A 56,142-nucleotide genomic window follows, 5' to 3' on the forward strand; every position below is an offset into this window, starting at 1 on the left:
AAGCCGCGTTCGCTCCATTCCAGATGGGAAAACCGCCCGCAAACAGGAGCCGAGAACATGGAAAACCACATCGTCAAAGCCGATGGAAACGGCGCGATCGACGTCAACGGCCAAGTGTCACCGGTTACCTATACCGTCAGCCTCAAGGAGCACTCCTACGAGGTCGACATCCGCCTGATGGCGCCGCGTGACTGGTTGCTGCAAAGAGGTTTCGAGCGGGATGCCGTTCTGGTCAGCCAGAGCGGCGCGCGTATTCCCGTCTATCACGATGGTGCCAACCATCACGACAGCGGCCGCCTTGATCCCGCCGACACGATCTCGATCGAACTGACGGCGCGCGACGACAGCTGCACCAGTGAGGTGGATCTGATGCGCAAATATCCCGAATTCGACGGCGCCGCTCTTGCGTAAAACGAGCTGGGAGGATGCCTGCGACCTGTTATTTTCGATAGAGCTTTTGCGATGCAGCGAAGGCACGGCCAATGTCGAAGGAGCGCGGCTGCACCGGTGCGCGGGGATCGCGGAAAATCAGCCCGACGAGATTGTCGACGACAAGGATGAAGCCGAGCGCGAGACCGAGGTAGAGCAGTGCGGCGATGATGAGGAGCGACATCTCCATCCCTCTAGACGAGCGCGGTCGAAGAGCGGCCGCTGGCTGCGACGAGCGGGACGGAGAGGATATCGGACTGGCCGTCGTTCATGGCAACTTCCCCGGTTTCGCCATAAACAACCGGTGTATGTTCTGGTTCCCGGTTAACGGGCGAGGGCTCAACTTTTTTGGGAAGCTTCAAAACTTGCAGCGTCATCCGGCCTCTGTTCACCCCGCGTGGAAGCCCACCTTTCAAATTCCATATAGCGCAACTAATTCAATCTTATGACGAAAACCATCAAAGGGCGCCGCGACGACGCCCTTTTTTAATCCAAGTGCTCGGTATTCAGGTTCAGAGCGCCGTTTTGCGGCTCGCGGTCCGTTTCGGCGCCGGTGTCACGACGCCGTTGGTCTTGCTGCCGGCGACGCTGCGCTTCGCCTTGGGCTTGACTTCCTTCCCATCGGAAGAGGCAGCAGAGCCTTCGAGCGCTTCGCGCTCGTGTCGTGCCTGTTCCCAATGGATGGATTCTCGCCCGGTCGGATAGCCCTCTTCTTCCCAGAGGGCATATGCACGCTTTTTGATCCACTCGTCTCGAGTTTCTGCCATCGCTGATCTCCAGTCACATGATGCGGTCGTTCGAACGCGATACTGCCTGGATGGTTCCAGATGAACGGAGCTGTTTCAAGCGAAATCGCCCCCACAACCGGAAATATTTCGCAATGCAGCATAATAGGGTTGAGAAGAGGCGCTCAGCGCGCCCCAAACTCCGCCGCCTTGTGCAGATCTGACACGAACTCCAGCCGCAGCCTGTGCCGTTCTGCCTCGTCGCGAATGCGCAAGAGATAGGAGGGGTGGATGGTGACCAGCACAGGCGAATGGTTTGCCGGCTGCAGAATATGGCCGCGCGCCGGCGTCAGCTTCACCTTCGGCCCGAGCAGCGCATAAACCGCGCTTGCGCCGAGCGCCACGACGAGTTTCGGTTGCAGGATGTTGAGCTCGGCGCCGAGCCACCAGGCGCAACGCCGGATCTCGCCGGCATTGGGTTTTGCATGCAGCCGCCGTTTGCCCCGCGGCGTGAACTTGAAGTGCTTGACGGCATTGGTGACATAGCAGCGCTGGCGGTCGAGACCCGCCTCTTCCAGACAGTGATCGAGCAACTGGCCGGCGGGACCGACAAAGGGCTTTCCGGTCAGATCCTCCCGATCGCCCGGCTGTTCGCCGACGAGGACGATCTCGGCTTTCCCCGGCCCTTCGCCGAAGACGATCTGCGTGGCGTTCCTGTAGAGATCACAGCGGGTGCAGCCTTCGGCCTGATGCCGCAGTTCGCCAATGCTGTCGGCATCGGCGACATCGAGCGCCAGGGCAGGACCGACGGTTGCGGCTATGTTCATGATGGCGATCCTCATCTCCTTGGGATCAATCGATCTGTGCCGGGATGGTTCCTGCCCTCGCGATTGATCTCGCCAGCCTGGAAAATGATCACCGCGAAAAATTTCGCGTCATGGGAGAGAGCCGGCGCGATTGAACGCTGCCGTTTCGCGGCTATATTGGCCAGCGATGTTCTATCTCCTGTCGACCTACTGGCCGCATATCCTCTTTGTTGTTTCGATCGCCATGGGGGCCGCGGCGGCGATCCATGCTGCCATGACCAAGGAGGAGGTGCGTGCGGCGATCGGCTGGGTCGGCGTCATCATCCTGTCGCCGATCATCGGTGCGGTGCTCTATGCGATTGCCGGCATCAACCGTATCCGCCGCAAATCGCTGAGCATCCGCCGCGACGCGCTGCTGCTTGCGGCCGAAATCGACGAGTTGGAGACGTTCGATGCCGAGGCCGAGACGGTGATCAGCCAGTTCGGCCGCCGCTTTGCGGCGCTGCAGGCGCTCGGTGACCGGGTGACGCGCAATCCGCTGACCTCAGGCAATACGATCGACGTGCTGGAGACCGGCGACGAGGCCTATGCGGCGATGAAATCGATCATCGACGAGGCGGCGCGCAGCATCCTGCTTGAAACCTATATTTTCGACCGCGACGTCATCGGCCTTCGCATCGCCGATGCGCTGATTGCGGCGGTAAAGCGCGGCGTCGAGGTCCGGGTGCTGATCGATGCGGTCGGAGCGCGTTATTCGGTGCCGAGCATTCTCGGCCATCTCCGGGAGGGCGGCGTCACCGTCGCCGTCTTCAACGGCAACGTCATCATGGGCTTGCGGCTGCCCTATGCCAATCTGCGCACCCACCGCAAGATCCTGATCGGAGACGGGAAGATCGCGCTGACAGGCGGAATGAACATCCGCGCGGGTTTCAGCGAGGAGGCGACGGGTGAGAGTTTTGCTCACGACACGCATTTCAGCGTCACCGGCCCAGTGGTTGCCGACCTTTTCGATCTTGCCGCCGAAGACTGGCGCTTTTCCACGCAGGAGCTGTTGAACGGCGAGGCCTGGCGCATCGAACCGCCGCAGCGCAGCCCCGGCGATCCGATCCTGATGCGCGTCGTCGCCTCCGGGCCGGATCGCAGCGTCGAGACCAACCACAAGATGCTGATGGGCGCTTTTTCCGTGGCGCGCCAATCGATCCGCATCATGTCGCCCTATTTCCTGCCGGACCGCGAACTGATCAGCGCCCTGGTGACGGCTGCGCGGCGCGGCGTCGAAGTCGATATCGTCGTTCCCTCAGTCAACAACCTGGTGCTGGTCGACCGGGCGATGACGGCGCAATTCGATCAGATCCTCAAGAATTACTGCCGCATCTGGCGCTCGACCGGCAACTTCAGCCATTCGAAGCTGCTGACGATCGACGGCACCTGGGCCTATGTCGGCTCTTCCAATCTCGATCCGCGTTCGCTGAGGCTGAATTTCGAGGTCGATCTCGAAGTGCTGAACGAGGGTTTTGCCGGCGAGATCGACGAGCATATCGAGGAAACCCTGAAATCGGCAACGCTGGTGACGCTGGACGGTTTGCGGGCGCGACCCTTCCCGGTGCGGTTGCTCGAGAAGGTGCTATGGCTGGGCTCACCCTATCTCTGAAGGATTATTTGTGATCGGACATGGCAAGTTCCCGTTGCCCTCCTATACTGCGGAGAGAAGCCCTTTTTGATCAACGGAATGACTGCGCCTTCCGATGCACGCCAGAAAAGTCAATCTTCCCGCCAGCATTCTCGCTTCGATCAGGAGCAGGAAAAAGCGGCTCGACCCGGCCTATACGGAGACAAGACCGCGCAGCGCCGGAACGCTGATCGCCTCCTATAACGTGCACAAGTGCATCGGCACCGACCGTCGCTTCGATCCGGAGCGTACCAGCCGGGTGATTCATGAAATCGGTGCCGACGTCATCGCCCTGCAGGAGGCCGATACGCGCTTCGGCGAGCGCACCGGCATTCTCGATCTCGGCCGGCTGGAACGGGAAACCGGGCTGATCCCGGTGCCGATTGCGGGCATGGCCAAGGCGCATGGCTGGCACGGCAATGTCGTGCTCTTCAAGAAGGGGCTGGTGCATGACGTGCACCAGGTCAAGCTGCCGGGGCTGGAGCCGCGCGGCGCGCTGGTCGCCGAAATCGAGCTCGAAGAGGGCGGGGTGCTGCGCATCATCGCCGCGCATTTCGGCCTGCTGCGCCATAACAGAGCCCAGCAGGCCCGAATGCTGGTCGACCTCATCAACGACAGGCAGGAGATGCCGACCATCCTGCTCGGCGACCTCAACGAATGGCGGCTCGGCGACCGCTCGTCCCTCAACACCTTCCAATCCGCCTTCGGAGAACTGCCGCCTGCCGTCCCCAGCTTCCCCGCCGGCCTGCCGCTCCTCGCCCTCGACCGCATCATCGCCAACCGCAAGGGGATCATCTCGGAGGTGGAAGCGCATGACACGCCGCTGGCGCGTATTGCCTCGGATCATCTGCCGATCAAGGCGCTGATCGATCTGGGGCCGGCAGCCGGCGGCTAAGTGCGAAATTCCCGCAGCAGAATCCGCTACCGGCGCTGCGTTGTAGTTGTTTCCAGCGCAAAGTCGCGGTATTGGTGCAGAGGTCGGCCAAGCAATGCAGTCAGGCGCGCCACATCGCCGGCCTCGGGAAGCATCCCGTCGGTCATAAATCGTTCGCCCATCAGACGCATGTCGTAGGCCATCCAGGCTGGTACGAACTGCTTCAGATTCTGCTCGAAGCCTTCAGTGTTGTCGCCGCCGTAGTTGATCGAGCGGGCAAGCACGTCTGACCAGATGGCGGCAATATCCGTTCCGGTCAACACCTGTGGGCCGACAAGGTTAATCCGGTCGATTGGGAGCGGCTCTGAAGCATTTTCACGACGCAGCAGCTCAAGGGCAGCAATTTCGGCGATATCACGAACGTCGATCATGGCAAGGCCTTTGGGGCCGATCGGCATCGTGTAAGCGCCGTACCCGGTAATGACGTCCTTCACCATCAGATCGTTCTGCATGAAGTAGGCCGGACGGAGGATTGTGGCCTTGAAATCCATCTGCTCGATCATTCGCTCGACGCTGAACTTGCCAGCGAAATGCGGTACGTTCACGTAGACGTCGGCATGGATCACGGAGAGGTAGACGATGCGCTCGATGCCAGCCGATCGGGCGACGTTCAGCGCGATGAGGGCCTGCGTGAATTCGTCCGGCACGACCGCGTTCAAAAGGAACAAGGTGGAAACGCCGGACATGGCGGTGCGTAGCGAATCGACATCGAGAAAGTCACCCTGGACGACGGACACACCGTCCGGAAACGTGGCTTTCGATGGGTCGCGAGCGAGGGCGCGAACATCCGCACCGCGCTTGACAAGGTGTTCGACGACTTGACGGCCAATGTTGCCTGTAGCGCCGGTAACGAGAATAGTCATAGGGTTTCTCCTGTTAAATTGATTGACATGTCCAATGTGTGTGGTTCACTGACGGTGCGATAGACGGATAATTTGGACACACTATCTCACTGATGGGACACCTATGGATCTTCTTGCGCTTGCTGATTTTAATTTGGTCGCCCGCCACGGGGGGGTCGGCAAAGCCGCAAGAGCGACCGGAAGGCCCAAAGCAACACTGTCCCGCCGCGTCGCAGAGTTGGAAAGCAGCCTTGACCTTCGGCTGTTTGAGCGGGGCGCGCGGAACCTCAAACTGACCGAAGAGGGGCGTGCGCTTTTCGAGCGGACAGGGAGATTGCTCGCCGAACTCGACGAGACCACGTCGGCGATCGCATCCGGCGGCCAAACACCCAAAGGAAAGCTGCGCATTAGTGCGCCTGTGCTTTTTTCTCAGAGCGCGATGGGTAAAATCGCAGCTCAATTCGCACTGAAATATCCCGAGGTACGGCTGGAGGTCACATCCGAGGATCGACCTGTCGACATGATCGAGGAAGGTTACGATCTGGTCATTCGGGTCAATCCAGATTCTGATGAAAGCCTGATCGGGCGAGCATTTCTTCGGGATCGGCTTGTCGTCGTAGCAAGCCCCGACCTGCCGCGTCCAACAAAAGATGCTGTCGCTCCTGGCGTCATACGTGGGGCGGGCGAGCAACAAACATGGCGCCTGAAGACACCCAATGGTCTCTCCTCGATTTCAATCGATCCTGTACTCGGTCTCGCATCTCTTATCATGGTCAGGGATGCGGCACGTATCGGTGTCGGTGCGGCACGTCTTCCTATCTCGTTGGTGGCGCAAGATATCACTGACGGGAGGTTGGTGAATTGGGGCGATTTCGACGGTCCCGAGATAGCCTTATGGACGTTGTATCCCTCTCGCCGACTGCTAAGCCCAAAAGTCTCCGCGTTCCTGGATTTTCTAAAACAGGCTTTTCCAAACGGAACACCTGACGAACTGGCCGCCTTTATCGCCAGATGATGAGAGGGCAGCTTTCGGGCCTGAATGTCGTTCAGACCATAATTGCCCACTGCTTAATAATAAGACTAAACGCGTTGCAGAAGCGGTTAATACAGACATCGTCCAATCTGAGTGAGACTTTCAGAGGCGTACTTCGTCCCGAATCCTATCCCCTAAGGGGGCACACTTCACCAGCAGATAATCAGACAATGTCGAGCATGCCAACTGGTGGCTAGCGCCACGGTCTGCCGAATCAAAGGCACGCCTGAAGACGATGTGTCTCTTCTGCGAGACGGACTGTCCCATTGCGACGACTTGTGGCTCAAATTTTGGACTCATATCTTTCACCCCAGAAGGAGATCCACATGAACAATTCGCCTGATTTCGAACCCACCGATCCAAACACTACACCGCTTGCCACCGGCCGGGCCTTACGTCTTCAAGCCTATGGCGGGCCCGAATCCCTGACAGTCGATAGGGTATCCTCGCCCGAGCCGGGCCCGGGCGAGGTCTTGGTGTCGGTCAAGGCCGCCGCAGTAAACGGCATCGACTGGAAAATCCGTGAAGGCTATCTCCGCGAGCGCTTCAAGCTAACCCTGCCCGCGACGCTTGGCATCGAAATGGCCGGCGTCGTGCTTCGGACCGGCCACGGCGTCACAGGCGTGAAGGCTGGGGATCGGGTCATGGCCGCCCTCGGTGGCGTCGGAGCCTACGCCGACCATCTTGTCATCGAGGCCGGCAAACTCGTCCAGACCCCGGAGGGCCTGTCTGACGTCCAGGCTGCAGCTATCCCAGTGGCCTCTATGACGGCTTGGCATGTCATTCAGGCCGCGGATCTCGACCTGTCTGGACAGCGGGTGCTGATTCAGGGTGCGGCTGGCGGGGTGGGCGGCTTTGCCGTTCAGTTCGCCAAATCGGCGGGAGCGTTCGTCTATGCCACTGCCTCGACCACAAGCCTTCTGCATGTGGAAGCCCTGGGTGCAGACGAGGTGATCGATTACCGCCATCAGACCCTGGAGCACCTCACAGGCAAGATCGACTTCGTCGTCGATCTGGTCGGCGGCAAGGTTCTGGACCCATCTTGGGCGCTGTTGTCATCTAACGGCCTGCTCGTGAGCATCGCGGCACCAGACGTCGCATCGCGTGCGCCGGATGGTCGGCGGGGCGTCTTTCTGTCGAATAAGCCCGACACCTCGCGTCTGGCTGCCATCGCTCAGCAGGTCGACGCGGGCACTTTGCAATCGACAATCGCCGAGGTAGTCGGGTTCGATGATCTTGCCTCTGCAATCGAGCGCAATCGTACCGGCCACGCGCCGGGTAAGATCGTCGCAGACCTCACCCGCTGATTACTATTCTCGCGCTCTTCATTCCGACTGAGGCCCTACATCCTTACCGGAAGGCGTTCTCATGAGCGACGCCGTGTTCAAGCCCATCCTCTACCTGCTGCATGGCTGCCCCCTTCTGGGTGATTCTCCCGATCTCCGAATATCTTACGAGGGGTTTTTCGAAAGTTCTCCAATATTGTCCGGAAATTCTGAGCAACTCGACACCAACAACACCCCTTGACGCCTCCCCCACTTTGAGAAATGCTAAGATGTCAGACCAATTCAAGAGCCTGACTGCCTGATAAGAAAATGGGGAACCATGAAGGCAAATCGTAGCGATAGGCCGGTGATCCGGCCGCTTCCCGCCATGGACCGCGCGCGTCAGGTGACCGATGCGCTGGCGGATTATGTTGAGGAAGCGCGGCTGCAGGCGGGAGACCGGCTGCCGACCGAGCGTGAGCTGATGGCGGCCCTTGCCGTCGGGCGTTCGACCATTCGCGAGGCGATCCGTCACTTTCAGGCGCTCGGCGTTATCGAGACGCGCAAGGGCAGCGGCACCTATCTGCTGAAGCCGGTGTCCAGAGCGACGATCCATATGCCGCTGTCGTTCGATGCAGTGCATCTGCGCGATGCGCTGCTGCAGACGCTGGAAGTTCGCCGCGGCATCGAATGCGAAGCGGGCATGGTCGCGGCGCGGCGGCGCACGGCGAAGGACCTCGTCGTCATCGAGGAAAAGCTGAACGCCATGGAGCACGTGCACCTGGAGAAGGGCACCTCCGGGCCGGAGGATCTGGCCTTCCATCTCGCCGTCTACGACGCCACCCACAATCCGCTGTTTCGCCAGTTGCTCGAGCAGATGCGCGAGACCTTCGAGCGCTTCTGGGAACATCCCTTCGACCGGCAGGATTTCGCCCGCCGGTCCTTCCCTTTTCACCGCACCCTTTTCAACGCGATCGCGGCCGGGGATGCCGAGGCGGCGCGCGTGGAAACATTGAAAATTCTCGATATCGTCGAGGAAGACATCAAGGAAATGTCCAAATGAGCAGCGGCGCAGACCCGTTCGATCTTGCTTCCCTCATCACCGCCCACGACGACGGCAATTTTGCCGACGCCGTCGTGCCGCCGATCTTCCAGACCTCGCTTTTCACCTTTTCCGATTACGACGAGATGATCACCGTCTATCGCGGCGAGAAGGTGCGGCCGACCTATACGCGCGGGCTGAACCCGACGGTGCGCGCCTTCGAGGAAATGCTGGCCAAGCTCGAGGGTGCCGAGGATGCGCTGGGTTTTGCCAGCGGCATGGCGGCGATCTCGTCTGCGGTGCTGAGCTTTGTCGAACCGGGCGACCGCATCGTCGCCGTCAAACACGTCTATCCCGATGCCTTCCGCCTGTTCGGCACGATCCTCAAGCGGATGAAGATCGAGGTGACCTATGTCGATGGGCGCGACGAGGAAGCGGTCGCCAGGGCGCTGCCCGGCGCCAAGCTCCTCTACTTGGAAAGCCCAACGAGCTGGGTGATGGAGGCGCATGATATCGGTGCGCTCGCGGCCCTCGCCAGGCAACATGGCATCGTCTCGATGATCGACAACAGCTGGGCAAGCCCGTTCTTCCAGCGGCCGCTAACGCTCGGCGTCGATCTGGTCATCCATTCCGCCTCGAAATACCTCGGCGGCCACAGTGATGTGGTGGCGGGGATCGTTGCCGGCTCGAAGGCGATGATCGCCCGCATCAAGGCCGAAGCCTATCCCTATCTCGGCGGCAAGCTATCGCCGTTCGACGCCTGGCTCCTGATCCGCGGCCTGCGCACGCTGCCGCTACGCATGCGGGCGCATGAGGCATCGGCGCTTGAAATCGCCAGGCGCCTGCAGAAGCTCGAGGTCGTGGAGACGGTCTGCCATCCCGGCCTCGCCAACCGTCTGCCCGCCGGGCTCAATGGCACCTCGGGCCTGTTTTCGTTCATCTTCCGCGAGGGTGTCGATATCCGCGCCTTTGCCGATCACCTCAAGCTCTTCAAATTGGGTGTAAGCTGGGGTGGACATGAAAGCCTGATCGTACCGGGCGAGGTGGTGCTTCAGCAGAAGGCACAGCCGAATTCCGCACATGCCTTCGGCATCCATGCGCGATCCGTACGCCTCCATGTCGGCCTCGAAGGAACCGAGGCCCTGTGGAGAGACATCGAGGAGGCGCTCGCCGCCGCCTCACAATCCTGAAACCTGAGAGAAACCTAACAAGGGGGAACCGAGCATGAAAAAGCTAATAATCTCAACGCTCTTTGCTTCGATGATGGCGGGCACGGCCTTTGCCGACACGACGCTGAAGCTCGTCGAAGTCATCACCAGCCCGGAGCGCACCGAAACGCTGAAATCGATCGTCGGCAAGTTCGAAGCCGCCAATCCCGGCACCAAGGTCGACATCATTTCGCTGCCCTGGAACGAAGCGTTCCAGAAGTTTGCGACCATGGTATCGGCCGGCGATGTGCCCGATGTGATGGAAATGCCCGATACCTGGCTGTCGCTCTATGCCAATAACGGCATGCTCGAAAGCCTCGAGCCCTATCTCGCAAAGTGGGAGCACACCAAGGAACTGACGCCGCGCGCGCTCGAACTTGGCCGCGACGTCAAGAAGACCGCCTATATGCTGCCCTACGGCTTCTATCTCAGGGCGATGTTCTACAACAAGAAGCTGCTTTCCGAAGCCGGTGTCGCAGCACCACCGAAGACGCTGGAGGAATTCACCGCTGCGTCCGAAAAGATCTCCAAACTTTCAGGGAAATACGGCTACTGCATGCGCGGTGGAGCGGGCGGCCTCAACGGCTGGATGATCTTTGCTGCCTCGATGGCCGGTTCGAACAAATACTTCAACGACGACGGCACCTCGACGATGAACAGCCCCGGCTGGGCCAAGGGCATCGAATGGATGGTCGATCTCTACAAGAAGGGTTATGCGCCGAAGGACAGCATCAACTGGGGCTTCAACGAAGTCGTCGCCGGTTTCTATTCCGGCACCTGCGCCTTCCTCGACCAGGATCCGGATGCGCTGATCGCCATCGCCGAACGCATGAAAAAAGACGATTTCGGCGTCATGCCGCTGCCGAAGGGCCCGGACGGCAAGTCCTTCCCGACCATCGGTTATGGCGGCTGGTCGATGTTTTCGACCAGCGGCAACAAGGATCTCTCCTGGAAGCTGATCGCCACCCTCGAAGGGCCGGAAGGCAATATCGAGTGGAACAAGCGCATCGGCGCCCTGCCGGCTTATACTGCGGCCGAGAAGGATCCCTTCTATGCCGGTGACCAGTTCAAGGGCTGGTTCGAGGAACTGGCGGACCCGAACACGGTACCGACGGTGATGCCGACCTACCTCGAAGAATTTGCCTTCTTCAAGGATTCGCTGGCGATCAAGACCTCGCAGCAGGCAATGCTGGGCGACATCTCGGCGAAGGATCTGGCCAACCAGTGGGCGGAATACCTGACCAAGGCGCAGCAGAAGTTCCTGACTAAGAAATAAGGATAGAGGGCTTTGTGGCAGAAGCCCCCTCATCCGCCTGCCGGCACCTTCTCCCCGCTGGGGAGAAGGGACGCGTGGCGGCGCCTCATTCCCCTTCTCCCCCAGCGGGGAGAAGGTGGCCCGTAGGGTCGGATGAGGGGGCTCCGGTCTCTCCATTCGGAAACGTCACCAATTCCCGACCGGTAAAGACAATGGAAACTGCAATCTGATGACCACTTCCGCCGATACGCTCGACATGCGTCGCGACCGCAGGCCATGGCTGCGTCGTCTTGCCGATGCTTCGGAGCCCTATCTCTACAGCGCGCCGTCGCTGATCCTGATCATCGCGGTGATGCTGGTGCCGCTGACGGTCGGCGTTTCCTATGCCTTCCGCGATATTCAGCTGCTCAATCCGTTTTCCGGCGGCTTCATCGGGCTCGATCATTTCCGCGAGCTTTCCACGGATCCGGCCTTCTATGGGGCGCTGCGCAACACCCTTTGGTGGACCGGCGCCTCCGTCGTCCTGCAGTTTACCTTCGGGCTCATCCTGGCGCTGCTGCTCGACAAGCCATTCCCAGGCCGGGCAATCGCCCAGGCTCTGGTCTTCCTGCCCTGGGCGGTGCCGTCCTTTCTCGCCGGCCTCAACTGGGCCTGGCTGTTCAATCCGGTCATCGGGCCGATCCCGCACTGGCTCTTCGCCCTCGGGCTGATGCATGAGCCGGGCAATATCCTTTCCGATCCGAATTATGCGATGTGGGGGCCGATCGTCGCCAATGTCTGGTGGGGCATTCCCTTCTTCGCCATCACCCTGCTTGCCGCCCTGCAGGCAATCCCGCGCGATCTCTACGAGGCGGCGTCGATCGACGGCGCCGGCTGGTTCCAGCGTTTCGGTTCGATCACCCTGCCGTTTCTGGCGCCGACGATCGCCATCACCGTGCTGCTGCGCACCGTCTGGATCTCCAACTTCGCCGATCTCATCGTCGTCATGACCAATGGCGGGCCGGCCGACCGCACGCAGATCGTTGCGAGCTACATCTTCACGACGGCGTTCAAGCGGCTCGATTTCGGTTATGCCTCGGCGATCGCCCTGGTGCTGCTCGGGCTGCTGCTTGCCTATTCGATGCTGATCATCCTGCTGCGGCAGACGCTGCTGAACAAGGATTGAGCCAATGAGACGATCCCTCATTCCCACCATCGCGCACCGTCTGGCAATCCTCTGCTATATCGCTTTCGCGCTCTTCCCGCTGTTCTGGCTGCTCAAGGTCTCGGTGACGCCGAACGACCTGCTCTATAGCGAAGGCGTGCGGATGTGGCCGTCGCGCACGACCTGGGAGCACTATGCCTTCGTGCTGCAGCACAGCGCCTTTCCGACCTTCTTCAAGAACAGCCTGATCGTCTCGACGTCGACGGCGGTGACGGTGACGATCTGCGCCTCACTCTCCGGCTACGCGCTGTCGCGGTTCAATTTCCGGGCCAAATACTGGATCGTCGCGCTGATGCTGCTGACCCAGATGTTTCCGCTGGTCATGCTGGTGGCGCCGATCTTCAAGATCCTGTCGCCGCTGCATCTGACCAACAGCCTGACCGGTCTCGTCATTGTCTACACCGCCTTCAACGTGCCGTTTGCCACCTTCCTGATGCAGTCCTTCTTCGACGGCATCCCGAGGGATCTCGAAGAGGCGGCGATGATCGACGGGGCGACGCAGTTCACGGCGTTTCGCCAGATCATCCTGCCGCTGACGCTGCCGGGGATCGCCGCCACGCTCGGCTTCGTCTTCACCGCCGCCTGGAGCGAGTTGTTGTTTGCGCTGATGCTGATCAACGGCAATGACGCGGCGACTTTCCCGGTCGGCCTTCTCACCTTCGTTTCGAAATTCTCGGTGGATTTCGGGCAGATGATGGCGGCGGGCGTCATGGCGCTCATTCCGGCCGGCCTCTTCTTCCTGCTCATCCAGCGTTATCTCGTCCAGGGCCTGACGGCCGGCGCGGTCAAGGGTTAAACAAATGGCATCGATCGATATCCAGAATATCCGCAAAGCCTATGGCCATGTGCAGGTGCTGCACGGCGTCGACCTCGAAATCAAGGATGGCGAGTTCGTCGTGCTCGTCGGTCCGTCCGGCTGCGGCAAGTCCACGCTGCTGCGCATGATCGCCGGGCTGGAGGAGGTCACATCAGGCGAGATCCGCATTGCAGGCGCCAGAGTGAACGAGCTTCATCCCAAGGACCGCGACATCGCCATGGTGTTCCAGTCCTATGCGCTCTATCCGCATATGAACGTCGCCGGCAATATGAGCTACAGCCTCAAGCTGCGGAAGACGGCGAAGGAGAAGATCGCGAGCGCTGTGGCTTCGGCCGCCGCCAAGCTTGGCCTCGATCCGCTGCTCGAACGGCGGCCGAAGGCGCTTTCCGGCGGCCAGCGCCAGCGCGTCGCCATGGGCCGCGCCATCGTGCGCCAACCGAAGGCCTTCCTGTTCGACGAACCGCTTTCCAACCTCGATGCGCGCCTGCGCGAACAGATGCGCGCCGAAATCAAGAAACTGCATGGCGACCTGAAGGCGACCTCGATCTACGTCACCCACGACCAGATCGAGGCGATGACGCTGGCGGACCGGATCGTCGCCATGCATGGCGGCGTCGTCCAGCAGGTCGGCAGTCCCCTGGAACTTTATGACCGCCCTGCCAATCTTTTTGTCGCCGGCTTCATCGGCTCGCCGGGAATGAATTTCCTCGAGGCGAGCTATGTCGAAGGCGGCGTCAAGCTGCAGGACGGCACGATCGTGCCGCTGGCAAAGCCGCTGCCGCTGGGAGACGGCGCCAAGGTGACGCTCGGCATCCGGCCGGAGCACGTGCTGATGACCAATGACGGGGCAGGACTTGCCACCGATGTCGAACTCGTCGAACCCACCGGTTTCGGCATCATCCTGCACCTTGCCCTGCACGGCCTGCCGTTCAAGATCTTCACGCTCGATCGCGAAGCGCTGAAGGCAGGCCCGAAGGTGAACGTGGCCTTCCCGGCCCAGTATCTGCACGTCTTCGACGGCGAGGGAAAGCGCATCGACTGAACGGCAATTCTCTCGCGTCGCGAGCGGAAAAATCTTTTGCCGCATCCTCCGCGAGGATTATATCTCTCGGGTGATCTTTCTGGATTGGATGCCATGACCGATACCGTTCTCGACCGCTTTCTCCGCTATGTCGTTATCGACACGCAATCCGATCCTGCCTCGTCGACGCAGCCGACCACCGAAAAACAGAAGGATCTCGGCCGGGTTCTGGTCGATGAACTGCTGAAGATCGGCCTTGCCGACGCGCATCTCGATGAACACGGTTATGTCTACGCGACCATTCCTGGAAATAGCGACAAGACGGTGCCGGTTATCTGTTTCTGCTCGCACATGGATACGGCGCCCGATTTCAGCGGCACGAATGTCAAGCCGCAGATCATCCGGAACTATGCCGGTGGGGATATCAGGCTTGCCGGCGATGCAAGCCGGGTCATCCGCGTTTCCGAGCATCCCGAGCTGAACAATCAGATCGGCAACGACATCGTCACGACCGATGGCACGACATTGCTCGGCGCCGACGACAAGGCGGGACTGGCGGAAATCATGACCGCGGCCCAGTTCCTTGTCGACAATCCAGCTCTCCGGCACGGGACGATCAAAATCCTGTTCACGCCCGACGAAGAGGTCGGGCGCGGCGTCAACAAGGTCGACCTCAGGAAACTCGGCGCCGACTTTGCCTATACGATGGACGGCGAGACCGCCGGCCATATCGAGGACGAGACCTTCTCGGCCGATGGTGTGGAGATCGGCATAGCAGGCGTGGCGATCCATCCGGGTTTCGCCAAGGATCGTATGGAGAACGCCATCAAGATCGCCGGCGCCATCATCGACCGGCTGCCGAGGGAGATGGCGCCCGAGACCACCGAGGGAAAGCAGGGTTTCATCCATGCGACAGGGGTGACCGGCTCGATGGAGAAGGCGTCGCTCAGCCTCATCATTCGCGACTTCACCGACAAGGGGCTGGTGGAAAAGGAAGCCATGCTCGAAGCCATCGTCAAGGAGGTCATGGCTGGCTATCCCGGCTCGACCTATCATTTCCAGGTCAAGGAGCAGTATCGCAACATGAAGGTGGTGCTCGACCGCCACCCGCAAATCGTCGACAACGCCATCGAAGCGGTGCGCCGGGCCGACATGACGCCAGTGCGCGGCAGCATCCGCGGCGGCACCGACGGCTCGCGCCTCTCCTTCATGGGTCTGCCATGCCCAAACATCTTCGCCGGCGGCCACGCCTTCCACTCGCCGCTCGAATGGGTCAGCCGCCAGGATATGGAAAAGGCAGTCAAGACGATCGTCGAGCTTGCCAGGGTCTGGGAAGAGCGCGCTTAAGGCGCGCGTTCACTTCAAAATCGAAACTGGTTTAGCCGCCGTTCGCTGCAATGCTGCCGCGCAGCATGACGCTGTCATAGGCGGGGCGGGGAATGGGGATCGCGATCGGCATTCCCGGGTCGGGTTCGATCGAGGTTTCCGGCGAAGTCACCGGTGCGGTGATCTGCATCGGCATGGGATTTGCGATGGGCGCCATACGTGCTGTGGGCGCCATATTTATCGCCGATATCGTGCTCGCCGTCGCCAACGGATCCGGAGCCGGGAGAGGAACGGGAACAGCCGAGGGGATCAGCGCCTCGAATTGCGGCGGCAGCATGCTTTCGCCCGGTACATAATTCATCGCCACCTCATAGGCGGGCAGCGGCGGCGGTGTCTCGAGCATGCCGTCGGAGTCGCGCTTCTCGTAGAAGGCGTTGCCGCCGGCGACCGTCACATAATGCATGTTGTTGTAGGGGAATTTCAGCCCGTCGGTGTGGAAGAACATTGCATCCTTCACCGCCGGATGGCGTGCGCCCTTCAGGATCGCGTCGGCGGCGGTCGCCAGCTCGGTTTCGGCCTGCGGCTTGACTTCGCGCGTCATCACGCCGGGCGCAAACTGCTTTTCCTGGGCGACGACGCCGCAGATCGAAGGAGGATAGGCGCCGGAGGTGAGCCGGTTCATGACGACGGTTCCGACAGCCATATAGCCGTCCTCATCCGAATGCTGCGATTCGAAATACATCGCGCGCTGCAGGCAGTCGCGATCCTTGGTCGTATAATTGAAAGTGACCTTCGCCGCGTGAACCTGCTTGGTCTTCGCCGACGTTGCCGCCGGTTTCGATGTCGTCGTGCAGCCTGCGGCCGCCAGCCCTGCGAACAAAATCCCGATCAGGGATTTTCCAAAGGAAATCTCCGCCCTCAACGCCAGGTGCCTCCTGTGGGATTAGTCCTACTTTTTATCGTGAAAATCTTTTACTCGTCATGTGACTAAAATACAAACAACCATAGATCACAAAAAGCCAAATGGACTCTCGCGACATGAGAGTCCTGCAAGGAGCCGGGTCATTGGCGACAACCTCCATCAGCTGCGGAACAGCTTCCAGCGGGTCGGCTTGAAGGCCACGCGGTTGCGGTCGAGCCTGTCGGCCTCGCTCGGCGGCAGCTCGATCTCGATATGCGGGCGGTCATTGCCGATATCCAATTCGATATGGCGGGTACCGGCCACGCGGCGGCTGGAAACCGGCTGGCCGGCAATGCAGTTTTCAGCCGATTCGCAGAGCCTGACGTCATGCGGGCGGAAGTAGAGCTGCGCAGGGCCCTCCGGCTCACTATCGGCATTGAGGCCGAGCGAACGGCCTTCAAAGCGGATGTCACCATCGGAGATTTCGACCTGCAGGCAGTTCGACTGGCCGATGAAGCCGAAGACGAAGGGAGAATTCGGGTTGTCGTAGACCTCATCCGGCGTGCCGACCTGTTCGATCGCCCCCTGGCTCATGACGACGACGCGGTCGGCAAGCTCCAGGGCCTCGTCCTGGTCGTGGGTAACGAAGACGGTGGTGTGACCGGTGCGGTCATGGATATCGCGCAGCCATTTACGCAGATCCCTGCGCACCTGGGCGTCGAGCGCCCCGAAGGGCTCGTCGAGCAGCAGCACGTTCGGCTCGACGGCCATGGCGCGGGCAAGCGCCACACGCTGGCGCTGACCGCCGGAAAGCTGGGCGGGGTAGCGTTTTTCGAGACCGGAAAGCTGGACGAGGTCGAGCAGTTCCAGCGCTCGCTTGCGGATATCGGCCTTGGCGGGCCGCCGTGCGCTGTTCCTGACCTTCAGGCCGAAGGAGACATTGTCGAGCACCGTCATGTAGCGGAACAGAGCATAGTGCTGGAAGACGAAGCCGATATTGCGCTGCTGAACGGTTTTCTTCGAGGCGTCCTCGTCGCCGAAGAAGATCAGACCCTCCGTTGGGCTTTCGAGGCCGGCGATCAGCCGCAGCAATGTCGTCTTGCCGGAGCCCGAAGGGCCGAGCAGTGCGATGAGCTCGCCGGAGCGGATGTCGAGCGAGACATCGTGCAGCGCCGGAAAACGATCGAATTCCTTGCGGATGTTTTGAACGCGTACTTCCATTCCAAATCCTTCAGTGCCGCCGGCTGGCGGCGATTTCAGCGCTATAGCGCATTTCCAGCAGCGTCTTCAAAACAAGAGTGACGAGCGCCAGCAAGGCCAAAAGTGTGGCGACGGCAAAAGCGCCGGTGAAATTATACTCGTTATAGAGGATCTCCACCTGCAGCGGCATGGTGTTTGTCTGGCCGCGGATGTGGCCTGACACCACCGAGACGGCGCCGAACTCGCCCATGGCGCGGGCGTTGCAGAGCAGCACCCCGTAGAGCAGGCCCCATTTGATATTCGGCAGCGTCACGTGCCAGAAGGTCTGCCAGCCGCTGGCGCCGAGCGAAAGGGCTGCCTCTTCGTCGGCCGTTCCTTGTTCCTGCATCAGCGGGATCAGCTCGCGGGCGACGAAGGGGAAGGTGACGAACATGGTGGCGAGGATCAACCCCGGCACCGCAAACAGGATCTTGATGTCATGAGCGCTGAGCCACTGGCCGAGCCAGGTATTGGCGCCGAACAACAGCACGAAGACCAGGCCCGATATGACGGGTGAGACCGAGAAGGGCATGTCGATCAGCGTCGTCAGAAAGGCCTTGCCCTTGAACTCGAACTTGGCGATCGCCCAGGCGGCGGTGACCCCGAAGACGAGGTTGAGGGGAACGCTGACGCCGGCAACGATCAGTGTCAGGCGGATCGCCGAGAAGGTCTCGGCGTCTGCGAGCGCCTGGAGGAACGGGCCGGCACCCTTGCGGAAGGCCTCGACGAAGACGGCCGCGAGCGGCAGCAGCAGTATCAGCAGCAGGAAGACCATCGAGACGATGATCAGCGTGCGGCGCGCGATCCGGTTTTCGGTGGTCACCGAACGCAGCTTGACCGGTTGAACGGTTGACTCAAGCGCCATAGCCGTACCTCCGCCTGCTCCAGCTCTGGATGAGGTTGATGACGAGCAGCATGGCGAACGAGATGATCAGCATGATCGCCGCAATGCCGGTCGCTGCCGCGTAATTATACTCTTCGAGTTTGATGATGATCAAAAGCGGTGCGATCTCCGATTTGAACGGCAGGTTGCCGGCGATGAAGATGACCGAGCCGTATTCGCCGACGCCGCGGGCAAAGGCGAGCGCAAAGCCGGTGAGCGCGGCAGGCGCCAGCCCCGGCAGCAGCACGCGGAAAATCGTCTGGAAGCGATTGGCGCCGAGCGTTGCGGCTGCTTCCTCGACCTCCTTGTCGATTTCCTCCATGACCGGTTGCACCGTGCGCACCACGAACGGCAGGCCGACGAAGATCAGCGCCACGACGATGCCGGCCGGGGTGAAGGCGATCTTGATGCCGAGCGGCGTCAGAAACTGGCCGATCCAGCCATTCGGCGCATAAAGCGTCGTCAGTGCGATGCCGGCAACGGCGGTCGGCAGCGCGAAGGGAAGGTCGACCATGGCATCGATGATGCGTTTGCCGGGAAAGCGGTAGCGCACCAGCACCCAGGCAAGCAGGACGCCGAAGACGGCATTGACGATCGCGGCGATGAAGGCGCTGCCGAAGCTGATGCGCAGCGCGTTCAGCGTGCGCGGATCGAGCGCGATCGACCAGAATTTCTCCCAGCCGAGCGCGCTCGACCGGACGGCAAGGCCCGAGAGCGGGATGAGGATCAGAAGGGTGAGCCAGGTCAAGGTAAAGCCGAGCGTCATTCCGAAACCCGGAATGACGCTCGGCCGCCTGAACCGCCACCGCGTGGGGCTATGTGCTTTCATGAAGTCTATTATTGGGCCGGCTTGTAGATCTGGTCAAATACCCCGCCGTCGCCGAAGAATTTCGGCTGCGCTTCTTTCCAGCCGCCGAAGTCGTCGATGGTCGCGAGCGTCAGCTTCGGGAAGCGGGCTATGTCGGCCGGATCGGCGGCTTCCGGCTTGATCGGCCGGTAATAGTGCTTGGCGGCGATCTTCTGGCCTTCGTCCGAATAAAGGTAGTTGAGATAGGCTTCGGCGACCTTCCGTGTACCCTTCTTGTCGACATTGCCGTCGACGATGGCAACCGGCGGGTCGGCGCGGATCGAGAAGCTCGGCGTCACGATCTCGAACTGGTCGGGACCGAGTTCTTCGAGCGAAAGATAGGCTTCATTTTCCCAGGCAAGCAGCACGTCGCCGAGGCCGCGCTGGACGAAGGTGGTCGTGGCGCCGCGCGCGCCGGTGTCGAGAACTGGAACGTGCTGCAGCAGTTTCGCAACATAATCCTGCGCCTTGGCTTCGTCGCCGCCATTCGCCTGCTTGGCCCATGCCCAGGCAGCGAGGAAGTTCCAGCGGGCGCCGCCCGATGTCTTCGGGTTCGGGGTGATGACCTGCACGTCGTCCTTGACCAGGTCGCCCCAATCCTTGATGCCCTTCGGGTTGCCCTTGCGCACGAGGAAGACGATCGTCGACGTATAGGGCGTCGAATTATTGGGGAATTTTGTCTTCCAGTCGGCCGGGATCTTGCCGGTCGCCTTGGCGATGGCGTCGATATCACCTTCGAGCGCCAGGGTGACGACGTCGGCGTCGAGACCGTCGATGACGGAGCGGGCCTGGGCGCCGGAACCGCCATGCGAGGCTTGGATCGTCACGGTTTCACCGCTGTCCTTTTGCCACTTGGCAGCAAAGGCAGCATTGAAATCCTTATACAATTCGCGAGTCGGATCATAGGAAACGTTGAGCAGCGTCTGATCCGCGAAAGCGGGAGCAATGCTCCCGATCGCGAAGCTGCCCGCCATGACCGCGGCCGCGAGGAGCCGGGTGAGCCGTTGTGTCTGCATGGGAACCCTCCTGTTTTCTGTCTTAACTCTATCAAGTCAGTCGTATAATGAAACAAAGGTTCTTCCGGTTCCGGCCCTGCCGTTAGAATGTCATTCCATTTGAGGGGTGATTTTGAAATAGACGTGTCGAAGTTGGCCGCGGCCAATTCGTTGCCGCCGCCGTCGGCCGCGGGACCGTGTTTTTTTCGCCACAGTTCCTCCACTAAAGCGCCGTGGTGCTGCTGATTTTTGCCCAGATTTTGCCGCGATGACACTTGCGGATTCCTATATGGCCCCCGTGCGGTCGTATTCTCCGACCGCTACGTGGGGGCATCCCTTGAAATGCGCCTCGCATTCCAAACCTGTTAGGGCCATTCAAAATGAATATCAGAACTATCCTTTTTGCCTCCGTTGCCGCCCTTGCCGCGGCCTCCGGAGCCCGCGCAGCCGACGCCATCGTGGCGGCGGAACCCGAGCCCGTGGAATATGTTCGCGTTTGCGACGCCTACGGTACCGGCTATTTTTATATTCCGGGGACGGAAACATGCCTTTCGATCGGCGGCTACATTCGTACCGAAGTGCGCTTCGGTAAGCAGATCTCCGGCGATTCCGACGTAGACTTCTGGACTCGCGGTCAGGTCACCTTCCAGGCCAAGAACGACACCGAGTACGGTACGCTGACCGGCGTCATCACGCTGCGTTACAATGTCGACAATGCCACCGACCAGGAAGCATTGCTGGATGAAGGCTATATCGATATTGCCGGATTCCGCGTCGGTAAGCTGTACAGCTGGTGGGATGACGACATGAGCGGCGAGACCGATACGCTCGCCAGCAACGAGACGACCCACAACTCGATCCGTTATCAGTACGAGTCCGGCGCTTTCGCCGCCGGCATCTCGGTCGACGAACTGGAAGACGACTACGCCACCAAGCCGGGCGACGGTCCGAACAATTTTGGTGTCGCAGGCCAGGTCTCCTACAAGGCCGGCGCCATCAGTGCTTACCTGCTTGCCGGTTATGACACCGACACCAGCGAAGTCGCGGTCCGTGGCATCGTTTATGCCGACATCGGCCCGGGCACGCTCGGCATTGCCGGCGTATGGGCAAGCGGCGCCAACTACTACTACGAAGAGTCCGAATGGACGATCGCAGCAGAATACGCCTTGAAGATCAATGATAAGTGGTCGGTCACCCCCGGCTTCCAGTACTTCGAAAATATCGCTCTCGACGCTGACGGCAACGGCTTCAGCGGCGGCAGCGCCTACACCACCGGCGTCACGATCGACTACCGTATCGTTGACGACCTCAGGACGAAGCTCAGCGTGCAATATCACGATGAGGACGAAGGCGACGACGAAGTGTTCGGCTTCCTGCGCTTCCAGCGCGATTTCTAAGATAGTCTGATTGCAGACGAGGAGGCGCGACCTTTGGGCCGCGCCTTTTTCATACCCTGGAATCGGCGATGAAATCGGAATAGAATTCGTCGACCGTCCTTGCCTTGCGCATGGCGGCAAGCACGCCGTCCGATTGCAGCCGCCGGGCGATGGCGGAAAGCACGTTCAGATATTCACCGCGATTGTTTTCCCCGAAGAGCAGCACGAAGGCGATGTCGGTCGGGATATCGTCGATCGCCTCGAAATCCAGCGGCTGGGCGAAGCGGAGGAGAAGGCCGCGCGGGCTGGTCATGCCGTCGATCGCCGCATGCGGAATGGCGATACCGTTGCCGATCCCCGTGGAGCCGAGCTTCTCGCGCGTTTCAAGCGCTTTCAGGATGGTCTGGCCGTCGACAGAGAAGGCCTTGGCCGCCTTATCCGCTATACCCTGCAGCGCGCGCCATTTCGTCGGCGCCGACACGCCGATGAAGGTGTGCTCCGGTCGGATGATGTTGGGAAGGTTCATGTCATTCTCTATGCTGTCTGGGCTCGATGCTGTTCTGGTTCGTTCGGGCAGCGGGAGGGAAGGGCGTTCAGTCCGGTTCCCTGAGCCGGTAGCCGACGCCGGTCTCGGTGGTGATATAGTGCGGCTGGTCGGGAATCTGCTCGACTTTTTGCCGCAGCTGCCTGATGTAGACGCGCAGATACTGCACATCCGCCGCCGGTCCCCATACCTGCTTTAGAAGAAACTGGTGTGTCAGCACCTTGCCCGCGTGCTGGGCGAGCACCCGCAGGATGTCGTATTCCTTCGGCGACAGCTTTATGTCCTGGCCGTCGACCTTAACGATACGCTTGACCAGATCGATCGACAGCCCGCCCGTCTGAAAGATCGCCTTTTCGCCCTGCTGCTGCAGGCGGTGGCGCAGCGCCACGCGAATGCGGGCGCCGAGTTCGTTGACGCCGAAGGGTTTGGTGACGTAATCGTCGGCCCCGCTTTCCAGCGCCTTGACGATGCCGGCCTCGTCTGTGCGGCTGGAAAGGATGACGATGGGCATGGAATGCCCTTGGTCGCGCCACTCCTGCAGCAGGTCGTGGCCCGATGTATCGGGCAGGCCGAGGTCGAGCACGATGAGGTCGGGCATGGCGTCGGCGACCGACTGACGGGCGTTGGCCGCGTTGGCCGCCTCCTGTACCTCGTAACCCTGCGCGGTCAGGCCGACGCGGAGCAGCTTGCGGATCGGAGGCTCATCGTCGACGACAAGGATTTTGACGGTTGAGCCGCTCATCAAAGTTCATCCAGTTTCGGAATGTCGGTGGGTTTTGGCAGGCGGATGGTGAAGACCGCGCCTGGGCGGCCCGGCCGGTTGCTGGCGGTAATCGTGCCGCCCATCGCCTCGATGAAGCCGCGGCAGATGGAAAGGCCGAGGCCGGTGCCGGCGCGCACCTGATCGCCCTTGCGCACACGATAGAAGGTGTCGAACACACGGTTGAGATCGGCCGGCGGGATGCCCAGGCCTTCGTCCACGACCTGCAGAACGACGTAATCGGCATCCGCCCAGCCCCCGATGTCGATCACCGATCCCTCGGGCGCGTATTTTGCGGCATTGTCGAGCAGGTTGAACATCACCTGCTCGAACAGGACAGGATCGACACGCACCATCGGCAGGTCGGCGGGGATATGCATCTCGGTTTTGTGGCGCTCGAGGATCTTTGCGGCGCGACGGAGTGCGCTGCCGGCGATATCGCCGGCATAATGCAGCGCATGGTTCGGTTCCATCGCGCCGGATTCGATCTTGGTCATATCGAGCAGATTGGCGATGAAGCGGTTGAGGCGCTCGGATTCGTCGACGACGGTGGCAAGCAGGTCGCTACGATCCTCCTCCGGCATCGAGGCAAAATAGTCGCGCAGCGTGCCGGCGGCGCCGAGGATGGCGGCAAGCGGTGTCTTCAAGTCGTGCGAGATCGAGGTGAGCAGCGCCGAGCGCAGCCGGTCGGCTTCGGCCGCGAGCCTTGCCCGATCGACATCGGCGACAAGCTGGACACGCTCGATGGCAAGGGCCGCCTGGTCGGCCAGTGCATCGAGCAGCCGCTGCTGCTCGGGTGTCAGCAGCGGCCCGTCGCGGCGGTCGCTGTCGAGGCCGATGACGCCGACGGCGGTGCGCCCGGTTCTGAGCGGTACGTAGAGGCGTTTGGCGCCGGGCAGGGTATCGGCGCCGCGACCGGCGGCGTGATTGTGTTCCCAGGCCCAGCGAGCGGCGGCGATATCGGCATCGTCGAGCGTATCGTCGGGTGGGTAGCCGGCCTTGACGGCGATGCCGCCCTCTTCCGGCAGCAGCAGCACGACGCGGACCTTCAGCATCGAAGCGAGCTGGAAGGCGGTCGCCCAGAGGACGTCGTCGAGCGTGCCGGTGCCGGCGAGCTTTTTCGAGAAGAGATAGAGGTCTTCGGTCGTGCGCGCCCGCTGCCTCGCGGCGGCGGCCTGGCGCTGCACGGTCGCGGTCAGGTTGCTAGCGATGATGGCGACGCCGAGGAAGAAGAACAGGGCCAGCACGCTTTCCGGATCGCTGATCGTCAGCGTGTAGCGCGGCGGCAGGAAAAAGAAATTGAAGGACAGTGCGCTGAGGATGCAGCTGTAAAGTGCCGGCCGCAGGCCGTGAAGCACGGCGGAGGTCAGCACCGCCATCAGGAAGACCAGGGCGAGGTTGCGGACGTCAAGCACCTGGTCGAGCACGACGCCGACGCCGAGCGCAATAGCGACATAGACGGTCGCCAGCAGGTAGGCTCTGAAATCCAGTGGCGGTGCGATGGCGGCCGCCCTGACCCCGCGCGCGGTGGTGCCATCCTTCTCGCTGCCTGAGATGACATGGACGCTGATCTCGCCTGTCTTGCGGATCAGTTCGTCGGTGATCGAGCGGTTCCACCAGTCGCGCCAGGTCGGCTTCTTCGGGGCGCCGATGACGATGTGGGTGACGTTGTTGGCGGTGGCGTGGCGGACGAGTTCTTCGGCCACCTCGCGGCCGGGAAGGGTGATCGCCTCGCCGCCGAGCTGTTCAGCAAGGCGCAGGGTGGCGGCGACGGTATCGCGCTCGGCTTCGCTGAGATTGATCGAGCGGTTGGTCTCGATATAGACGGCCGCCCAGGGGGCGCGCAGCCGCGAGGCCATGCGGGCGGCGTAACGCACCAGCGAGGCGGAGCGCGGGTGATGGTCGACCGAGACGAGGACACGTTCGCCCGCCGCCCAGGGGCCTGAGATGGCGTGGGCCTGCATGTGGGTCAGCAGTTGGTCGTCGACGCGCTGCGCCGTCTTGCGCAGCGCCAGTTCCCTGAGCGCCGTCAGGTTGCCGGGGGTAAAGTAGTTGGTCAGCGCCCGCTCGGCGGTGCGCGGCATGTAGACCTTGCCGTCGTGCAGACGCTTAATGAGATCGTCCGGCGTCAGATCGATAATCTCGACGTCATCGGCAATGTCGATGATGGAGTCCGGCACCGTCTCGCGCACGCGGATGCGGGTGATTTGCGAGACGACGTCGTTCAGGCTTTCGACATGCTGGATGTTCAGCGTCGTATAAACGTCGATGCCGCGATCGAGCAATTCCCTGACGTCGAGGTAACGTTTCGGATGGCGGCTGCCCTCGGCATTGCTATGGGCGAGTTCGTCGACCAGCACGAGATCAGGCCGGCGGGCGAGGATTCCGTCGAGATCCATCTCCTGGAGCAGCCGGCCCCTATAGTCGATTTCGACGCTGGGAATGATTTCGAAACCGGCGACGAGCGCCTCGGTCTCCTTGCGGCCGTGGGTCTCGACGACGCCGATGACGACATCGAGGCCATCGGCGATCTTGGCGCGGCCGGAGATCAGCATCTCGTAAGTCTTGCCGACGCCCGGGGCGGCACCGAGAAAGATCTTCAGACGGCCGCGCGTTTCCGCCCGGGCTTTTTCGAGAAGCGCATCGGGCGATGGCCTGCCGGCCTGGTCGCGATTGTCGTCTGGCATGGGTGTGGTCTTTCATGTCGGCGAGGCTTGCTCCACTTTCCCTCATTGCTGTGACGAGCACAGCAATGAGGGAAAGGCTGTGGCCCGCCTACCTTCACTCAGTCATAGAAGCATCAAGCCGCTGGTTCAACGCCAGAACATTGACCGTGGGCTCGCCGAGAAGGCCGAGTTCACGGGCCTGAACGACGCCGTCGACCAGCGCCTTGACCTTGGCCTCGTCCAGGCTTCGCGCCTTGGCGACGCGGGTCACCTGGAAGTAGGCCGCCTCCGGCGAAATATCGGGATCGAGGCCGCTGCCCGACGCGGTGACGAGGTCGGCGGGCACCTCCGAATTCGGGTTCGCCGCCTTGGCGGTCTCGTAATCGTCTTTGACGCGGTCGATCAGTTTCTTGCTGGTCGGGCCGAGGTTCGAGCCGCTGGAGGCAGCGGCATTATAGCCGTCGCCGGCAGCCGAAGGGCGGCCGTGGAAATACTTGTCGCTGCTAAAGGCCTGGCCGATCAGCGCCGAGCCGATCACCTCACCGTTCTTCTCGATCAGGCTGCCGTTCGCCTGGCTGGGAAAGAGGGCTTGGGCAGCACCGGTCATGGCGAGCGGATAAAGAAGCCCGGTGATGGCGGTGGTGGCGACGATCATGACGACGGCCGGGCGAAATTCTTTCAACATTGTTGTTACTCCTTGGAGTGTTTCAGGCGAGGCCGAGGGCTGCGACGGCCATGTCGATCGCCTTGATGCCGATGAACGGGACGATGATGCCGCCGAGGCCGTAGATCAGCAGGTTGCGCGATAAGAGCGCGCCTGCGCCGATCGGACGATAGCGCACACCTTTCAGCGACAGCGGGATCAGCGCGACGATGATCAGTGCGTTGAAGATGATCGCCGAGAGAATGGCGCTTTGCGGCGTCGAAAGCCCCATGACGTTCAGGACGCCGAGCTGCGGATAGAAGGTCAGGAACATCGCCGGGATGATGGCGAAGTACTTGGCGATGTCGTTGGCGATCGAAAACGTCGTCAGCGCGCCGCGCGTCATCAACAACTGCTTGCCGATCTCGACGATCTCGATCAGCTTCGTCGGGTCGCTGTCGAGATCGACCATGTTGCCGGCCTCGCGGGCGGCGACCGTGCCGGTGTTCATGGCGACGCCGACATCGGCCTGGGCGAGCGCCGGCGCATCGTTGGTGCCGTCGCCGCACATGGCAACGAGCTTGCCCTTGGCCTGTTCCTCGCGCATCAGCGCCAGCTTCATCTCCGGCGTCGCCTGGGCAAGGAAGTCGTCGACGCCGGCCTCGGCAGCGATGGCGGCTGCCGTCAGCGGGTTGTCGCCTGTGATCATCACGGTGCGGATGCCCATGCGGCGCAGCTCGGTGAAGCGCTCGCGGATGCCGCCCTTGACGATGTCCTTCAGCTGGATGACGCCGAGCAGCCTGCCGTCGCGGGCAACGGCCAGCGGCGTGCCGCCCGATTTGGCGACCTCGTCGGCGGTCGACTGCAGTTCGCGCACGACCTCGCTGCCATTCTTTGAAGGCGCGTCGCCATTGACATAGGTCAGCACGGCATCGACCGCACCCTTGCGGATCGAGGCGCCTTCAAGATCGACGCCGCTCATGCGGGTCTGGGCGGTGAAGGGCACGAAGGTCGCCTTGAGGCTCGCCATGTCGCGGCCGCGGATCGCATATTTCTCCTTGGCGAGCACGACGATGGAGCGTCCCTCGGGCGTTTCGTCGGCCAGCGAGGCGAGCTGGGCGGCATCGGCGAGATCCTGTTCGGAGACGCCGCGAACCGGGCGGAAACTCGTCGCCTGGCGATTGCCGAGGGTGATCGTGCCTGTTTTGTCGAGCAGCAGCGTGTCGACATCGCCGGCGGCCTCGACGGCGCGGCCGGACATGGCGAGCACGTTGAAGCGGACCAGGCGGTCCATGCCGGCAATGCCGATTGCCGACAGCAGCGCGCCGATCGTCGTCGGGATCAGGGTGACGAAGAGGGCGACGAGCACGATGATCGGGATCGAGCCGCCGGCATAGATGGCAAAGCTCGGGATCGTCGCGGTGGCCAGCACGAAAATCAGCGTCATGCCGGCCAGCAGGATGTTGAGCGCGATCTCGTTCGGCGTCTTCTGGCGTTCAGCGCCTTCGACCAGCGCGATCATCCGGTCGATGAAGGTCGAGCCGGCCGCCGCGGTGATACGGACACGGATCCAGTCGGACAGCACTTGGGTGCCGCCGGTCACCGCCGAGCGGTCGCCGCCGGATTCGCGGATGACGGGGGCGGATTCGCCCGTGATCGCCGCCTCGTTGACAGAGGCCACACCTTCGATGACTTCGCCGTCCGAGGGAATGATGTCGCCAGCCTCGACGAGCACGACGTCGCCGACCTTGAGGCTGGTGCCCGGCACCATGCGGTAGTCGCTGCCATTGTTGGCAGTCAGCAGCTTGGCCTGGGTCTCGGTGCGCGCCTTGCGCAGCGAATCCGCCTGCGCCTTGCCGCGGCCCTCGGCAACCGCCTCGGCGAAATTGGCAAACAGCACGGTGAACCAGAGCCAGAGATTGATCTGGAAGGAGAAGCCGAGATTGCCGTTGCCGGCCGCGAGGTCGCGCAGGAAAAGCACGGTGGTCAGCACCGAGACCGTGGCCACGACGAACATGACCGGATTTCTGGCAAGTGCCCGTGGGTCAAGCTTCTTGAAGGCGGCGCCCATGGCCGGAATGAGAATGCGACTATCGACGATACTCGCGGATTTTGCCTGGCTCATAAGAGGCTCCAGCTTGGAAAGAGGATGGCGAACCGGATGCCGGTCAGCCCTGTCAAATCGTGAGGATCGCTGCGGCATCACCTCAAAAGGTCTGGCCGGCGATCATCACCAAGTGCTCGACGACGGGGCCGAGCGCCAAGGCCGGGAAGAAGGTCAGGCCGCCGACGATCAGGATAGTGCCGACGAGCAGCCCGACGAAGAGTGGACCATCCGTGGGGAAAGTGCCTGCCGAGGCCGGAACCGTCTTCTTGCCGATCAGCGAGCCGGCGATGGCCAGTGCCGGGATGATGACCAGGAAGCGGCCGGCGAGCATGCCGATGCCGAGCGTCACGTTGTACCAGGGTGTATTGCCTGCCAGCCCGCCGAAAGCCGAGCCGTTATTGGCCGCAGCCGAGGTATAGGCGTAGAGGATTTCGGAGAAGCCATGCGGGCCGGCGGTGCCGATCGAGGCGACGGCGGACGGCAGCACCGTGGCGATCGCGGTGAAAACCAGCATGGCAAGCGGCAAGCAGAGGATGGCGAGAACGGCCATCTTCATTTCCTTCGCCTCGATCTTCTTGCCGAGATATTCCGGCGTGCGGCCGACCATCAGGCCGGCGACGAAGACGGCGACGATGATGAACAGCAGGATACCGTAAAAGCCGGCGCCGACACCGCCGACGATGACTTCGCCGAGCTGCATGTTGATCAACGGAACGAGGCCGCCGAGCGCGGTGAAGCTGCCGTGCATCGCATTGACCGCGCCGCAGGAGGCGGCGGTGGTGATGACCGCAAACAGCGAAGACAGGGCGACGCCGAAGCGGACTTCCTTGCCTTCCATGTTGCCGCCGCCAAGACCGAAGGCGTGCATCGATGGGTTACCAGCGGCTTCCGCCCAATAGGTGACGGTGACGCCGGCGAGGAACAGCACGCCCATCGTCGCAAGGATCGCCCAGCCCTGGCGCTGGTTGCCGACCATGCGGCCGAAGACGTTGGTCAGCGCCGCGCCGATTGCGAAGATCGAAACCATCTGGATGAGGTTGGAGATCGCATCGGGGTTTTCGAAGGGATGGGCCGAATTGGCGTTGAAGAAGCCGCCGCCATTGGTGCCGAGCATCTTGATCGCAAGCTGCGAGGCGACGGGGCCGACGGCGATCGTCTGCTGCGCGCCTTCGAGCGTCGTCGCATTGACATAGGGTCCGAGCGTCTGCGGCACGCCGAGATAGACATAGACAAGCGTCAGCACGATGCAGATGGGCAGCAGCACATAGAAGGTGGCCCTCGTCATATCGACCCAGAAATTGCCGATGGCCTTGCCCGACGTGCGCGCGAAGGCGCGGATGAAGGCAAGTGCGATGGCGATGCCCGTCGCCGCGGAGGCGAAGTTCTGGACGGTGAAGCCAGCCATCTGGGTCAGATAGGACATCGTGCTTTCGCCGCCGTAGTTCTGCCAGTTGGTGTTGCTGACGAAACTGACGGCGGTGTTGAACGAAAGCTCCGGCGGGACGGCCGCCATGCCGGCCGGATTATAGGGAAGGCCGGCCTGCAGGCGCTGCAGCGCATAAAGCACGATGACGCCGAGAAGGTTGAAGAGCAGCATGGCAAAGGCATAGGAGGTCCAATGCTGTTCCTCGCGTTCGCCCGTGCCGGCCATGCGGTAAAGTCGCCGTTCGATCGGAACGAGGACGGGTGACAGGAAAGTGCGCTCGCCGCTGAAGACACGCGTCATGTAGCCGCCGAGCGGTTTGACGAGCACCAGGATGATCCCGCAGTAAAGCAGGATCTGAAGCCATCCGTTGAGGGTCATGGAGGTAAACTTTCAATACCCGGCTGCTTCTCGGTCGCATGCGCGACCTCAGAAGCGCCAGTTCTTTTCAGAAGCGTTCCGGGCGAAGCAGAGCGTAGGTGAGGTAGACAGTGAGAAACACGGTTACGGCACCGCTCAAGACATAATCGAGGGTCATCGTCGTTTCTCCTGTCAAAGCCTGTCGCAGGCTCTTGTGTAGGCAAAGCACAGCGCGAAGAATATGATCGCGGTGCCAAGCAGAATGATATCCATCATGATCGTGACTCCTGTTGTTCTTGTTGGAGTCAGACAAGACAAAGGGCGCACACCCTGGGGGGGTCGCCTTTCATGCTTTCTGGCGTGGAGATGATCTTTTCGATCTCTCGGAGATCAATATGGAACCGAAGGGCATAAAGGTTCGAGACGAGCAAGGAGCCGTCAATATAAAAATCTCATAAATGCTTTTCAGCGAGCGAGCTAAGGATCGATCCGGAACCGGTATTGGCCTTGGGCGCTGCGGCCGTCCATCGAGAGGACACGCCAGTCGATGGTATAGAGGCCGGGCGCCATGGCAGGGTCGAGCGGGACCTTGAAGATCGATCCTTCAGGACCGGAGAGAAATGGCTTGCCGGTGGGAAGCGCCAAACCCTCAGCATCGAACAGGATGGCCGTCGAGCGGGCAAGATTGACCGGGCCGGTGAAGGTGAGCGCGAGATTGGCCGGCACCACCCTTTCTTCCTGCTGCGGCGGGAGCGATGCTTGTTCGAGGGCCGCAGACGCCCCACTTGCGGCAAAGAGCAGGGATGCGAACAGACAGAATGACACGATCGATTTCATGATGGTCTTCCTTATCTTGCTGATCCGCATCTGCCCGGAGTCATCATGCTTCCGTGGCGCCGTGCCGGCTCATGGCTAATAACGCTGTCGGTGGCGATTTCGATCCCTCGTCTCGACGACAACACGCACCGGCCGCGGCTGGCGGCCCTTCGGCAGTTCGACAATCGGGTCCACAAGCCGGCGCCAGAATTCCCGCAATGACCTTGATATCGTCAGGCCGCAAGACCGATTTCCGCCGACATTATCGGGATCTTTCTTCATCTCTCTGCCTGTCCTCATGGTCGGGATCTCGTATGGAGAATGTACTCTCCGACGGTCTCGGCTGGAATCATACAGAGGTCTTGGAACACAAATCTTTCGGATTATAGAGGCGGGCATTTCATCGCATGTTGAGCAAAAGCTTAATCTCTAAGATTGAATTGCCGCCCCTTCCCGTTTTATAGTCGCTTCAACGGCACTCGATGAACCGAGGGGCCATAGGGAAGGAAACCGACGATGACCAAAGTCCGTGCGCTTGTCCTCGAGCGCCAGCATGAGCTTGCGCTTCGTGATATCGATCTGCCGCTCGAAACCGGCCCGGGCGAGGTGAAGATCAGGATCCACACCGTCGGTGTCTGCGGTTCCGACGTGCATTATTACACGCACGGCAAGATCGGCCCCTTCGTGGTCAACGCGCCGATGGTGCTCGGCCATGAAGCAGCAGGCACGGTCGTCGAGGTCGGGGCCGGCGTCACGCATCTGAAAGTTGGCGACCGCGTCTGCATGGAGCCCGGCATTCCCGATCCGAATTCCAAGGCAAGCCGGCTCGGCATGTACAATATCGATCCGGCGGTGACCTTCTGGGCGACGCCGCCGGTCCATGGCGTGTTGACGCCGGAGGTCGTGCATCCCGCCAACTACACCTTCAAGCTGCCTGACAATGTCAGCTTCGCCGAGGGCGCCATGGTCGAGCCCTTCGCCGTCGGCATGCAGGCGGCGAGCAAAGCGAAGATTACACCCGGCGATACCGCCGTCGTCCTCGGCGCCGGGCCGATCGGCACGATGGTGGCGATTGCTGCCCTTGCCGGCGGCTGCGCCCGGGCGATCGTCGCCGATCTCGCCCAGCCGAAGCTCGATATCGCCGCGCAATATCAGGGCGTCATTCCGGTCAATATCCGCGAAAAGAACCTGAGCGAAGAGGTCGGCCGGCTGACGGACGGCTGGGGCACCGATGTCGTCTTCGAATGCTCCGGCTCACCGAAGGCCTGGGAGACGATCATGGCGCTGCCGCGCCCGGGCGGCGTCATCGTCGTCGTCGGCCTGCCGGTCAACCCGATCGGCTTCGACGTTTCGACGGCATCGACCAAGGAGATCCGCATCGAGACGGTGTTCCGCTACGCGCATCAGTATGAGCGCTCGATCGCCCTGCTCGGCTCGGGTCGCGTCGACCTGAAACCGCTGATTTCCGAGACCTTCACATTCGAGGATTCGATCAAGGCGTTTGATCGCGCCGTCGAGGCGCGGCCGAACGACGTAAAGCTGCAGATCGTGATGGAATAGGCCGTCTCATCGCCTTTACGAGCGCCTGGCGCTGAGTTTCATTTTGCGAAAGACCAGAGCCGCGCCTGCGACGACAGCCGCGCCTCCGGCTGCGACCAGCAGATGGCGGTGAAGGGGAAGGTGGCCTAATATCTGTTCGATGCCGTGTCCGAACAGGTAACCGAGCGCCGTGAAAAGCTGCCCCCACACCAGCGCGGCCGCGGCATTCAGGAGGACGAATTTTCCGGTCGGTATCCGTGTCGTGCCGATGACGATGGGGCTGATCGTCCGCAGCCCAACCAGAAAACGAAATGCAAGAATGAAACCGGTGGGATATTTTTCCAAAAGCGCGGTTGCGCGCGCCAGCGCCGGCTTTTCCTTCAGCCGGCGGACGAGGCTCCAGCTAGCCGCGTAACGACCGACGAGGAACCATAGTTGATCGCCGGCGAAAGATCCGGCCGTGGCCGCGAGCGACGCCGACCAATAGGGCAGCAGCCCGCGGTGTGAAATCACGCCGCCAAGGAACGCGGCCGTTTCGCCTTCAAAGGCGGCGCCCAGAAAGATCGCCAGCAGGCCGTAATTCTCGATCAGCAGTTCGATAGACACGCGGGGTCCGCCTCCAGCTGTCGATTTCCAAACATCACAGCTAAACCGGCTTCAGATCGCCAAGCAGCGTTGGAATCAACTCCGATACCGTCGGATGGATCGGTACCGACCATTGCAATGCCGGATAGGTCGTTCCCGCATTCATCGCATCGATCAAGCCGTGGATCACCTCGTCGCCCTCGATGCCGAGGATCGCCGCGCCGAGAATCTGCTTGGTCTCGGCATCGGCGATCACCTTCATGAAGCCCTTGGTCTCGCCGCGCTCGTTGGCGCGGCCAACCCGGCTCATCGGCCGGGTCGATACCATGATCTTGCGGCCGGAGGCGCGCGCCTGCTTCTCCGTCATGCCGACGCGGCCGAGTGGCGGGTCGATATAGAGCGCATAGGCCGGGATGCGGCTTGAAACCTTGCGGTCGTCGCCGTCGAGGAGATTGGCAGCGGCGATCTCGAAATCATTGTAGGAGGTGTGGGTGAAAGCGCCGTGGCCGTTGCAGTCGCCGAGCGCCCAGATGCCCTCGATATTGGTGGCGAGCCTGTCATCGACCGCGATGAAGCCGCGTTTGTCGGTGATGACGCCCGCGGCATCGAGGCCGAGATCGTCGGTGTTCGGCTTGCGGCCGGTGGCGATCAGCACATGGCTCGCATCGATCTTCGCCGGGCCGGCGGTGACGCTCACCCCGCTGCCGTTTCTGGCGAAGGCGATATTGCCGGCGTCGGTGTGGATGCCGATGCCTTCCGAGCGCAGGATGTCGGCGATCGCGTCTGATATATCCTCGTCCTCGCGCGATGCGAGCTTCGGGCCATGCTCGATGACGCTGACCCCGGCGCCGAAGCGGCGATACATCTGCGCGAATTCCAACCCGATATAGCTGCCGCCGATCACCACGAGATGCCGGGGCAGCGTGTCGAGATGGATGATCGAGGTGCTGGTGAGGTAATCGATTTCATTGATGCCCGGCAGGTCGGGAACGACGGGCCGCGCGCCGACATTGAGGAACATGCGCGGCGCGGTCAGCGTCTCGCCATTGACGCTGACGGTGTTGGGGCTCTCGAACCGGGCATGGCCGTAGATTACGCTCATGCCGTCCAGGCCGCCCAACCAGTCGATCAGGCCGTTGCGGGCATTCATCGTGACTTTTTCGGCGCGGGCTCTGACCACCTTCATGTCGACGGCGATCTCGCCGGGGATCCTGACACCATAAGCGGCGCCGCTTCTTGCGACATGGGCGGCGCGGGCGCTGGCGACCAGCGTCTTCGTCGGCATGCAGCCGGCATTGACGCAGGTGCCGCCGAGGAATTTTCGCTCGATCAGCGCCACCTTCATGCCCTTTTCGACCATGCGGGCGGCAAGCGACGGGCCGGCCTGGCCGGCGCCGATCACGATAGCGTCGAAGCTTTTCATCCGACGGCCCCCACGATCAGCACCGCGCCGATGACGGCGACGGCATCCTCGATGAGGGCGGCTGGCAGGTCCTTGCCGAAGGAGGCGGCAAGCCGGCTGCGGAGGGCAGCGCCGCCATAGGTGCCGATGACGGCGCCAATTACGCCGGCGATCAGCCCGCCGAACAACAGGCTGCTGGCCGCCCCGATGGTTGCGCCTGCCAGCGCGCCGGCGACGATGCGGGCGCCGAACTGCATCGGCACCTTGCGCGACGGCGTCGACGGCAACTGGTCGGCGATCAGTTCGACGACGGCGAGAACCGTGAAGATCCACGGCGTCCACTTGTAACCCATGAAGGCAAGCGGCGTCTGCGAGACGTCGAACCAGCCAAGTGCCGCACCCCAGGCGACGGCGGCCGGCGCCGTCATGGTGCGAAGGCCGGCAACGACACCGATCAGCAATGCAAGAAGCAGAAACATGCGATCCCCCTCTTTGCCGGCTTTGTGCCGCGAGAGGAAAGGTTGCACATTGTCAGGCGCCTGGCAATTCGCCTTGACGGGCCGGTGAATTAGTTCGCGAAAGCCGCGATGCCGGTGATCGCCCGGCCGATGATCAGCGCATGGATGTCGTGCGTACCCTCATAGGTGTTGACCACTTCGAGATTGACGAGATGGCGGGCGATGCCGAATTCGTCGGAAATGCCGTTGCCGCCGAGCATGTCGCGGGCGGCGCGCGCAATCTCCAGCGCCTTGCCGCAGCTGTTGCGCTTGAGGATCGAGGTTAGTTCCACCGGCGGATGGCCTTCCTCCTTCATGCGGCCAAGCCGCAGGCAGCCCTGCAGGCCGAGCGAGATCTCCGCCGCCATGTCGGCGAGCTTCTTCTGGATCAGTTGGTTGGCGGCGAGCGGCCGGCTGAACTGCTTGCGCTCCAGCGTGTATTGCCGTGCCCTGGCATAACAATCCTCGGCAGCACCGAGCGCGCCCCAGGCGATGCCGAAACGGGCCGAATTCAGGCAGGTGAACGGGCCCTTGAGGCCGGTGACGCCGGGCAGAAGATTTTCCTCGGGCACGAAGACCCCGTCCATCACCACTTCACCGGTGATCGAGGCGCGCAAGCCCACCTTGCCGTGGATGGCGGGAGCCGAAAGCCCTTTCCAGCCCTTTTCGAGGATGAAGCCGCGGATGAGGCCGTCCTCGGTCTTGGCCCAGACGACGAAGATATCGGCGATCGGCGCATTGGATATCCAGGTCTTCGAGCCGGTGAGGCTGTAGCCGCCGTCGACTTTTTTCGCGCGTGTCGCCATCGAGCCGGGGTCGGAGCCGTGATCGGGTTCGGTCAGGCCGAAGCAGCCGATCCATTCGCCGATGGCGAGTTTCGGCAGGTATTTCAGCTTCTGTGCTTCGGAGCCGAATGTTTCGATCGGCACCATGACCAGCGAGGACTGCACGCTCATCATCGAGCGGTAACCGCTATCGACCCGTTCGACTTCGCGGGCGATCAGGCCGTAGGCGACGTAACCGAGACCGGCGCCGCCATACTCAGGCGAGATCGTCGGGCCGAGCAGGCCGAGTTCGCCCATTTCGCGGAAGATCTGAGGATCGGTCTTTTCATTGCGGAAGGCGTCGAGAACGCGGGGCGCAAGTTTTTCCTGCGCATAGGCATGGGCCGTATCCTGCACCATGCGCTCCTCGCTGGTGAGCTGCTCCACCAGGCGGAACGGGTCGGCCCAGTCGAAAACCTCGCGCGTATGCTGCATGTCGGCGTCTCCTCACCCTTGAACTCAGGCTTGCCTCGCTCAAGCTCGCATAGACCCGCCAGCCGACCGCGTCAACAGAAGGCGGCCGTATCGAAAAGACAGCGCCCGCCATCTTTTCAAAAGCGTCGGCATGATCCACTTTGCCGGCGATCGATTCTGGAATGAGGAGACGGAAATGTCGTCAAGCGATCTGTTCGTATCGGCCGAAGGCGCCGAATGGGTCAACCCCGAGCCCGGCGTCGTCAGGCGCATCATGACCTATCTGCCTGAGATGATGATGGTGGAAGTGGCCTTCGAAAGCGGCGCTGTCGGTGCTGCTCATTCGCATCCGCACATCCAGGCAAGTTATGTCGCCGAGGGCAGCTTCGAAGTGACGATCGACGGCCGGACTGAGGTGCTGCGCCAGGGCGGCAGCTTCATCGTGCCCCCCAATCTCGTCCACGGCGTCAAGGCGCTGGAAAAGGGTCGGCTGATCGATGCATTCACCCCGCACCGGGCCGAGTTTCTCAAATAGTCAAGTTTCGGCTTCGGACCGGCGCGGCGCGCCTGCGGCGGTGACGTAGGGCGGCACGAAGCGCACATCCTCGCCGCGCACCGCCTCGCGCAGGAAATCGATGACGGCGCGAACGCGCGGCGCCTGTTTCAGGTCGCGATGGCAGGTGATCCAGTATTGGCGCTTGAGGTCGATTTCCTCGGGCAGCACGCGCACGAGCTCGGGATAACGGCTGGCGAAGAAGTAGGGCAGGATGCAGAGGCCGAGGCCGTTTCGGGTGGCGGTGAGCTGCGCGAAGATGCTGGAACTCTGGAATTGCGGCTTGATGCGCGGATGCACATCGCTCAGATAATCCAGGCCCGGCGCGAAGATCATTTCCTCGATATAGCTGACGAAGGGATGGCCGAGCAGGTCCTCGCGGCAGGTGATCTCAGGCGCCTTTGCCAGATAGTCGCGCGAGCCGTAGATCTGCAGGTGATAGTCGGTCAGCTTCTCGGCAAAATAAGGCCCGCCCTTCGGCTCGTCGAGCACGACGGAAAGATCGGCGTCCTTGCGTGACAGCGACATGATCTGCTGGATCGTTACCAGTTCCAGCGCCAGGTGCGGATGCTGGGCGGCAAACCGCGGCAGCACGGTCGCGAAGAAGAAATTGGCAAAACCTTCAGGCGCGCTGAGGCGCACGAGGCCGCGCTGCGCCATCGAGCCGTCGGCGAGATCGGCGCGCAGCCGCTCGGTCTCCTGCTCCATCCGCTCGGCTGTCTCGATGAAACGCGTGCCCATGGCGGTCAGCACATAGCCGCGCGGATTGCGCTCGAAGAGCTTGACCTTGAGGGTGAATTCCAGCCGGTCGATGCGGCGCGAGACCGTGGCATGGCTAGAGCGCAACTGCCGGGCCGCCGTCGAGAGCTGTCCAGTGCGGGCTACGGCTAGAAAAAACTGCAGATCGTCCCAAGTAAACTGCGGTGGATTGTTCATGGCGATCCCCTCTGTTCAAAAATGAACAGATACTGTTTGGAATTAGTTGTAAATCACCCGTTGCCTCAAGGCGGAATTTCCTTGATCGTAGGCTAAGGGTCGGCCGCTCCGAGGAGTGCGGCTGGCCAAATCTGAACAGATCCGCAATCTGGCCAATCTCTGGGAGGAGAGAATATGCGTAAGAATCTCATTGCATCAGTTGCATTTCTGCTTGCAAGCAGCACTGCGGTGCTCGCGCAGAGCGCGACCGACGGCAAGGTCAAGATCGGCATCCTGAACGACCAGTCGGGTGTCTATGCCGATTTCGGCGGCAAGTCTTCGGTCGAGGCTGCCAAGATGGCGGTCGAGGATTTCGGCGGCAAGGTGCTTGATGTGCCGATCGAGATTGTCGATGCAGACCACCAGAACAAACCGGATATTGCCTCCAACATCGCCCGCCAATGGTACGACACCGAGCAGGTGGATGCGATCATGGAATTGACGACCTCGTCGGTGGCGCTCGCCGTGCAGGCTATCGCCAAGGAGAAGAAGAAGATCGACATCGTCACCGGTGCGGCGACGACCGATCTCACCGGCAAGGCCTGCTCGCCTTACGGGTTCCATTGGGCCTACGACACGCATGCGCTTGCCGTCGGCACCGGCGGCGCCCTCGTCAAGCAGGGCGGCGACAGCTGGTTCTTCCTGACTGCCGACTATGCCTTCGGTTATTCGCTGGAACAGCAGACCAGCGATTACGTCAAGGCGAGCGGCGGCAAGGTCGTCGGCGCCGTCCGCCATCCGCTGTCGACCCAGGATTTCTCGTCCTTCCTGCTGCAGGCGCAATCATCCGGCGCCAAGGTGATCGGTCTCGCCAATGCCGGCCTCGACACCTCGAATGCCATCAAGCAGGCGGCCGAATTCGGCATCACCCAGGGCGGCCAGCATCTGGCGGCGCTGCTCTTCACGCTCGCCGAAGTGCATGGTCTTGGCCTCGAGGCGGCACAGGGGCTGACGCTGACGGAAGGTTTTTACTGGAACCGCGATGACGAAAGCCGCGCCTTCGCCAAGAAGTTCTTCGCCCGCACCGGCAAGATGCCGAACATGATCCACACCGGCACCTATTCGGCAGTGACGCAATATCTGAAGGCGGTGCAGAAGGCCGGCACCGACGAAACGGAAGCCGTCGCCAAGCAGCTGCATGAAATGCCGGTCGACGACGTCTTCGGCCGCGGTGGCACGGTCGGCGCCAATGGCCGGATGATCCACGACATGTACCTGCTGCAGGTCAAGAAGCCGGCTGAAAGCAAGGAGCCGTGGGATTATTTCAACGTGCTTGCCACCATTCCCGGCAAGGAAGCCTACATCGATCCCGCCAAGAGCGGTTGCGATCTGGTGAAGTGAGCGCAATGGCGGTTTCCGCAATTGAAACGCAGGAAAAGCCGCGGGTGGTATTGTCCGCCCGCGGCCTGCGCCGCGATTTCGGTGGCTTCACGGCCGTCAAGAACGTCGATCTCGACGTGCATGATGCGAGCGTGCATGCGCTGATCGGCCCAAACGGCGCCGGCAAGACGACGGTGTTCAACCTGCTGACCAAGTTCCTGCAGCCGACATCGGGCACGATCACGCTGATGGGCACCGATATCACCAAGACGCCGCCTGACAAGGTGGCGCGCATGGGACTGGTACGCTCCTTCCAGATCTCGGCGGTCTTCCCGCACTTGAGCGTTCTCGACAATGTGCGCGTGGCGCTGCAGCGGCCGAACAATCTTTCCACCCAGTTCTGGCGGCCGCTCTCGGCGCTCGACCGGCTGAACGCGCGCGCCGAGCAACTGCTTGCCAGCGTCGGGCTTTCCAAGGAGCGCGATCAGATCGCCGCCGATCTCTCCTATGGCCGCAAGCGGGTGCTGGAGATCGCCACCACGCTGGCGCTCGATCCCAAGGTGCTGCTGCTCGACGAACCGATGGCCGGCATGGGGCTTGAGGATGTCGCCGTCGTCTCATCCATCATCCGCGACGTCGCCCGCGACCGGGCGGTGCTGATGGTCGAGCACAATCTCTCCGTCGTCGCCAATATCTGCCAGCATGTCACCGTGCTGCAGCGCGGCGAAATCCTCGCCGAGGGCGACTACGCCACAGTCAGCCAGGACGAGCGCGTGCGCGTCGCCTATATGGGCACGGAGGAGCATTGATGGTCGCTCTCCTCGAAGTCCAGGGACTGAACGCCTGGTACGGCGAAAGCCACGTCCTGCACGGTGTCGACATGCGAGTGGCCGAAGGCGAGACGATCACCATTCTCGGCCGCAACGGCGTCGGCAAGACGACGACATTGCGCACCATCACCGGCATCGTGCGGTCCCGCAAGGGCAGGATCAGCTTTGCCGGCAGCGACATGATGCAGGTGCCGCTGCACAGGACGGCCCACCGCGGCATCGGCTTCGTGCCGGAGGAGCGCGGCATCTTCTCGACGCTGACGGTCTCGGAAAACCTGCTGCTGCCGCCGGTCGTGGCGAAGGGCGGCATGACGCTTGACGAGATCTACGAACTCTTCCCCAATCTCTACGAACGCCGCAGCAGCCCCGGCACTAAACTTTCCGGCGGCGAACAGCAGATGCTGGCGATCGCCCGGATACTGCGCACCGGCGTCAGGTTGCTTATTCTCGACGAACCGACGGAGGGACTTGCCCCCGTCATCGTCCAGCGTATCGGCGAGGTGCTGCAGACCCTGAAAGGACGCGGCATGACGATCCTGCTGGTCGAGCAGAACTTCCGTTTCGCCAGCCGTATTGCCGATCGCTTCTATCTGATGGATCATGGGCAGATGGTGTCGGAATTCCCGGTCGGCGAACTGCCGCAGCGCATGGATACGCTGCACAAGGTTCTGGGAGTATGACCAGATGACGATGATCTTCGGCATTCCCCTGCAGGCGTTGCTCGGCCAGCTGTTGATCGGCCTGATCAACGGCTCGTTCTATGCGCTGCTCAGCCTCGGCCTTGCCATCATCTTCGGCTTGCTCAGGGTGATCAACTTCGCCCATGGCGCGCAGTACATGCTCGGCGCCTTCGTCGCCTATCTGCTGCTGACCTATGCCGGCATCGGCTACTGGCCGTCGCTGATCCTGGCGCCTGTCATCGTCGGCCTTGCCGGTGCGATCATCGAGCGGCTGTTCCTGCGGCGGCTCTACGATCTCGATCCGCTCTACGGCCTGCTCTTCACTTTCGGGCTGGCGCTCGCGGTCGAGGGCACCTTCCGTTATCTCTATGGCTCGTCCGGCCAGCCCTATGCGACGCCGGCCGCACTGGCAGGCGGTGCCAATCTCGGCTTCATGTTCCTGCCGATCTATCGCGGCTGGGTGGTCGTCGTCTCGCTCGTCGTCTGCCTCGGCACATGGCTGCTGATCGAGAAGACCAAGCTCGGCGCCTATCTCCGCGCCGCCACCGAAAACGCGACACTGGTGCAGGTCTTTGGCGTCAACGTGCCGGTGCTGCTGACGCTCACCTACGCGCTCGGCGCCGGCCTCGCCGCCTTTGCCGGCGTGCTGGCCGCGCCGATCTACCAGGTCTCGCCGCTGATGGGCTCGAACATGATCATCGTCGTCTTCGCCGTGGTGGTCGTCGGCGGCATGGGATCGATCATGGGCGCGATCATCACCGGTTATGTGCTCGGCATCGCCGAGGGCCTGACCAAGGTCTTTTATCCCGAGGCTTCCAACATCGTCATCTTCGTCATCATGGCGATCGTGCTTCTCATCAGGCCTGCGGGCCTCTTCGGCCGGGATGCCTGACATGACCGACATCACCGACACCATTCAAACGGAAAAAAGCCGAACCGCCCTTTCGGTGCAGGCGGGCTTCCTCGCCATTGGGCTTTTGCTCCTGCTGCTCGCGCCGTTCTTCTTCTATCCGATCTTCCTGATGAAGCTGCTGTGCTTCGCGCTGTTTGCCTGCGCCTTCAACCTGCTGCTCGGTTATACCGGCCTGCTGTCCTTCGGCCATGCCACCTTCTTTGGCGGGGCCGCCTATTTCACCGCCTATACGGTGAAGGAATGGGGGCTGCCGCCGGAGCTCGGCATTCTGATCGGGGTGGCGGGTGCGGCGTTTCTCGGGTTGGTGATGGGCTTCTTCGCCATCCGCCGCCAGGGGATTTATTTCGCGATGATCACGCTGGCGCTGTCGCAGATGTTCTTCTTTTTCTGCCTGCAGGCAAAATTCACCGAAGGCGAGGACGGCATCCAATCGGTGCCGCGCGGCCATCTCTTCGGCTTCATCGATCTGAACAGCTCGACCAACATGTATTATTTCGTGCTGGCGGTGTTCATCATCGGCGTGCTGATCATCTGGCGTTTCATCAACTCGCCCTTCGGCATGATCCTGAAATCAATCCGCGAGAACGAGAATCGGGCTGTCTCGCTCGGCTATTCCGTCGCGCGTTACAAGCTCGGCGCCTTCGTCATGTCGGCAGCCCTTGCCGGGCTTGCGGGCGCGGTAAAATCGATCGTCTTCCAGTTTGCGACGCTCACCGACGTCGCCTGGCAGATGTCGGGCGAAGTAATCCTGATGACGCTGCTTGGCGGCATCGGCACGCTGGTCGGCCCGCTCTTCGGCGCCGGGCTGGTGGTGGCGTTGGAAAACTACCTCGCTACCTCGGAATTTCCGGTGACGATCATCACCGGCATCGTCTTCATGGTCTGCGTGCTGATCTTTCGTCGCGGCATTATCGGCGAATTCTACGCCTCGCGGCTGGGGCGCAAACTGGGATTCGTCTATCGCCGCTGAGCGGGCGAACCTCTTCCCGTCCCGCGGGGAGAGGGAAGCGGCAGGCATCTGAGGTTTCGTGTGGGGCACATGGATCATTACGACTATATTATCATCGGGGCAGGCAGCGCCGGCTGTGTGCTCGCCAACCGGCTGTCAGCCGATGGCAGGAGCCGGGTGCTGCTGCTCGAAGCCGGCGGCAGCGACAATTACCACTGGATCCACATTCCTGTCGGTTATCTCTATTGCATCAACAATCCGCGTACCGACTGGTGTTTCACCACGGCGCCTGAAGCCGGGTTGAACGGCCGGGCGCTGAGCTATCCGCGCGGCAAGGTGCTCGGCGGCTCCTCTTCGATCAACGGCATGATCTATATGCGCGGCCAGGCGCGTGATTACGATCTCTGGCGGCAGATGGGCTGCAGCGGTTGGGGTTGGGACGATGTCCTGCCCTTCTTCCGCAAGTCCGAGGATTTTTATCGCGGCGAAGACGAGATGCACGGCGCTGGCGGCGAATGGCGGATCGAGAAGGCGCGGGTGCGCTGGGCCGTGCTCGACGCTTTCCAGCAGGCGGCGAAGGAGGCAGGCATTCCGGAGACCGCAGATTTCAACCGCGGCAGCAACGAAGGTTCCGGCTATTTCGACGTCAACCAGCGTTCCGGCATTCGCTGGAACACCTCGAAGGCCTTCCTGCGCCCGGCGATGCGACGTTCTAACCTGACCGTGCTGACCAAGGCGCAGGTTCGGCGGCTGCTGGTCGAGGAGGGCGTCGTTGCCGGCGTCGAATTCCAGCATCGCGGCGAGCCGCAACGTGCTTATGCGGCAAAGGAGACCATTTTGTCAGCCGGGTCGATCGGCTCGCCGCATATCCTGGAATTGTCCGGCATCGGCAAGGGTGAGGTTCTCCGGCAGGCGGGCGTCGATGTCGTCACTGAGGTGAAGGGTGTCGGCGAGAACCTGCAGGACCATCTGCAACTGCGTCTGGCCTACAAGGTGACGGGCGTCCCGACGCTGAACGAGAAGGCGACGAAGCTGATCGGCAAGGCGGCGATCGGGCTCGAATACCTCATCCGCCGCTCCGGGCCGATGGCGATGGCGCCGAGCCAGCTCGGCATCTTCACCCGCTCGGGGCCGGACCGGGAAACGCCGGATCTTCAGTATCACGTTCAGCCGGTATCGCTGGAGAAGTTCGGCGATCCCGTCCATCCCTTCCCGGCGATCACCGCGAGCGTCTGCAATCTAAGGCCGGAAAGCCGCGGTTCGGTGCATCTGTCGAGCCCGGATTTCGCCGCCCAGCCGACGATCAGCCCGAAATACCTCTCGACGCAACGCGATCGTGACATAGCTGTCCGTTCAATACGGTTGACGCGCAGGATCGTCGCGCAGCCCTCGTTCGCACGATTCAAGCCGGAGGAATTCAAGCCGGGGCCGAGCTACCAGACCGAGGCCGATCTGGAGCGGGCGGCGGGCGAAATCGGTACGACGATCTTTCATCCTGTCGGCACCTGCCGCATGGGCGCCGACCGGGACAGCGTCGTCGATCCCCGGCTGAAACTGCGGGCGCTCGGCAAGCTCAGGATCGCCGACGCCTCGGTGATGCCGTCGATCACCTCGGGCAACACCAATTCGCCGACGATCATGATCGCCGAAAAGGCAGCGGCGATGATCCTCGAAGACAATCGATAGGAGAAGACCATGGCAAGGATCGCATTCATCGGGCTTGGCAATATGGGCGGGCCGATGGCGGCCAATCTCGTCAAATCGGGTCACGAGGTCCTCGGTTTCGATCTTGCGGCCTCGGTGCTGAAGGCGGCCGAAGAGAGCGGCGTCAAACCGGCAAGCCATGCCAGCCAGGCGGTCAAGGACGCCGAGATCGTCATCACAATGCTGCCTCAGGGCAGGCACGTGCTGACGGCCTGGACCGATATCCTGCAGACGGCGGCTCAAGGAACGCTGGTCATCGATTGCTCGACGATCGATGTCGAGAGCAGCCGCAAGGCGCATGAGATGGCCAAGGCCGCAAGCTGCCTTTCGCTCGACGCGCCCGTCTCCGGCGGCACCGGCGGTGCGACCGCCGGCACCCTGACCTTCATGGCGGGCGGCTCGGACGAGGCCTTCGCCAAGGCGAAACCCATTCTCGAGGCGATGGGCAAGAAGATCGTCCATTGCGGCGAGGCCGGTGCCGGCCAGGCGGCGAAAATCTGCAACAACATGATCCTCGGCATCTCGATGGTCGGCGTCTGCGAGGCCTTCGTGCTCGCCGAAAAACTCGGCCTCTCGCATCAGGCGCTGTTCGACGTCGCTTCGACCTCATCCGGCCAGTGCTGGTCGATCAATACCTATTGCCCGGTGCCCGGGCCGGTGCCGACCTCGCCGGCGAACAACGACTACAAGCCGGGTTTTGCCGCGGCCCTGATGCTGAAGGATCTGAGACTGTCGCAGGAGGCGGCGCTGGCGAGCGGCGCGTCAACGCCGATGGGTGCCGAAGCGGCCCAGCTTTTTGCGCTCTTCGAAAAGCAGGGCAACGGTGGACGGGATTTTTCCGCCATCATCGAGATGTTCCGCGAGAAGCCGTAAACGATACTACAGGAGATAGCTGACCGGCTCGTTGCGCACCGGATGCGGAAAGACACCCATGCCGACACCGAAAATCGACTGCAGCTTGTCAGCCTGCATGATCTCAGTAGGCGTGCCTTCGGCGGTGATCCGGCCGCAGTTGAGCGCGACGATCGCGTCGCAATAGCGTGCAGCGAGATTGATGTCGTGTAGCACGATGATCACGGTCAGCCCGCGCTCATGGCTGAGTTCCTGCACCAGTGAAAGGACGCTTGCCTGATGGGCAAGATCGAGCGCCGACGTCGGCTCGTCCAACAGCAGGCAGCGGGCGTCCTGTGCAAGCATCATGGCGATCCAGGCGCGCTGACGCTCGCCGCCGGACATGTTGGCGACGAGACGGTCGGCAAAATTCTCGAGCTCGGTGCGGACAATCGCCTCCTCGACCTTGTTGCGATCGCTGGCGGTAAAGCGGCCGAGCGTGCCGTGCCAGGGAAAACGGCCAAGCGCCACGAGTTCGCGTACGGTCATCCCATCGGTCGCCGGCGTGAATTGCGGCATGTAGGCGACGTGCCGGGCAAATTCCCGGGCGCCCCAATCGCCCGCCCGTTTGCCGTTGAAGGCGATGGCGCCGGATTTCGGCGCGACCTGGCGGGCGATGATCTTCAAAAGCGTGCTCTTGCCGGAACCGTTCGGCCCCACCAGACCGTAGATGCGGCCCTGCTCGAGCGTCAGGTCGATGCCATGCAAGATGGATTTCGGCCCGATGGCATAATCGACTCCCGACAGGTCAAGGAAAGGCGAAGGCATGGTCTGCTCCGGGTTCGGTGTCGCACGGGTTCGAGAGGGCAAGCCCTCCCTTTCCCTGCAAAACTTAACCTGAATTGTCAACTTATGCTTTCTGTCCGACACGGTTCCGCGCGCCGACCGGATGCGGTGACATCCTCCCGTCGGCTTCAAATCAACACTTCGACACCGAGAAACTTAGCCTGCTGTCGCCGAACAGGATATCGATCTCGCCGGGTTCGGTCAGTTCGACCGCGCCGCTCAACGTGCCGGTCGTGATCAGCGCGCCTGCCTTCAGCGATGTCTCTGGGCGCAAGCCATCATTGGCGTAATCGACGAGCCAGGTGAGAACGTCGCCCTTCGGATGCTGCGCCGGGCCATCATAGATCGTGCGGCCGGCATGGGTGACCTTGAGCGGCGTGCCACCGGCTTTGTCGACAAAGCTTTTTTCGAGCTTCGGGCCGAGCACATAACCGCTATTGCCGAGCCGGTCGGCGACGAACAGCAGGAAGGAAACGCCGCCGCTTTCCCTGAGGGCGCTGACCAGCAGTTCGGCGCCGAGATAGGCAGCGGAGATCGCTTCGACCACGTCGGCGCGGCTGTAGGGAGCACCCGGGCGGATCGGCAGGTCCTTGCCGAGACGGACGGCGATCTCGGTCTCGAATTTCAGGCCCGGATACCAGGGGATGCTGGCGCCGGCGGCAGCCTCGGCATAGGGATGCAGGGGAGCAGTAACCGCCTGGCCCTGCGGCGAGACCGTCACTTTCCAGGCATTGCTGGAGATGCCATCTGCGGCGGCAAGGAAATTCTGCGCTTCCATCGCCTGATGCAGATCGGCCGGCAGGGTGAAACTGCCGGTTTCCTCCTGCCTGCCGGCTTGGCGCAGGCTGTGAAACCTGACTGCGAGCCCGCGCGGATCGAATGTCTCTGTCATGCTGTCTCCTCGACTTGGTTTTCGAGGGGCACACTAACCGCAAGGCAGGGGCGAGCAAGACCGTTCTTGGGCCGTATTTGGAAAGACTCTTATTCCATCGCCGCGTACCAGTGATCGCGATACGCCGAGAGCCCTGGGATCTCGGTCGGCGGAACATGCGTCTCGGCACCCGATAACGGCCGGATGCCGGTGAGGAGGGCCGCGCCCTGGCTGGTGCCGGTTGTACCAGGAACGGCCATGACCTCGCGGCCGGTAAGGGCGGCAAGCAACTTGAGATAGGTCTCGTTCAGGGCAAAAGGCCCTTCGACGATGACGGGGCCTTTGGCGCCAATCAGCCCGAGGCAGGCATCGGTCATCAAAGCGAGATAGAGGCAGGCCGTGGCATAACGCTCCTCGCGGCTTGCCTGCTCGGCGCCGATCCAGCGGCTCACCTTTCCCGGAAACGGCCCGGAACCGGGGCCGATATTGGGCAACAGCATCATGCCTTTACCGATGACAGGGCCGATCGCCGCCTGGGCCGCCTTTTCGTCGACAGGACCGATCTCGGCCGAAAGGATTTCGAATTCCCGCCCGCCCATGAAACGCGAGGAGGGAACGGCCCGGCCATAGGCATCGACATTGGCGAGCGCGTCGCGTTTTTGATCGAGATGATCGAGGTCGCCGCCGACGCCGAAATTGATGACCCAGGTGCCTGTGGAGACGACGGCGAAGGGTGCTTCCCGATGGACCAGATGCGGCAGCAGCGAGGCATTGGAATCGTGAATGCCGCAATAGACCGGCACGGGTGCTGCAAGGCCGAGCTCGGTGGCGATCTCGGGCAGGACCGGGCCGAGCGCATCGAAGGCGGAGCGGATCGGCGCCATCAGCGCGCGAATGCCGAGCCTGTCGACCAGCGAGGAATAGTCGCCGGCCTTCGGGTTCCAGAGGTCGGTATGGCAGCCGAGCGAGGTCAGCTCATTGGCGGCGATACCGGTCAGCCGCGCCGTCCAATATTGCGCATAGGTGAGGATGGTGGCCACCCTGGCGAATTCCTCGGGAAAGGCGGTCTTCTGATGGTGCAGCTGCGCGCCGATATTGAGGCCCATCGCGAGGCGTGGGGAGAAGGTTTCGTCGAAGGCGGGACGCAAGGCCGTATAGGCATCACGAATTTCCTGCGGATATTCGTGTTCGTAGTCGATCACAGGCATGGCGAGCGTGCCGTCCCCGCCAAGCAGCGCGGCGGCGGCGCCATGGGTGGTGACCGAGATGGCATCGAAACCCGTTTCCCCCGCAAGCCTCTTCAGCGCATCGAGCGCAAAGGACCAAAGCGCCTCAATGTCGTAATGCGGGTAGGGACCGGTTTTGATCGCGATGTTCGGGCGCTTCAGGACGGCGATCTCGGCGCCGGTTTCGCTGTCGAGCACGACGACCTTGGCATTGGTCTTGCCGATGTCGAGTACGGCGATGCGGCGATAGGAGGTGGCGTTCATGGCATATGGAAGAGCGTGACGAGGTCGCTTTGCACCGGCGAATTGTCCGGGTTGGTCGCCATGATATCGGCCATGTGCGCCCACCATTTCTTCATGACCGGATGCTCCGGCAGGCTTGCCATGGTGTGATCGGCGGGCCGCGTCAACACGCCAAACAGCGTGTTGGTCTCGCGGTCAAGATGGATGGAATAGTCGCTGGCGCCCGACCTATGCAGGAGATCGACCAATTCCGGCCAGATTTCGTCATGTCGCTTGCGGTATTCGGCTTCCATGCCGGGATTGAGCTGCATCTTGAAGGCGTGTTTTTCTCTGGTCATCGGGAGCTCATGAGCTTGACGCGGCGGGCGATGATCGGGATGGCGATGGTAATGATCAAAAGCAGGCCGATGAAGATCGACATGACGATGCCGGGCACGTTCAACAGGCCAAGGCCGAAGGTGACGAGGCCCATGACGAAGGCGGCGATGACGACGCCGCCGATCGTGCCGGAGCCGCCGAGGATCGAGATGCCGCCGAGCACGACCATGGTGACGACTTCGAGCTCCCAGCCTTGGGCGATCGACGGCCGGGTCGAGCCGAGCCGTGAGGTGAGGCAGATGGAGGCGACACCGCTAATGACGCCGGTTAGCAGGAAAAGGATGAATTTGACGCGCTCGACCGGGATGCCGGAGAAGCGGGCAGCGAAATCATTGTTGCCGATCGCATAGACCTGCCGGCCGAAATTCGTCGCGTGCAGCAGGATGGCGAACAGGATCGCCAGCACGAAGAACAGCACGAATTCGAAGGAGAATACCCAGACGACGTAGCCCTGGCCGAAATAGGCGAAGTCGGCGGGGTATTTGCCATAGGCTTGGTCGCCAAGCACGATATAGGAAATGCCGCGGAAAAGGCTCATCGTGCCGATGGTGACGACGATCGACGGCAGTTTCAGTACCGAGACCAGCACGCCGTTAAAGGTGCCGCAGGCAAGGCCGGTGCCGATGCCGATCAGAACCAGGCCCGGTGTGCCGATGCCGGCTTGCGCTGCCGCCCCCATCGCCGTCGAGGCGAGCGCGATAATCGCGGCGACCGAGAGGTCGATCTCGCCCGATATGACGAGCAGCGCCATGGCAAAGGCGATCATTGCCTTTTCTGTGAAGTTGAAGGTGGCGTCCGAAAGGTTCCAGGCGTCGAGGAAATAGGGCGAAGCCAGGGAATTGAAGATGAAGATCAGGATCGCGACGGCAAAGAGCAGCACTTCCCAGCTGGCGGCGATGCGGCGGAAGGGCGTGCCGAGACGATCGGGGATGACCCGCTTTTCGCGTGTGGGCACGGTGCTCATGCTGCGGCCTCCGTTCTGATCTCGGCTGCGGCGCGGTCGCGCAGGATGATGCGGCCGCGGTTGCGCTCGCGCCTGGCGTTGAAGGCGACGGCGAGAATGATGACGGTTCCGGAGATCGCCATCTGGGTGAAGGGTGAAATGCCGATGACCGGCAGCGCGTTCTTGATGACGCCGAGGAAGAGTGCGCCGAGCACGGTGCCGGCGACCGAGCCGACGCCGCCGGCAATCGAGATGCCGCCGATGACGCAGGCCGCGACGCTGTCGAGCTCAAAACCGCTTGCGATATCGACATAGGCGACGGCATAGCGCGACACCCAGAGATAGCTTGAAAGCCCGGCGAGCGCGCCTGACAGGACGAAGGCGAGGAATTTGGTCCAGCCGGTATCGATGCCGGCATAGACGGCCGCGGTCGGATTGCCGCCGGTTGCATAGGCCGAGCGGCCGAACTGGGTATATCTGAGCAGCACATACATCAACAGTACGATGATGATGCCGACCCAGCCGAGGACGGGCAGGCCGAGGATCGGCGTGCGCGGCACCGACAGGAAGACCGGCGTCATCTGGTGGGCATTGACCCACGCCCCGCCCGAGAGCACGAAGGCCATGCCGCGATAGATGGTCAGCGTGCCGAGTGTGACGACGATCGGCGGGATTTCCAGCGCCCAGACGAGAAAGCCGTTGATGGCGCCGAGACAGGCGCCGATGACGATCGCCGCAAGGATCAGTACGACGAGCGGCAGATCGGGATAGGCGGCATTCATCATCGCGATCGCCATGCCGGTGAAGGCGAGGTTAGCGGCAACCGACAGGTCGATCGACTTCGTCAGGATGACCGTCATCTGCGCCAGCGCCAGGATGATCAGGATCGAGGTATCGTTGAAAATGCCGGCGAGATTGTCCGGCGTTGAGAAATCCGCAGCCCGCGTCGAAAAGATCGCAATCATCACCACAATGATGAGGAACAGCAGGGTTTCGCGTTTTCTGATCAGTCTTGCCATGCTCTTGCCTTATGCATTGTGGGCCTCATGCATTGCCGGTGGCGGCGCGCACCAGCGCTTCCGGCGTCAGCTCGGCGCGTTCGAAAATCCCGGCCGCCAGGCCTTCCTTCATCACCAGAACGCGGTCCGACATGCCGATGATCTCGGGCAGTTCCGACGAGACCATGATGATCGACAGGCCTTCGGCGGCGAGTTCGCTGATAAAGCCGTGCACGGCGGCCTTCGAGCCGATGTCGATGCCCTTGGTCGGTTCGTCGAGGATAATGACCTTCGGCGACGTCGCCAGCCACTTGCCGATGACCACCTTCTGCTGATTGCCGCCCGACAGCGTGCCGACCGGCACGGAAAGGGCGGCGGCACGCAGATCCAGCCGCTCGGCATATTTGCGCGCCAGCGCGAATTCTTCTGCCGCTCTCAGGAAGCCGCGGCGCGAGGTGCGGGCGAGCGAGGGCAGCGTCATGTTCTGGAAGATCGGCATCGGCAGCGCCAACCCGTGGCGGCCGCGCTCCTCCGGCACGTAGACGATGCCGGCCCGGATCGCGTCCTGCGGCGAATGGATCGAGACCTCGCGGCCTTCGAGCATCATCGTGCCGGAGAGCGGCCTGGTGATGCCGAACAACGATTGCGACAGCTCCGAGCGGCCGGCGCCGATCAGACCGTATATGCCGAGAATCTCGCCCTTGCGCAGGGTGAAGGAAATGTCGCGGAATTCAGTGCGATGGCTGTAGTTGCGGATCTCCAGAACCGGGCCGCCGATAGCGACATCGATCTTCGGAAAGGCGTTCTCGACGTCGCGGCCGACCATCATCCGGACGATCTCGTCCTGCGGCGTTTCCTTGAGCCGGCCCTGGCCGATGGCGCGGCCGTCGCGGAAGACGACGAAATCATCGGCGATTTCGTAAACCTCGTCGAATTTGTGGCTGATGAAGAGGATCGCCTTGCCCTGTTCCTTCAGGCTCCGGACGATGCGGAAGAGATCGTCGATCTCCTTGCGGGAAAGAGCGGCCGTCGGCTCGTCCATGATGACGATGCGGGCCTCGATCGACAGAGCGCGGGCGATCGCCACCAGGTGGCGCTGCGCAATGGAGAGGTCTTTGAGCCGGATCGTCGGGTCGATATTGCTTTCGAGCGCGATGAGCAGCGCCTTCGAGCGGCTGTTCATCGCCCGCCAGTCGATGGTGCGAAGGCGCGTGCGCGGCGCGTGGCCGAGGAAGATGTTTTCAGCAACCGTCAGCTCGTCGAAAAGCACGGTTTCCTGATGGATGGCGGTGACGCCGGCATCGATCGCCGCCTGGGCGCTGGCAAAGGTCACTGGCCGGCCGTCGACCAAAATCTCGCCTTCGTTCGGCCGGTAGATGCCGGTCAGGATCTTGACGAGCGTCGATTTGCCGGCGCCGTTTTCGCCGATCAGCGCCGTCACCGTGCCGGGGTGGAGCGCGATGCTGACATTGTCGAGCGCCTTCACGCCCGGAAAGATCTGGGAGATGCCGCGCATTTCCAGAATGGCGGGCGCATCGCCGGTTTTGCTGTCCGTGGCGGTTTGTTGAAAGGCGGCGTTCATCAGATTTCTACCAGTGTCGAATGGGAAATCCCGGCGGCTTGAAGGCCGCCGGGTTTTTCTGTGTTTGCTCTGGATCAGAAGACCTTGGAGAACTGGTCGATGTTCGAGGCATTGTAGACGAAGGGATCAGCCATGGCGGCTTCGCCGTTGTCGCCGATCTTGATCTTGCCCATGCGGCCGGCGGTGATTTCGCTGCCCGGCTTGCCGTCGGCGTCACCCTTGACGAGGTGATAGGCGATCTGGGCTGCGGAATAGCCGAGGTCGATCGGGTTCCAGATGGCGAATTCCTTGGTGGCGCCCGACTTGATCGCGCCGGCCATTTCGGACGGCAGGCCGAGACCGGTGACGTAGACCTTGCCGACAAGGCCCTTGTCTTCGACGACCTTGGAGGCGGCGAGAACGCCGACCGTCGTCGGAGCGACGATGACCTTGACGTTCGGGTTCGACTTCAGCAGGCCTTCGGCTTCACGATAGGACTTGTCCGAGAGGTCGTCGCCGTAAACCGTAGTGACGAGGTTGAGGCCCGGGAAATCCTTGAGCTGCTTCTTCATCTGGTCGATCCAGATGTTCTGGTTGGTCGAGGTGGTCGTTGCCGACAGGATGGCGAAGTCACCCTTGCCGCCGTCGAGGTGGTCCTTGACGAGCGTCAGGCACATCTTGCCGATCAGCTCGTTGGACGACGGGTTCAGCTGCAGGATACGGCCTTCCGGCGCGACGCCGGAATCCCAGGAAATGACCTTGATGCCGCGCTGAGCAGCCTTCTTCAGCGCCGGAACGAGCGCATCGGGATCGTTGGCCGAGACGGCGATGGCGTCGACTCCCTGGGCGATCAGCGAGTTGATGACTTCGATTTGGCCTTCGGCCGTCGTCGACGTCGGACCGGTGTAGATGACCTCAACGCCGCCGAGTTCCTTGGCGGCTTCTTGGGCGCCCTTGTTGGCGGCGTCGAAGAAGCCGTTGCCGAGCGACTTCACGACCAGGCCGATCTTGATGTCCTTGGCGCTTGCAGTGCCGGCCATCATGGCGACGGCGAGCGCTACACTGAGCGCAAGTGTCTTTGCGAGTTTCATGTACTTTCCTCCCTTAAAGATTAGACTTCCACACCTCGGCGGCGCCTCATGCGACCGACGAGGAATCCTCCCTCACACCCTGGGCCACCGGGCTGGCGACAACGAGCCGGACGCCGGCATTCTCGACCATGCGAGCTGCCTCGTCCGAAATCGCGTCATCAGTGATGATCACAGAAACGCGGTCGAGCGCGCAGAGAATGAGGCTCGACCGGCGATTGAATTTGCTTGAATCGGCCATGACGACGAGTTCGTCGGCCTGGTGCATCAGCTTCTGCTCACTCTGAATGATGAGCGCATCCGCCTCCATGATGCCAAGCGGGCCGACGCCTTGGGCGCCGATGAACATGCGCCGCGCATAAAAATTGCGGATCGCGTCATTGTCGAAAGGCGACAGGATCAGGCTTTGCTCGCGATAGATCGCGCCGCCCGGCACCGTCACCGTGTTTTTGGAATGCTTCACCAGATGTTCGGCGATCGCGAAAGAATTGGTCATGACCTGCAAGCGATGGCCGGCCATGTAATGCACCATCTGGAAGGTGGTCGTGCCGCCATTGATAATGATGGCGTCGCCGGCTTCGCAGAGTTCGACGGCTGCGCGGGCAATTGCACGTTTTTTATCGATGTTGACTGATTCTGACACCCGGAAGGGCCGGCCGGCAAGATTGCCGAGCTGCGGCGGATGCACAGCCTCCGCACCACCGCGGACGCGGCGGATCTTGCCCTGCACATGAAGAGCCGCAATGTCGCGCCGGATTGTCGCTTCAGAAGCTTCCGTCAGCTCGGAAATGTCCTGGATCGTCACGACGGACTTTTCCTGAACGGCGCTTAAGATAATGCGGTGGCGTTCGCGTTCATGCATGGGGCTCCTCCTCTGGTCATATTTATTTCGCATCCGTTAATGCCTGTCAATCACAAACGATCATAAATTTTCATATTGCGATGCAGCATAATCGATTATGATCGTTTTCGATTGACAAGCGCACTTTTGATGCGCGATACCGTGAGCGAAAGGGCCCGCTGATCGCGGCGCCTCACGAGCCTATATGGGAGGATGATATGGCGGCGAACGTCCGGCTTCTGGATAACCGGTGGGATGATGCTTATGCGGCAGGCCTTGATGAGCCCGGCAAGCTGCTCTATCGCTCCAACCTGCTCGGCGCCGACAAGCGCATCACCAATTACGGCGGCGGCAACACCTCGGCGAAGGTGATGGAAACCGACCCGCTGACCGGCGGCAAGGCGAAGGTTCTCTGGGTCAAGGGCTCGGGCGGCGACGTCGGCACGATCAAGCTCGACGGTTTCGCCACCCTCTACCAGGACAAGCTGGAATCGCTGAAAGGCATCTACAAGGGTGTCGAAGACGAAGACCGCATGGTCGGTTTCCTGCCGCACTGCACCTTCAACCTGAATGGCCGCGCCGCCTCGATCGACACGCCGCTGCACGGTTTCGTGCCTTTCACCCATGTCGACCACATGCATCCCGATGCGATCATCGCGATTGCCGCCTCGAAGAATTCCAGAGAATTGACGCAGCAGATCTTCGGTGACGAGATCGGCTGGCTGCCATGGCGTCGCCCGGGCTTCCAGCTCGGCCTCGACCTTGGCGCTTTCGTCGCCGCCAACCCGAATTCCAAGGGTGTCGTGCTCGAAAGCCACGGCCTGTTCACCTGGGCTGATGATGCCAAGGCCTGCTACGAGCTGACCCTCGATATCATCAACAAGGCTATCGTCTGGTTTGCCGAAAAGACCGAGGGCAAGACGATTTTCGGCGGTGCCGTCGCCCAGACCCTGGCCGTCTCCGAGCGCCGCGCCATCGCCGCCCGGCTGATGCCGGAAATCCGCGGTCGCATCGGCAAGCAGGAGCGCAAGCTCGGACATTTCGACGATCAGGACGCCGTGCTGGAATTCGTCAATTCCCGGGACCTGCGCCCGCTCGGCGCGCTTGGCACCAGTTGCCCGGACCATTTCCTTCGCACCAAGATCCGCCCGCTGATCGTCGATTTCGACCCTGAAAAGCCGGATGTCGAAGCGATCGTGGCCGGCCTCGACCAGGCGCTGGAGGATTACCGCGCCGACTACGCCCGCTATTATAACGACTGCAAGCATGACAATTCGCCCGCCATGCGCGACGCCAATCCGGTCATCTTCCTCGTTCCCGGCGTCGGCATGCTGTCCTTTGCCCGCGACAAGGCGACGGCCCGCATTGCCAGCGAATTCTACGTCAACGCCATCAACGTCATGCGCGGTGCCTCGACGGTCTCGGAATATCAGGGCCTGCCGGAACAGGAAGCCTTCGATATCGAATACTGGTTGCTCGAAGAGGCCAAGCTGCAGCGCATGCCGAAGCCGAAGAGCCTTGCCGGCCGGGTGGCCTTCGTCACCGGTGGCGCCGGCGGTATCGGCCGGGCGACGGCCGCACGTCTCGTCGGCGAGGGCGCTTGCGTGGTGCTTGCCGATATCGACCAGGCGGCGCTTGAGGGCACCGAAGCCGATTTCGTCGAGAAGTTTGGCGCCGATGCGGTGCGCAGCGTTCGCCTCGACGTCACCAAGGAAGATGCGGTGATCGCCTCCTTCACGGAAGCCTGCATCGAATTCGGCGGCATCGATATTCTCGTCTCGAATGCCGGCATTGCCTCGTCTGCGCCGATCGAAGCCACCGAGCTTGCGACGTGGAACCGCAATATCGATATTCTCGCGACCGGCTATTTCCTGGTTTCGCGCGAAGCCTTCCGCCTGTTCCGCCGTCAGGCGCTCGGCGGCAACATCGTCTTCGTCGCCTCGAAAAACGGCCTTGCCGCCTCGCCGAATGCGTCTGCCTATTGCGCCGCAAAGG

At 62.0% G+C, this 56,142-nt stretch carries 55 protein-coding genes (1 of these 55 only partly in view); 23 read left to right on the forward strand and 32 right to left on the reverse strand.

Annotated elements, in window-relative coordinates; translation table 11 throughout:
- The first annotated feature begins 57 nt into the window (after positions 1 to 57).
- The gene (locus HJB84_RS08035; protein WP_207585562.1) at positions 58 to 411 is read left to right on the forward strand and encodes a hypothetical protein; all 354 of its coding nucleotides are present in this window, start codon (positions 58 to 60) and stop codon (positions 409 to 411) included.
- Between the two features lie 28 nt (positions 412 to 439).
- Here HJB84_RS08035 and HJB84_RS08040 read toward each other — a convergent pair whose 3' ends face one another.
- The 4 genes from HJB84_RS08040 to HJB84_RS08055 form a co-directional block, all read right to left on the reverse strand.
- The gene (locus tag HJB84_RS08040; protein WP_207585563.1) at positions 440 to 613 is read right to left on the reverse strand and encodes a hypothetical protein; all 174 of its coding nucleotides are present in this window, start codon (positions 611 to 613) and stop codon (positions 440 to 442) included.
- A gap of 10 nt (positions 614 to 623) precedes the next feature.
- Complete coding sequence (locus HJB84_RS08045; RefSeq protein WP_207585564.1) at positions 624 to 806, reverse strand: hypothetical protein; 183 nt, start codon at positions 804 to 806, stop codon at positions 624 to 626.
- Between the two features lie 135 nt (positions 807 to 941).
- Positions 942 to 1,196 carry a DUF2934 domain-containing protein gene (locus HJB84_RS08050; RefSeq protein WP_003574663.1) on the reverse strand — a complete coding sequence of 85 codons (255 nt, stop codon included), beginning with the start codon at positions 1,194 to 1,196 and terminating at the stop codon, positions 942 to 944.
- Between the two features lie 143 nt (positions 1,197 to 1,339).
- The gene (locus HJB84_RS08055) at positions 1,340 to 1,981 is read right to left on the reverse strand and encodes a UdgX family uracil-DNA binding protein (protein ID WP_221115663.1); all 642 of its coding nucleotides are present in this window, start codon (positions 1,979 to 1,981) and stop codon (positions 1,340 to 1,342) included.
- Between the two features lie 166 nt (positions 1,982 to 2,147).
- Here HJB84_RS08055 and HJB84_RS08060 point away from each other — a divergent pair, with 166 nt between their 5' ends.
- Complete coding sequence (locus tag HJB84_RS08060) at positions 2,148 to 3,611, forward strand: phosphatidylserine/phosphatidylglycerophosphate/cardiolipin synthase family protein (RefSeq protein ID WP_221115722.1); 1,464 nt, start codon at positions 2,148 to 2,150, stop codon at positions 3,609 to 3,611.
- A 94-nt stretch (positions 3,612 to 3,705) separates the two neighbouring features.
- Positions 3,706 to 4,524, forward strand: coding sequence for an endonuclease/exonuclease/phosphatase family protein (locus HJB84_RS08065; protein WP_207585566.1), 819 nt, complete (start codon positions 3,706 to 3,708; stop codon positions 4,522 to 4,524).
- Between the two features lie 26 nt (positions 4,525 to 4,550).
- Here HJB84_RS08065 and HJB84_RS08070 read toward each other — a convergent pair whose 3' ends face one another.
- Complete coding sequence (locus tag HJB84_RS08070; RefSeq protein ID WP_207585567.1) at positions 4,551 to 5,426, reverse strand: SDR family oxidoreductase; 876 nt, start codon at positions 5,424 to 5,426, stop codon at positions 4,551 to 4,553.
- 103 nt (positions 5,427 to 5,529) lie between these two features.
- On the opposite strand from HJB84_RS08070, the gene HJB84_RS08075 reads away from it, so the two are divergent.
- The 9 genes from HJB84_RS08075 (at position 5,530) to pepT (ending at position 15,597) form a co-directional block, all read left to right on the forward strand.
- Positions 5,530 to 6,420 (forward strand): LysR family transcriptional regulator, encoded by an 891-nt coding sequence (locus tag HJB84_RS08075; protein WP_221115664.1) that lies wholly within the window; start codon positions 5,530 to 5,532, stop codon positions 6,418 to 6,420.
- 344 nt (positions 6,421 to 6,764) lie between these two features.
- Positions 6,765 to 7,745 carry an NADP-dependent oxidoreductase gene (locus tag HJB84_RS08080; protein WP_207585569.1) on the forward strand — a complete coding sequence of 327 codons (981 nt, stop codon included), beginning with the start codon at positions 6,765 to 6,767 and terminating at the stop codon, positions 7,743 to 7,745.
- Between the two features lie 298 nt (positions 7,746 to 8,043).
- Complete coding sequence (locus HJB84_RS08085; protein ID WP_207585570.1) at positions 8,044 to 8,766, forward strand: FadR/GntR family transcriptional regulator; 723 nt, start codon at positions 8,044 to 8,046, stop codon at positions 8,764 to 8,766.
- A complete protein-coding gene (locus HJB84_RS08090) occupies positions 8,763 to 9,935 on the forward strand; it encodes a PLP-dependent transferase (protein WP_207585571.1) in 1,173 nt (390 codons plus the stop codon). The genes HJB84_RS08085 and HJB84_RS08090 overlap by 4 nt, the downstream gene beginning before the upstream one ends.
- A gap of 34 nt (positions 9,936 to 9,969) precedes the next feature.
- On the forward strand, positions 9,970 to 11,229 hold the full coding sequence (locus HJB84_RS08095) for a sugar ABC transporter substrate-binding protein (RefSeq protein ID WP_207585572.1): 1,260 nt from the start codon (positions 9,970 to 9,972) through the stop codon (positions 11,227 to 11,229).
- Between the two features lie 208 nt (positions 11,230 to 11,437).
- Complete coding sequence (locus HJB84_RS08100; protein ID WP_207585573.1) at positions 11,438 to 12,373, forward strand: carbohydrate ABC transporter permease; 936 nt, start codon at positions 11,438 to 11,440, stop codon at positions 12,371 to 12,373.
- Positions 12,374 to 12,377: 4 nt separating this feature from the next.
- The gene (locus tag HJB84_RS08105) at positions 12,378 to 13,208 is read left to right on the forward strand and encodes a carbohydrate ABC transporter permease (protein WP_207585574.1); all 831 of its coding nucleotides are present in this window, start codon (positions 12,378 to 12,380) and stop codon (positions 13,206 to 13,208) included.
- Between the two features lie 4 nt (positions 13,209 to 13,212).
- Complete coding sequence (locus HJB84_RS08110; RefSeq protein WP_207585575.1) at positions 13,213 to 14,271, forward strand: ABC transporter ATP-binding protein; 1,059 nt, start codon at positions 13,213 to 13,215, stop codon at positions 14,269 to 14,271.
- 93 nt (positions 14,272 to 14,364) lie between these two features.
- Entirely contained in the window at positions 14,365 to 15,597 is a 1,233-nt protein-coding gene (gene pepT, locus HJB84_RS08115; protein WP_221115665.1) for a peptidase T, read from the forward strand.
- 31 nt (positions 15,598 to 15,628) lie between these two features.
- On the opposite strand, the gene HJB84_RS08120 is transcribed toward pepT, so the two are convergent.
- The 5 genes from HJB84_RS08120 to HJB84_RS08140 form a co-directional block, all read right to left on the reverse strand.
- Entirely contained in the window at positions 15,629 to 16,498 is an 870-nt protein-coding gene (locus tag HJB84_RS08120) for a cell wall hydrolase (protein WP_221115666.1), read from the reverse strand.
- A 159-nt stretch (positions 16,499 to 16,657) separates the two neighbouring features.
- Positions 16,658 to 17,698 (reverse strand): sulfate/molybdate ABC transporter ATP-binding protein, encoded by a 1,041-nt coding sequence (locus HJB84_RS08125; protein WP_207585578.1) that lies wholly within the window; start codon positions 17,696 to 17,698, stop codon positions 16,658 to 16,660.
- Positions 17,699 to 17,708: 10 nt separating this feature from the next.
- Entirely contained in the window at positions 17,709 to 18,581 is an 873-nt protein-coding gene (gene cysW / locus HJB84_RS08130) for a sulfate ABC transporter permease subunit CysW (protein ID WP_207585579.1), read from the reverse strand.
- Positions 18,571 to 19,428, reverse strand: a complete 858-nt coding sequence (cysT, locus tag HJB84_RS08135; RefSeq protein ID WP_207585580.1) for a sulfate ABC transporter permease subunit CysT — start codon at positions 19,426 to 19,428, stop codon at positions 18,571 to 18,573. The genes cysW and cysT overlap by 11 nt, the downstream gene beginning before the upstream one ends.
- A gap of 8 nt (positions 19,429 to 19,436) precedes the next feature.
- Positions 19,437 to 20,462 (reverse strand): sulfate ABC transporter substrate-binding protein, encoded by a 1,026-nt coding sequence (locus HJB84_RS08140; RefSeq protein WP_207585581.1) that lies wholly within the window; start codon positions 20,460 to 20,462, stop codon positions 19,437 to 19,439.
- Between the two features lie 359 nt (positions 20,463 to 20,821).
- Here HJB84_RS08140 and HJB84_RS08145 point away from each other — a divergent pair, with 359 nt between their 5' ends.
- Positions 20,822 to 21,838, forward strand: coding sequence for a porin (locus tag HJB84_RS08145; RefSeq protein WP_207585582.1), 1,017 nt, complete (start codon positions 20,822 to 20,824; stop codon positions 21,836 to 21,838).
- 49 nt (positions 21,839 to 21,887) lie between these two features.
- Here HJB84_RS08145 and HJB84_RS08150 read toward each other — a convergent pair whose 3' ends face one another.
- From HJB84_RS08150 to HJB84_RS08185, 8 genes are all read right to left on the reverse strand, one after another.
- A complete protein-coding gene (locus tag HJB84_RS08150) occupies positions 21,888 to 22,343 on the reverse strand; it encodes a PTS sugar transporter subunit IIA (protein ID WP_207585583.1) in 456 nt (151 codons plus the stop codon).
- A gap of 67 nt (positions 22,344 to 22,410) precedes the next feature.
- Positions 22,411 to 23,103, reverse strand: coding sequence for a response regulator transcription factor (locus tag HJB84_RS08155; protein ID WP_207585584.1), 693 nt, complete (start codon positions 23,101 to 23,103; stop codon positions 22,411 to 22,413).
- Positions 23,103 to 25,808: a sensor histidine kinase KdpD gene (locus HJB84_RS08160; protein ID WP_207585585.1), complete on the reverse strand. Its 2,706-nt coding sequence runs from the start codon at positions 25,806 to 25,808 to the stop codon at positions 23,103 to 23,105. The genes HJB84_RS08155 and HJB84_RS08160 overlap by 1 nt, the downstream gene beginning before the upstream one ends.
- A 94-nt stretch (positions 25,809 to 25,902) precedes the next feature.
- Positions 25,903 to 26,472 (reverse strand): potassium-transporting ATPase subunit KdpC, encoded by a 570-nt coding sequence (kdpC, locus tag HJB84_RS08165; RefSeq protein ID WP_221115667.1) that lies wholly within the window; start codon positions 26,470 to 26,472, stop codon positions 25,903 to 25,905.
- A gap of 22 nt (positions 26,473 to 26,494) precedes the next feature.
- Positions 26,495 to 28,555: a potassium-transporting ATPase subunit KdpB gene (kdpB, locus tag HJB84_RS08170; protein WP_221115668.1), complete on the reverse strand. Its 2,061-nt coding sequence runs from the start codon at positions 28,553 to 28,555 to the stop codon at positions 26,495 to 26,497.
- Positions 28,556 to 28,637: 82 nt separating this feature from the next.
- Positions 28,638 to 30,341, reverse strand: a complete 1,704-nt coding sequence (kdpA, locus tag HJB84_RS08175) for a potassium-transporting ATPase subunit KdpA (protein WP_221115669.1) — start codon at positions 30,339 to 30,341, stop codon at positions 28,638 to 28,640.
- A gap of 67 nt (positions 30,342 to 30,408) precedes the next feature.
- Positions 30,409 to 30,498, reverse strand: coding sequence for a K(+)-transporting ATPase subunit F (locus HJB84_RS08180; protein ID WP_003547774.1), 90 nt, complete (start codon positions 30,496 to 30,498; stop codon positions 30,409 to 30,411).
- A 299-nt stretch (positions 30,499 to 30,797) separates the two neighbouring features.
- Positions 30,798 to 31,157, reverse strand: a complete 360-nt coding sequence (locus tag HJB84_RS08185; RefSeq protein WP_207585589.1) for a copper resistance protein CopC — start codon at positions 31,155 to 31,157, stop codon at positions 30,798 to 30,800.
- Between the two features lie 495 nt (positions 31,158 to 31,652).
- Between HJB84_RS08185 and HJB84_RS08190 the strand changes: the two genes are divergently transcribed.
- Positions 31,653 to 32,696 (forward strand): NAD(P)-dependent alcohol dehydrogenase, encoded by a 1,044-nt coding sequence (locus HJB84_RS08190; RefSeq protein ID WP_221115670.1) that lies wholly within the window; start codon positions 31,653 to 31,655, stop codon positions 32,694 to 32,696.
- 15 nt (positions 32,697 to 32,711) lie between these two features.
- Here the strand turns inward: HJB84_RS08190 and HJB84_RS08195 are convergent, their stop codons facing one another.
- The 4 genes from HJB84_RS08195 to HJB84_RS08210 form a co-directional block, all read right to left on the reverse strand.
- Positions 32,712 to 33,281, reverse strand: coding sequence for a DedA family protein (locus tag HJB84_RS08195; protein ID WP_221115671.1), 570 nt, complete (start codon positions 33,279 to 33,281; stop codon positions 32,712 to 32,714).
- Between the two features lie 40 nt (positions 33,282 to 33,321).
- The gene (locus tag HJB84_RS08200; RefSeq protein WP_221115672.1) at positions 33,322 to 34,683 is read right to left on the reverse strand and encodes an FAD-containing oxidoreductase; all 1,362 of its coding nucleotides are present in this window, start codon (positions 34,681 to 34,683) and stop codon (positions 33,322 to 33,324) included.
- A complete protein-coding gene (locus tag HJB84_RS08205) occupies positions 34,680 to 35,141 on the reverse strand; it encodes a DUF4126 family protein (protein WP_221115673.1) in 462 nt (153 codons plus the stop codon). The genes HJB84_RS08200 and HJB84_RS08205 overlap by 4 nt, the downstream gene beginning before the upstream one ends.
- Before the next feature lie 89 nt (positions 35,142 to 35,230).
- Positions 35,231 to 36,418 carry an acyl-CoA dehydrogenase gene (locus HJB84_RS08210; RefSeq protein WP_207585594.1) on the reverse strand — a complete coding sequence of 396 codons (1,188 nt, stop codon included), beginning with the start codon at positions 36,416 to 36,418 and terminating at the stop codon, positions 35,231 to 35,233.
- Between the two features lie 175 nt (positions 36,419 to 36,593).
- On the opposite strand from HJB84_RS08210, the gene HJB84_RS08215 reads away from it, so the two are divergent.
- Entirely contained in the window at positions 36,594 to 36,932 is a 339-nt protein-coding gene (locus tag HJB84_RS08215; protein ID WP_183834382.1) for a cupin domain-containing protein, read from the forward strand.
- Here HJB84_RS08215 and HJB84_RS08220 read toward each other — a convergent pair whose 3' ends face one another.
- Positions 36,933 to 37,886 carry a LysR family transcriptional regulator gene (locus HJB84_RS08220; RefSeq protein ID WP_221115674.1) on the reverse strand — a complete coding sequence of 318 codons (954 nt, stop codon included), beginning with the start codon at positions 37,884 to 37,886 and terminating at the stop codon, positions 36,933 to 36,935.
- A gap of 174 nt (positions 37,887 to 38,060) precedes the next feature.
- Between HJB84_RS08220 and HJB84_RS08225 the strand changes: the two genes are divergently transcribed.
- The 7 genes from HJB84_RS08225 (at position 38,061) to mmsB (ending at position 45,194) form a co-directional block, all read left to right on the forward strand.
- Positions 38,061 to 39,266, forward strand: a complete 1,206-nt coding sequence (locus HJB84_RS08225; RefSeq protein ID WP_221115675.1) for an ABC transporter substrate-binding protein — start codon at positions 38,061 to 38,063, stop codon at positions 39,264 to 39,266.
- Positions 39,267 to 39,271: 5 nt separating this feature from the next.
- Positions 39,272 to 40,054, forward strand: coding sequence for an ABC transporter ATP-binding protein (locus HJB84_RS08230; RefSeq protein ID WP_221115676.1), 783 nt, complete (start codon positions 39,272 to 39,274; stop codon positions 40,052 to 40,054).
- Positions 40,054 to 40,755, forward strand: coding sequence for an ABC transporter ATP-binding protein (locus HJB84_RS08235; RefSeq protein WP_207585598.1), 702 nt, complete (start codon positions 40,054 to 40,056; stop codon positions 40,753 to 40,755). The genes HJB84_RS08230 and HJB84_RS08235 overlap by 1 nt, the downstream gene beginning before the upstream one ends.
- Before the next feature lie 4 nt (positions 40,756 to 40,759).
- Entirely contained in the window at positions 40,760 to 41,647 is an 888-nt protein-coding gene (locus HJB84_RS08240; RefSeq protein WP_221115677.1) for a branched-chain amino acid ABC transporter permease, read from the forward strand.
- Between the two features lies 1 nt (position 41,648).
- Complete coding sequence (locus HJB84_RS08245; RefSeq protein WP_221115678.1) at positions 41,649 to 42,638, forward strand: branched-chain amino acid ABC transporter permease; 990 nt, start codon at positions 41,649 to 41,651, stop codon at positions 42,636 to 42,638.
- A 69-nt stretch (positions 42,639 to 42,707) separates the two neighbouring features.
- Entirely contained in the window at positions 42,708 to 44,303 is a 1,596-nt protein-coding gene (locus HJB84_RS08250; protein ID WP_221115723.1) for a GMC family oxidoreductase, read from the forward strand.
- Positions 44,304 to 44,312: 9 nt separating this feature from the next.
- Positions 44,313 to 45,194, forward strand: a complete 882-nt coding sequence (gene mmsB, locus HJB84_RS08255) for a 3-hydroxyisobutyrate dehydrogenase (RefSeq protein ID WP_221115679.1) — start codon at positions 44,313 to 44,315, stop codon at positions 45,192 to 45,194.
- A 6-nt stretch (positions 45,195 to 45,200) separates the two neighbouring features.
- Here mmsB and HJB84_RS08260 read toward each other — a convergent pair whose 3' ends face one another.
- The 9 genes from HJB84_RS08260 to HJB84_RS08300 all read right to left on the reverse strand — a co-directional run bounded on the left by HJB84_RS08260 (position 45,201) and on the right by HJB84_RS08300 (position 54,168).
- Positions 45,201 to 45,980, reverse strand: coding sequence for an ABC transporter ATP-binding protein (locus tag HJB84_RS08260; RefSeq protein ID WP_221115680.1), 780 nt, complete (start codon positions 45,978 to 45,980; stop codon positions 45,201 to 45,203).
- Positions 45,981 to 46,131: 151 nt separating this feature from the next.
- A complete protein-coding gene (locus HJB84_RS08265; protein ID WP_221115681.1) occupies positions 46,132 to 46,890 on the reverse strand; it encodes a fumarylacetoacetate hydrolase family protein in 759 nt (252 codons plus the stop codon).
- A gap of 89 nt (positions 46,891 to 46,979) precedes the next feature.
- Positions 46,980 to 48,359 (reverse strand): FGGY-family carbohydrate kinase, encoded by a 1,380-nt coding sequence (locus HJB84_RS08270; RefSeq protein ID WP_221115682.1) that lies wholly within the window; start codon positions 48,357 to 48,359, stop codon positions 46,980 to 46,982.
- A complete protein-coding gene (gene rhaM / locus HJB84_RS08275) occupies positions 48,356 to 48,676 on the reverse strand; it encodes an L-rhamnose mutarotase (protein ID WP_207585605.1) in 321 nt (106 codons plus the stop codon). Before rhaM ends, HJB84_RS08270 begins: the two co-directional genes overlap by 4 nt.
- On the reverse strand, positions 48,673 to 49,680 hold the full coding sequence (locus HJB84_RS08280) for an ABC transporter permease (protein ID WP_221115683.1): 1,008 nt from the start codon (positions 49,678 to 49,680) through the stop codon (positions 48,673 to 48,675). The genes rhaM and HJB84_RS08280 overlap by 4 nt, the downstream gene beginning before the upstream one ends.
- Positions 49,677 to 50,678, reverse strand: coding sequence for an ABC transporter permease (locus HJB84_RS08285; protein ID WP_221115684.1), 1,002 nt, complete (start codon positions 50,676 to 50,678; stop codon positions 49,677 to 49,679). Before HJB84_RS08285 ends, HJB84_RS08280 begins: the two co-directional genes overlap by 4 nt.
- Positions 50,679 to 50,703: 25 nt before the next feature.
- Positions 50,704 to 52,239, reverse strand: a complete 1,536-nt coding sequence (locus HJB84_RS08290; protein WP_221115685.1) for a sugar ABC transporter ATP-binding protein — start codon at positions 52,237 to 52,239, stop codon at positions 50,704 to 50,706.
- Between the two features lie 74 nt (positions 52,240 to 52,313).
- Positions 52,314 to 53,309, reverse strand: coding sequence for a rhamnose ABC transporter substrate-binding protein (rhaS, locus tag HJB84_RS08295; protein WP_007627590.1), 996 nt, complete (start codon positions 53,307 to 53,309; stop codon positions 52,314 to 52,316).
- Between the two features lie 46 nt (positions 53,310 to 53,355).
- Positions 53,356 to 54,168: a DeoR/GlpR family DNA-binding transcription regulator gene (locus HJB84_RS08300; protein WP_207585610.1), complete on the reverse strand. Its 813-nt coding sequence runs from the start codon at positions 54,166 to 54,168 to the stop codon at positions 53,356 to 53,358.
- A 197-nt stretch (positions 54,169 to 54,365) separates the two neighbouring features.
- Between HJB84_RS08300 and HJB84_RS08305 the strand changes: the two genes are divergently transcribed.
- Positions 54,366 to 56,142, forward strand: partial view of a bifunctional rhamnulose-1-phosphate aldolase/short-chain dehydrogenase gene (locus tag HJB84_RS08305; protein WP_221115686.1) — the 5' portion only. 320 nt of this gene lie beyond the right edge of the window; 1,777 of the gene's 2,097 nt are visible here — the first part of the coding sequence; the start codon lies at positions 54,366 to 54,368; the stop codon falls past the right edge of the window.

This window comes from Rhizobium sp. NZLR1b, assembly GCF_019685155.1.
GTDB lineage: Bacteria > Pseudomonadota > Alphaproteobacteria > Rhizobiales > Rhizobiaceae > Rhizobium.

Excerpts from the sequence above, each read along its gene's own strand:
- HJB84_RS08060 (WP_221115722.1), top strand. The coding sequence starts at position 2,148 with ATGTTCTATCTCCTGTCGACCTACTGGCCGCATATCCTCTTTGTTGTT.
- HJB84_RS08045 (WP_207585564.1), bottom strand. The coding sequence starts at position 806 with ATGACGCTGCAAGTTTTGAAGCTTCCCAAAAAAGTTGAGCCCTCGCCC.
- mmsB (WP_221115679.1), top strand. The coding sequence starts at position 44,313 with ATGGCAAGGATCGCATTCATCGGGCTTGGCAATATGGGCGGGCCGATG.
- HJB84_RS08140 (WP_207585581.1), bottom strand. The coding sequence starts at position 20,462 with ATGCAGACACAACGGCTCACCCGGCTCCTCGCGGCCGCGGTCATGGCG.
- HJB84_RS08085 (WP_207585570.1), top strand. The coding sequence starts at position 8,044 with ATGAAGGCAAATCGTAGCGATAGGCCGGTGATCCGGCCGCTTCCCGCC.
- pepT (WP_221115665.1), top strand. The coding sequence starts at position 14,365 with ATGACCGATACCGTTCTCGACCGCTTTCTCCGCTATGTCGTTATCGAC.
- cysT (WP_207585580.1), bottom strand. The coding sequence starts at position 19,428 with ATGAAAGCACATAGCCCCACGCGGTGGCGGTTCAGGCGGCCGAGCGTC.
- HJB84_RS08240 (WP_221115677.1), top strand. The coding sequence starts at position 40,760 with ATGACGATGATCTTCGGCATTCCCCTGCAGGCGTTGCTCGGCCAGCTG.
- HJB84_RS08190 (WP_221115670.1), top strand. The coding sequence starts at position 31,653 with ATGACCAAAGTCCGTGCGCTTGTCCTCGAGCGCCAGCATGAGCTTGCG.
- HJB84_RS08205 (WP_221115673.1), bottom strand. The coding sequence starts at position 35,141 with ATGTTTCTGCTTCTTGCATTGCTGATCGGTGTCGTTGCCGGCCTTCGC.
- rhaS (WP_007627590.1), bottom strand. The coding sequence starts at position 53,309 with ATGAAACTCGCAAAGACACTTGCGCTCAGTGTAGCGCTCGCCGTCGCC.
- HJB84_RS08210 (WP_207585594.1), bottom strand. The coding sequence starts at position 36,418 with ATGCAGCATACGCGCGAGGTTTTCGACTGGGCCGACCCGTTCCGCCTG.
- HJB84_RS08110 (WP_207585575.1), top strand. The coding sequence starts at position 13,213 with ATGGCATCGATCGATATCCAGAATATCCGCAAAGCCTATGGCCATGTG.
- cysW (WP_207585579.1), bottom strand. The coding sequence starts at position 18,581 with ATGGCGCTTGAGTCAACCGTTCAACCGGTCAAGCTGCGTTCGGTGACC.
- HJB84_RS08215 (WP_183834382.1), top strand. The coding sequence starts at position 36,594 with ATGTCGTCAAGCGATCTGTTCGTATCGGCCGAAGGCGCCGAATGGGTC.
- HJB84_RS08075 (WP_221115664.1), top strand. The coding sequence starts at position 5,530 with ATGGATCTTCTTGCGCTTGCTGATTTTAATTTGGTCGCCCGCCACGGG.
- rhaM (WP_207585605.1), bottom strand. The coding sequence starts at position 48,676 with ATGACCAGAGAAAAACACGCCTTCAAGATGCAGCTCAATCCCGGCATG.
- HJB84_RS08230 (WP_221115676.1), top strand. The coding sequence starts at position 39,272 with ATGGCGGTTTCCGCAATTGAAACGCAGGAAAAGCCGCGGGTGGTATTG.
- HJB84_RS08250 (WP_221115723.1), top strand. The coding sequence starts at position 42,708 with ATGGATCATTACGACTATATTATCATCGGGGCAGGCAGCGCCGGCTGT.
- HJB84_RS08150 (WP_207585583.1), bottom strand. The coding sequence starts at position 22,343 with ATGAACCTTCCCAACATCATCCGACCGGAGCACACCTTCATCGGCGTG.
- HJB84_RS08260 (WP_221115680.1), bottom strand. The coding sequence starts at position 45,980 with ATGCCTTCGCCTTTCCTTGACCTGTCGGGAGTCGATTATGCCATCGGG.
- HJB84_RS08285 (WP_221115684.1), bottom strand. The coding sequence starts at position 50,678 with ATGGCAAGACTGATCAGAAAACGCGAAACCCTGCTGTTCCTCATCATT.
- HJB84_RS08220 (WP_221115674.1), bottom strand. The coding sequence starts at position 37,886 with ATGAACAATCCACCGCAGTTTACTTGGGACGATCTGCAGTTTTTTCTA.
- HJB84_RS08035 (WP_207585562.1), top strand. The coding sequence starts at position 58 with ATGGAAAACCACATCGTCAAAGCCGATGGAAACGGCGCGATCGACGTC.
- HJB84_RS08265 (WP_221115681.1), bottom strand. The coding sequence starts at position 46,890 with ATGACAGAGACATTCGATCCGCGCGGGCTCGCAGTCAGGTTTCACAGC.
- HJB84_RS08095 (WP_207585572.1), top strand. The coding sequence starts at position 9,970 with ATGAAAAAGCTAATAATCTCAACGCTCTTTGCTTCGATGATGGCGGGC.
- HJB84_RS08125 (WP_207585578.1), bottom strand. The coding sequence starts at position 17,698 with ATGGAAGTACGCGTTCAAAACATCCGCAAGGAATTCGATCGTTTTCCG.
- HJB84_RS08290 (WP_221115685.1), bottom strand. The coding sequence starts at position 52,239 with ATGAACGCCGCCTTTCAACAAACCGCCACGGACAGCAAAACCGGCGAT.
- HJB84_RS08270 (WP_221115682.1), bottom strand. The coding sequence starts at position 48,359 with ATGAACGCCACCTCCTATCGCCGCATCGCCGTACTCGACATCGGCAAG.
- HJB84_RS08180 (WP_003547774.1), bottom strand. The coding sequence starts at position 30,498 with ATGACCCTCGATTATGTCTTGAGCGGTGCCGTAACCGTGTTTCTCACT.
- HJB84_RS08200 (WP_221115672.1), bottom strand. The coding sequence starts at position 34,683 with ATGAAAAGCTTCGACGCTATCGTGATCGGCGCCGGCCAGGCCGGCCCG.
- HJB84_RS08245 (WP_221115678.1), top strand. The coding sequence starts at position 41,649 with ATGACCGACATCACCGACACCATTCAAACGGAAAAAAGCCGAACCGCC.
- HJB84_RS08155 (WP_207585584.1), bottom strand. The coding sequence starts at position 23,103 with ATGAGCGGCTCAACCGTCAAAATCCTTGTCGTCGACGATGAGCCTCCG.
- HJB84_RS08160 (WP_207585585.1), bottom strand. The coding sequence starts at position 25,808 with ATGCCAGACGACAATCGCGACCAGGCCGGCAGGCCATCGCCCGATGCG.
- HJB84_RS08300 (WP_207585610.1), bottom strand. The coding sequence starts at position 54,168 with ATGCATGAACGCGAACGCCACCGCATTATCTTAAGCGCCGTTCAGGAA.
- kdpC (WP_221115667.1), bottom strand. The coding sequence starts at position 26,472 with ATGTTGAAAGAATTTCGCCCGGCCGTCGTCATGATCGTCGCCACCACC.
- kdpB (WP_221115668.1), bottom strand. The coding sequence starts at position 28,555 with ATGAGCCAGGCAAAATCCGCGAGTATCGTCGATAGTCGCATTCTCATT.
- HJB84_RS08145 (WP_207585582.1), top strand. The coding sequence starts at position 20,822 with ATGAATATCAGAACTATCCTTTTTGCCTCCGTTGCCGCCCTTGCCGCG.
- HJB84_RS08100 (WP_207585573.1), top strand. The coding sequence starts at position 11,438 with ATGACCACTTCCGCCGATACGCTCGACATGCGTCGCGACCGCAGGCCA.
- HJB84_RS08080 (WP_207585569.1), top strand. The coding sequence starts at position 6,765 with ATGAACAATTCGCCTGATTTCGAACCCACCGATCCAAACACTACACCG.
- HJB84_RS08280 (WP_221115683.1), bottom strand. The coding sequence starts at position 49,680 with ATGAGCACCGTGCCCACACGCGAAAAGCGGGTCATCCCCGATCGTCTC.
- HJB84_RS08055 (WP_221115663.1), bottom strand. The coding sequence starts at position 1,981 with ATGAACATAGCCGCAACCGTCGGTCCTGCCCTGGCGCTCGATGTCGCC.
- HJB84_RS08185 (WP_207585589.1), bottom strand. The coding sequence starts at position 31,157 with ATGAAATCGATCGTGTCATTCTGTCTGTTCGCATCCCTGCTCTTTGCC.
- HJB84_RS08090 (WP_207585571.1), top strand. The coding sequence starts at position 8,763 with ATGAGCAGCGGCGCAGACCCGTTCGATCTTGCTTCCCTCATCACCGCC.
- HJB84_RS08040 (WP_207585563.1), bottom strand. The coding sequence starts at position 613 with ATGTCGCTCCTCATCATCGCCGCACTGCTCTACCTCGGTCTCGCGCTC.
- HJB84_RS08235 (WP_207585598.1), top strand. The coding sequence starts at position 40,054 with ATGGTCGCTCTCCTCGAAGTCCAGGGACTGAACGCCTGGTACGGCGAA.
- HJB84_RS08065 (WP_207585566.1), top strand. The coding sequence starts at position 3,706 with ATGCACGCCAGAAAAGTCAATCTTCCCGCCAGCATTCTCGCTTCGATC.
- HJB84_RS08225 (WP_221115675.1), top strand. The coding sequence starts at position 38,061 with ATGCGTAAGAATCTCATTGCATCAGTTGCATTTCTGCTTGCAAGCAGC.
- kdpA (WP_221115669.1), bottom strand. The coding sequence starts at position 30,341 with ATGACCCTCAACGGATGGCTTCAGATCCTGCTTTACTGCGGGATCATC.
- HJB84_RS08070 (WP_207585567.1), bottom strand. The coding sequence starts at position 5,426 with ATGACTATTCTCGTTACCGGCGCTACAGGCAACATTGGCCGTCAAGTC.
- HJB84_RS08105 (WP_207585574.1), top strand. The coding sequence starts at position 12,378 with ATGAGACGATCCCTCATTCCCACCATCGCGCACCGTCTGGCAATCCTC.
- HJB84_RS08050 (WP_003574663.1), bottom strand. The coding sequence starts at position 1,196 with ATGGCAGAAACTCGAGACGAGTGGATCAAAAAGCGTGCATATGCCCTC.